Source organism: Blastococcus xanthinilyticus, from assembly GCF_008124835.1.
GTDB classification, from domain to species: domain Bacteria; phylum Actinomycetota; class Actinomycetes; order Mycobacteriales; family Geodermatophilaceae; genus Blastococcus; species Blastococcus xanthinilyticus.
The window spans coordinates 222,934-277,584 of the sequence record NZ_VNHW01000005.1 but is presented as its reverse complement, the minus strand read 5'-3'; the positions used below and the strand labels follow the sequence as shown (position 1 = coordinate 277,584).

Annotated in this window: 58 protein-coding genes and 1 pseudogene (1 of these 59 only partly in view); 35 read left to right on the top strand and 24 right to left on the bottom strand. The window is 75.6% G+C overall.

The genetic code is table 11. The annotated features are described in order from the left end of the window. A complete protein-coding gene (locus tag BD833_RS10265) occupies positions 1–201 on the top strand; it encodes a hypothetical protein (RefSeq protein WP_166533021.1) in 201 nt (66 codons plus the stop codon). Positions 202–273: 72 nt separating this feature from the next. Here the strand turns inward: BD833_RS10265 and BD833_RS10260 are convergent, their stop codons facing one another. The 6 genes from BD833_RS10260 to BD833_RS10235 form a co-directional block, all read right to left on the bottom strand. Next, complete coding sequence (locus tag BD833_RS10260; RefSeq protein WP_166533020.1) at positions 274–1,485, bottom strand: acyl-CoA dehydrogenase family protein; 1,212 nt, start codon at positions 1,483–1,485, stop codon at positions 274–276. A gap of 144 nt (positions 1,486–1,629) precedes the next feature. Beyond that, positions 1,630–2,076, bottom strand: coding sequence for a DUF4383 domain-containing protein (locus BD833_RS10255; protein ID WP_166533019.1), 447 nt, complete (start codon positions 2,074–2,076; stop codon positions 1,630–1,632). 155 nt (positions 2,077–2,231) lie between these two features. Beyond that, positions 2,232–3,896: a carbamoyltransferase family protein gene (locus BD833_RS10250; protein WP_166533018.1), complete on the bottom strand. Its 1,665-nt coding sequence runs from the start codon at positions 3,894–3,896 to the stop codon at positions 2,232–2,234. A 106-nt stretch (positions 3,897–4,002) separates the two neighbouring features. After that, entirely contained in the window at positions 4,003–5,712 is a 1,710-nt protein-coding gene (locus BD833_RS10245) for a RecQ family ATP-dependent DNA helicase (protein WP_243737574.1), read from the bottom strand. Between the two features lie 140 nt (positions 5,713–5,852). After that, complete coding sequence (locus tag BD833_RS10240; RefSeq protein ID WP_166533017.1) at positions 5,853–7,520, bottom strand: HNH endonuclease signature motif containing protein; 1,668 nt, start codon at positions 7,518–7,520, stop codon at positions 5,853–5,855. Positions 7,521–7,848: 328 nt separating this feature from the next. Continuing rightward, positions 7,849–9,072, bottom strand: a complete 1,224-nt coding sequence (locus tag BD833_RS10235) for a DUF2786 domain-containing protein (protein WP_166533016.1) — start codon at positions 9,070–9,072, stop codon at positions 7,849–7,851. A 167-nt stretch (positions 9,073–9,239) separates the two neighbouring features. Between BD833_RS10235 and BD833_RS10230 the strand changes: the two genes are divergently transcribed. Then, positions 9,240–10,478 (top strand): glycosyltransferase 87 family protein, encoded by a 1,239-nt coding sequence (locus tag BD833_RS10230; protein WP_166533015.1) that lies wholly within the window; start codon positions 9,240–9,242, stop codon positions 10,476–10,478. Here BD833_RS10230 and BD833_RS10225 read toward each other — a convergent pair. Beyond that, positions 10,416–11,837, bottom strand: a complete 1,422-nt coding sequence (locus tag BD833_RS10225; RefSeq protein WP_166533014.1) for a phospholipid carrier-dependent glycosyltransferase — start codon at positions 11,835–11,837, stop codon at positions 10,416–10,418. The two genes, BD833_RS10230 and BD833_RS10225, sit on opposite strands and share 63 nt — an antisense overlap. Positions 11,838–11,841: 4 nt before the next feature. Beyond that, positions 11,842–12,105 carry a hypothetical protein gene (locus tag BD833_RS10220; protein WP_166533013.1) on the bottom strand — a complete coding sequence of 88 codons (264 nt, stop codon included), beginning with the start codon at positions 12,103–12,105 and terminating at the stop codon, positions 11,842–11,844. A 252-nt stretch (positions 12,106–12,357) separates the two neighbouring features. On the opposite strand from BD833_RS10220, the gene BD833_RS10215 reads away from it, so the two are divergent. The 8 genes and pseudogenes from BD833_RS10215 (at position 12,358) to BD833_RS10190 (ending at position 17,315) form a co-directional block, all read left to right on the top strand. Next, a complete protein-coding gene (locus tag BD833_RS10215; protein ID WP_166533012.1) occupies positions 12,358–13,149 on the top strand; it encodes a polyprenol monophosphomannose synthase in 792 nt (263 codons plus the stop codon). Between the two features lie 63 nt (positions 13,150–13,212). Beyond that, on the top strand, positions 13,213–13,602 hold the full coding sequence (locus BD833_RS22695; RefSeq protein ID WP_208092555.1) for a TOBE domain-containing protein: 390 nt from the start codon (positions 13,213–13,215) through the stop codon (positions 13,600–13,602). Beyond that, a complete protein-coding gene (gene modA / locus BD833_RS10210; protein WP_243737573.1) occupies positions 13,599–14,453 on the top strand; it encodes a molybdate ABC transporter substrate-binding protein in 855 nt (284 codons plus the stop codon). The genes BD833_RS22695 and modA overlap by 4 nt, the downstream gene beginning before the upstream one ends. Continuing rightward, a complete protein-coding gene (locus tag BD833_RS10205) occupies positions 14,450–15,253 on the top strand; it encodes an ABC transporter permease (protein WP_208092553.1) in 804 nt (267 codons plus the stop codon). The genes modA and BD833_RS10205 overlap by 4 nt, the downstream gene beginning before the upstream one ends. A gap of 29 nt (positions 15,254–15,282) precedes the next feature. After that, positions 15,283–15,726, top strand: a pseudogene (locus BD833_RS23525) (ATP-binding cassette domain-containing protein); the annotation flags it as partial. Positions 15,727–15,846: 120 nt separating this feature from the next. Continuing rightward, positions 15,847–16,302, top strand: coding sequence for a TOBE domain-containing protein (locus tag BD833_RS23520; protein WP_481748696.1), 456 nt, complete (start codon positions 15,847–15,849; stop codon positions 16,300–16,302). Positions 16,303–16,314: 12 nt separating this feature from the next. Further along, positions 16,315–16,908, top strand: a complete 594-nt coding sequence (locus BD833_RS10195) for a nucleotidyltransferase family protein (protein WP_166533010.1) — start codon at positions 16,315–16,317, stop codon at positions 16,906–16,908. Further along, on the top strand, positions 16,905–17,315 hold the full coding sequence (locus tag BD833_RS10190; protein WP_166533009.1) for a molybdenum cofactor biosynthesis protein MoaE: 411 nt from the start codon (positions 16,905–16,907) through the stop codon (positions 17,313–17,315). The genes BD833_RS10195 and BD833_RS10190 overlap by 4 nt, the downstream gene beginning before the upstream one ends. Before the next feature lie 6 nt (positions 17,316–17,321). Here BD833_RS10190 and BD833_RS10185 read toward each other — a convergent pair whose 3' ends face one another. The 5 genes from BD833_RS10185 to moaA form a co-directional block, all read right to left on the bottom strand. Then, a complete protein-coding gene (locus tag BD833_RS10185; RefSeq protein ID WP_166533008.1) occupies positions 17,322–18,170 on the bottom strand; it encodes an SMP-30/gluconolactonase/LRE family protein in 849 nt (282 codons plus the stop codon). Between the two features lie 74 nt (positions 18,171–18,244). After that, positions 18,245–18,766 carry a histidine kinase gene (locus BD833_RS10180; RefSeq protein ID WP_243737572.1) on the bottom strand — a complete coding sequence of 174 codons (522 nt, stop codon included), beginning with the start codon at positions 18,764–18,766 and terminating at the stop codon, positions 18,245–18,247. A gap of 53 nt (positions 18,767–18,819) precedes the next feature. Then, a complete protein-coding gene (locus BD833_RS10175; protein WP_166533007.1) occupies positions 18,820–19,014 on the bottom strand; it encodes a hypothetical protein in 195 nt (64 codons plus the stop codon). Positions 19,015–19,035: 21 nt separating this feature from the next. Further along, the gene (locus BD833_RS10170) at positions 19,036–19,278 is read right to left on the bottom strand and encodes a MoaD/ThiS family protein (protein WP_166533006.1); all 243 of its coding nucleotides are present in this window, start codon (positions 19,276–19,278) and stop codon (positions 19,036–19,038) included. Positions 19,279–19,282: 4 nt separating this feature from the next. Continuing rightward, a complete protein-coding gene (moaA, locus tag BD833_RS10165; RefSeq protein WP_208092544.1) occupies positions 19,283–20,338 on the bottom strand; it encodes a GTP 3',8-cyclase MoaA in 1,056 nt (351 codons plus the stop codon). A 138-nt stretch (positions 20,339–20,476) separates the two neighbouring features. Here moaA and BD833_RS10160 point away from each other — a divergent pair, with 138 nt between their 5' ends. The 6 genes from BD833_RS10160 to BD833_RS10135 all read left to right on the top strand — a co-directional run bounded on the left by BD833_RS10160 (position 20,477) and on the right by BD833_RS10135 (position 27,501). Then, positions 20,477–21,715 (top strand): MFS transporter, encoded by a 1,239-nt coding sequence (locus BD833_RS10160; RefSeq protein WP_166533005.1) that lies wholly within the window; start codon positions 20,477–20,479, stop codon positions 21,713–21,715. A 72-nt stretch (positions 21,716–21,787) separates the two neighbouring features. Continuing rightward, entirely contained in the window at positions 21,788–22,630 is an 843-nt protein-coding gene (locus BD833_RS10155) for an aldo/keto reductase (protein ID WP_243737571.1), read from the top strand. Between the two features lie 220 nt (positions 22,631–22,850). After that, entirely contained in the window at positions 22,851–23,402 is a 552-nt protein-coding gene (locus BD833_RS22690) for a PRC-barrel domain-containing protein (protein ID WP_208092542.1), read from the top strand. Positions 23,403–23,495: 93 nt separating this feature from the next. After that, entirely contained in the window at positions 23,496–24,137 is a 642-nt protein-coding gene (locus tag BD833_RS10145; protein ID WP_166533003.1) for a PadR family transcriptional regulator, read from the top strand. Further along, on the top strand, positions 24,134–24,862 hold the full coding sequence (locus tag BD833_RS10140; RefSeq protein WP_166533002.1) for an ABC transporter ATP-binding protein: 729 nt from the start codon (positions 24,134–24,136) through the stop codon (positions 24,860–24,862). Before BD833_RS10145 ends, BD833_RS10140 begins: the two co-directional genes overlap by 4 nt. Continuing rightward, entirely contained in the window at positions 24,859–27,501 is a 2,643-nt protein-coding gene (locus BD833_RS10135; protein ID WP_166533001.1) for an ABC transporter permease, read from the top strand. The genes BD833_RS10140 and BD833_RS10135 overlap by 4 nt, the downstream gene beginning before the upstream one ends. A 217-nt stretch (positions 27,502–27,718) precedes the next feature. Here the strand turns inward: BD833_RS10135 and BD833_RS10130 are convergent, their stop codons facing one another. Then, positions 27,719–28,531, bottom strand: a complete 813-nt coding sequence (locus BD833_RS10130; protein ID WP_166533000.1) for a DUF3097 domain-containing protein — start codon at positions 28,529–28,531, stop codon at positions 27,719–27,721. A gap of 347 nt (positions 28,532–28,878) precedes the next feature. Between BD833_RS10130 and BD833_RS10125 the strand changes: the two genes are divergently transcribed. Beyond that, entirely contained in the window at positions 28,879–29,715 is an 837-nt protein-coding gene (locus tag BD833_RS10125) for a DUF2382 domain-containing protein (RefSeq protein ID WP_166532999.1), read from the top strand. Positions 29,716–29,834: 119 nt separating this feature from the next. Further along, complete coding sequence (locus tag BD833_RS10120) at positions 29,835–30,221, top strand: hypothetical protein (RefSeq protein ID WP_166532998.1); 387 nt, start codon at positions 29,835–29,837, stop codon at positions 30,219–30,221. Here BD833_RS10120 and BD833_RS10115 read toward each other — a convergent pair. After that, positions 30,199–31,503: a M18 family aminopeptidase gene (locus BD833_RS10115; protein WP_166532997.1), complete on the bottom strand. Its 1,305-nt coding sequence runs from the start codon at positions 31,501–31,503 to the stop codon at positions 30,199–30,201. The two genes, BD833_RS10120 and BD833_RS10115, sit on opposite strands and share 23 nt — an antisense overlap. Before the next feature lie 77 nt (positions 31,504–31,580). On the opposite strand from BD833_RS10115, the gene BD833_RS10110 reads away from it, so the two are divergent. The 5 genes from BD833_RS10110 to BD833_RS10090 all read left to right on the top strand — a co-directional run bounded on the left by BD833_RS10110 (position 31,581) and on the right by BD833_RS10090 (position 36,176). After that, complete coding sequence (locus tag BD833_RS10110) at positions 31,581–32,474, top strand: AAA family ATPase (protein ID WP_243737570.1); 894 nt, start codon at positions 31,581–31,583, stop codon at positions 32,472–32,474. An 85-nt stretch (positions 32,475–32,559) separates the two neighbouring features. Next, complete coding sequence (locus tag BD833_RS10105) at positions 32,560–33,681, top strand: vWA domain-containing protein (protein ID WP_243737569.1); 1,122 nt, start codon at positions 32,560–32,562, stop codon at positions 33,679–33,681. After that, on the top strand, positions 33,674–34,795 hold the full coding sequence (locus BD833_RS10100) for an XdhC family protein (protein WP_166532995.1): 1,122 nt from the start codon (positions 33,674–33,676) through the stop codon (positions 34,793–34,795). The genes BD833_RS10105 and BD833_RS10100 overlap by 8 nt, the downstream gene beginning before the upstream one ends. Further along, on the top strand, positions 34,792–35,361 hold the full coding sequence (locus BD833_RS10095; protein ID WP_166532994.1) for an MOSC domain-containing protein: 570 nt from the start codon (positions 34,792–34,794) through the stop codon (positions 35,359–35,361). The genes BD833_RS10100 and BD833_RS10095 overlap by 4 nt, the downstream gene beginning before the upstream one ends. A gap of 98 nt (positions 35,362–35,459) precedes the next feature. After that, positions 35,460–36,176: a hypothetical protein gene (locus tag BD833_RS10090; protein ID WP_166532993.1), complete on the top strand. Its 717-nt coding sequence runs from the start codon at positions 35,460–35,462 to the stop codon at positions 36,174–36,176. Between the two features lie 49 nt (positions 36,177–36,225). On the opposite strand, the gene BD833_RS10085 is transcribed toward BD833_RS10090, so the two are convergent. The 3 genes from BD833_RS10085 to BD833_RS10075 form a co-directional block, all read right to left on the bottom strand. Further along, positions 36,226–37,026 carry a vWA domain-containing protein gene (locus BD833_RS10085; RefSeq protein ID WP_243737568.1) on the bottom strand — a complete coding sequence of 267 codons (801 nt, stop codon included), beginning with the start codon at positions 37,024–37,026 and terminating at the stop codon, positions 36,226–36,228. 215 nt (positions 37,027–37,241) lie between these two features. Continuing rightward, positions 37,242–38,135 carry an AAA family ATPase gene (locus tag BD833_RS10080; protein ID WP_243737567.1) on the bottom strand — a complete coding sequence of 298 codons (894 nt, stop codon included), beginning with the start codon at positions 38,133–38,135 and terminating at the stop codon, positions 37,242–37,244. A gap of 141 nt (positions 38,136–38,276) precedes the next feature. Continuing rightward, positions 38,277–39,404: an NDMA-dependent alcohol dehydrogenase gene (locus BD833_RS10075; RefSeq protein ID WP_166532992.1), complete on the bottom strand. Its 1,128-nt coding sequence runs from the start codon at positions 39,402–39,404 to the stop codon at positions 38,277–38,279. 167 nt (positions 39,405–39,571) lie between these two features. Between BD833_RS10075 and BD833_RS10070 the strand changes: the two genes are divergently transcribed. From BD833_RS10070 to BD833_RS10060, 3 genes are read left to right on the top strand one after another with little or no spacing between them, the layout of a single operon-like run. After that, the gene (locus tag BD833_RS10070) at positions 39,572–41,014 is read left to right on the top strand and encodes a bifunctional 3-(3-hydroxy-phenyl)propionate/3-hydroxycinnamic acid hydroxylase (RefSeq protein ID WP_166532991.1); all 1,443 of its coding nucleotides are present in this window, start codon (positions 39,572–39,574) and stop codon (positions 41,012–41,014) included. 57 nt (positions 41,015–41,071) lie between these two features. After that, positions 41,072–41,593, top strand: coding sequence for a hypothetical protein (locus BD833_RS10065; RefSeq protein WP_166532990.1), 522 nt, complete (start codon positions 41,072–41,074; stop codon positions 41,591–41,593). Between the two features lie 51 nt (positions 41,594–41,644). After that, positions 41,645–41,848: a hypothetical protein gene (locus BD833_RS10060; RefSeq protein ID WP_166532989.1), complete on the top strand. Its 204-nt coding sequence runs from the start codon at positions 41,645–41,647 to the stop codon at positions 41,846–41,848. Between the two features lie 16 nt (positions 41,849–41,864). Here the strand turns inward: BD833_RS10060 and BD833_RS10055 are convergent, their stop codons facing one another. The 3 genes from BD833_RS10055 to BD833_RS10045 all read right to left on the bottom strand — a co-directional run bounded on the left by BD833_RS10055 (position 41,865) and on the right by BD833_RS10045 (position 44,284). Then, entirely contained in the window at positions 41,865–42,293 is a 429-nt protein-coding gene (locus BD833_RS10055; RefSeq protein ID WP_166532988.1) for a DUF1707 SHOCT-like domain-containing protein, read from the bottom strand. A gap of 44 nt (positions 42,294–42,337) precedes the next feature. After that, positions 42,338–43,570, bottom strand: coding sequence for a pre-mycofactocin synthase MftD (gene mftD, locus BD833_RS10050; RefSeq protein ID WP_166532987.1), 1,233 nt, complete (start codon positions 43,568–43,570; stop codon positions 42,338–42,340). A 129-nt stretch (positions 43,571–43,699) separates the two neighbouring features. Next, complete coding sequence (locus BD833_RS10045; RefSeq protein WP_166532986.1) at positions 43,700–44,284, bottom strand: acyl-CoA-like ligand-binding transcription factor; 585 nt, start codon at positions 44,282–44,284, stop codon at positions 43,700–43,702. A gap of 106 nt (positions 44,285–44,390) precedes the next feature. On the opposite strand from BD833_RS10045, the gene mftA reads away from it, so the two are divergent. From mftA to mftC, 3 genes are read left to right on the top strand one after another with little or no spacing between them, the layout of a single operon-like run. Continuing rightward, the gene (gene mftA / locus BD833_RS10040) at positions 44,391–44,510 is read left to right on the top strand and encodes a mycofactocin precursor MftA (RefSeq protein ID WP_166532985.1); all 120 of its coding nucleotides are present in this window, start codon (positions 44,391–44,393) and stop codon (positions 44,508–44,510) included. Positions 44,511–44,520: 10 nt separating this feature from the next. Then, entirely contained in the window at positions 44,521–44,820 is a 300-nt protein-coding gene (gene mftB / locus BD833_RS10035) for a mycofactocin biosynthesis chaperone MftB (protein ID WP_166532984.1), read from the top strand. Next, a complete protein-coding gene (gene mftC / locus BD833_RS10030; protein ID WP_166532983.1) occupies positions 44,817–46,052 on the top strand; it encodes a mycofactocin radical SAM maturase in 1,236 nt (411 codons plus the stop codon). Before mftB ends, mftC begins: the two co-directional genes overlap by 4 nt. 13 nt (positions 46,053–46,065) lie before the next feature. Here mftC and BD833_RS10025 read toward each other — a convergent pair whose 3' ends face one another. Together BD833_RS10025 and BD833_RS10020 are read right to left on the bottom strand one after the other, a co-directional pair. Continuing rightward, complete coding sequence (locus BD833_RS10025; protein ID WP_166532982.1) at positions 46,066–46,545, bottom strand: pyridoxamine 5'-phosphate oxidase family protein; 480 nt, start codon at positions 46,543–46,545, stop codon at positions 46,066–46,068. 56 nt (positions 46,546–46,601) lie between these two features. After that, the gene (locus tag BD833_RS10020; RefSeq protein ID WP_166532981.1) at positions 46,602–46,979 is read right to left on the bottom strand and encodes a YchJ family protein; all 378 of its coding nucleotides are present in this window, start codon (positions 46,977–46,979) and stop codon (positions 46,602–46,604) included. Between the two features lie 33 nt (positions 46,980–47,012). On the opposite strand from BD833_RS10020, the gene mftE reads away from it, so the two are divergent. Continuing rightward, a complete protein-coding gene (gene mftE, locus BD833_RS10015; RefSeq protein WP_243737566.1) occupies positions 47,013–47,723 on the top strand; it encodes a mycofactocin biosynthesis peptidyl-dipeptidase MftE in 711 nt (236 codons plus the stop codon). Positions 47,724–47,762: 39 nt separating this feature from the next. Here mftE and BD833_RS10010 read toward each other — a convergent pair whose 3' ends face one another. Beyond that, a complete protein-coding gene (locus BD833_RS10010; protein ID WP_166532980.1) occupies positions 47,763–48,767 on the bottom strand; it encodes an iron-siderophore ABC transporter substrate-binding protein in 1,005 nt (334 codons plus the stop codon). 127 nt (positions 48,768–48,894) lie between these two features. Here BD833_RS10010 and BD833_RS10005 point away from each other — a divergent pair, with 127 nt between their 5' ends. The 5 genes from BD833_RS10005 to BD833_RS09985 form a co-directional block, all read left to right on the top strand. Next, positions 48,895–49,446, top strand: a complete 552-nt coding sequence (locus BD833_RS10005) for a cysteine hydrolase family protein (protein WP_208092540.1) — start codon at positions 48,895–48,897, stop codon at positions 49,444–49,446. Next, positions 49,443–50,852 (top strand): mycofactocin biosynthesis glycosyltransferase MftF, encoded by a 1,410-nt coding sequence (mftF, locus tag BD833_RS10000; protein ID WP_166532979.1) that lies wholly within the window; start codon positions 49,443–49,445, stop codon positions 50,850–50,852. The genes BD833_RS10005 and mftF overlap by 4 nt, the downstream gene beginning before the upstream one ends. A gap of 95 nt (positions 50,853–50,947) precedes the next feature. Further along, positions 50,948–52,216 carry a multidrug effflux MFS transporter gene (locus tag BD833_RS09995; RefSeq protein ID WP_166532978.1) on the top strand — a complete coding sequence of 423 codons (1,269 nt, stop codon included), beginning with the start codon at positions 50,948–50,950 and terminating at the stop codon, positions 52,214–52,216. Positions 52,217–52,329: 113 nt separating this feature from the next. After that, the gene (locus BD833_RS09990) at positions 52,330–53,646 is read left to right on the top strand and encodes a sigma-54-dependent transcriptional regulator family protein (protein ID WP_166532977.1); all 1,317 of its coding nucleotides are present in this window, start codon (positions 52,330–52,332) and stop codon (positions 53,644–53,646) included. A gap of 128 nt (positions 53,647–53,774) precedes the next feature. After that, positions 53,775–54,651: the 5' portion of an MFS transporter gene (locus tag BD833_RS09985; protein ID WP_166532976.1), read on the top strand. 374 nt of this gene lie beyond the right edge of the window; only the first 877 of its 1,251 coding nucleotides appear in the window; its start codon is at positions 53,775–53,777; its stop codon lies beyond the right edge, outside the window.

Genomic DNA, 54,651 nt, shown 5'->3' with positions numbered 1-54,651 from the left:
GTGAAGCTCGACAAGCAGGAGCTGGTGCGGATGCTGCGCACCGAGGGTGACAACGACACAGCCGACCAGGTGGAGCAGCGCTTCGCCGACGAGATCGACACCGACCGGGACGGCGACGCCCTGGCCGGCGTAGGGCTGGACCGGACCCAGCTCATGGCCAAGCTGGCCGGCGGCGGGTTCGGGAGCACCCTCACGCCCTGACCGCCCGGGCCCGGACGCACCGGTGCCCCGGACCGCGCGCGGCCCGGGGCACCGGTCGTGGACTGCGGCGGCTCAGCCGGCGAAGGGGCGCTCGCGCGCCAGCTCCTCCTTGGCCACGCCGCGGATGTGCACCGCGTCCGGGCCGTCGACGATCCGCAGCGTGCGGGCGCTGGCGTAGAAGCGGGCGAGCACGGTGTCGTTGCTGACGCCCGCCCCGCCGTGCACCTGGATGGCGCGGTCGATGACGTCGAGGGCGACCTTCGGGGCGGCGACCTTGATCGCGGAGATCTCGGTGCGCGCGCCCTTGGCGCCGTACTTGTCGATCAGGTCGGCGGTCTTCAGCACGTAGAGGCGCGCCTGGTCGATCTCGATCCGGGACAGCGCGATGGCCTCCCGCACGGTGCCCTGCTCGGACAGCGGGCGGCCGAAGGCGACGCGGTTCTTGCTGCGCTCCACCATCAGCGCCAGCGCCCGCTCGGCCATGCCGATGGCCCGCATGCAGTGGTGGATGCGGCCGGGGCCCAGCCGGGCCTGGGCGATCATGAAGCCGTCGCCCTCGCCGGAGAGGATGTTGCTCACCGGCACGCGGACGTCGGTGAACCGCAGCTCGGAGTGGCCGTGCTGGTCCTGGTAGCCGAAGACCGGCAGGTGCCGGATGATCTCCAGGCCCGGGGTGTCGCGGGGGACGAGCACCATCGACTGCTGCCGGTGCGGCGGGCCGTCGGGGTCGGTCTTCCCCATGACGATGAAGATCGCGCAGCGCGGGTCGGCGGCTCCGGAGGTCCACCACTTGCGGCCGTTGATGACGTACTCGTCGCCGTCGCGGACGATCGAGGTCTGGATGTTGCGCGCGTCGGAGCTGGCGACGTCGGGCTCGGTCATCGCGAAGCCGGAGCGGATCTCGCCCTCGAGGAGCGGGTTGAGCCAGCGCTCCTTGTGCTCCGGCGTCCCGAACAGCATGAGCGTCTCCATGTTGCCCGTGTCCGGGGCACCGACGTTCATCGACTCCGGGGCGATCGTCGGCGACCAGCCGGTGATCTCGGCGAGACTGGCGTACTCCAGGTTGGTCAGCCCGCCCACCTCGTGGTGGAAGAGGTTCCACAGGCCGCGCTTGCGGGCCTCGGCCTTGAGCTCCTCCAGCACCGGCGGGTGCTCGTGGTTGTCGTGGCCGCGCTCGGCCCGCCAGGCCTCGTAGACCGGCTCGGCGGGGAACACGTGCTCGCGCATGAAGTCCCAGGCGCGGGCGCAGACGTCCTCGGCCTTGGGCGAGAGAGCGAAGTCCATGCCCGGCAACGTAGCGCCGGACGTGACGGCCGTCGCATCGGGGTCTCGCCGGGACGGGCGGAGCCGGGCCCCGCCGTCCCCGAGGGGAACGGCAGGACCCGGCTCCGGTGGTCCGCCCCGCCCCCGGAGGGGCGGGGTCAGTGCTCAGGTCCGCGTGCGGCCGGTGACGGCGTCGCGGACCGGGCCCAGTGCGATGACCAGGCCGGCCAGGGCGCTGACCAGGTGCAGCCAGTTGTCGGCCCAGTTGAGGCTGAGGAAGTCCCACTCCTGGTCCACGGCGAAGAGGCCGTAGACGAAGGTGGCCCCGTAGCCGACCGCCAGCAGCCAGCCGTAGGTGCGGGCGCCGGCGAGGGTGCGGGACAGGGCGAGCCCGGCCGCACCGATCAGGATGTGCACCACGTTGTGGAACGGGTTGACCTCGAAGCCGAGGATCGTCTCGTCCGTGTCGTGGGCGAAGAAGTCGTCGAAGCCGGTGACGAAGAATCCGACGATCCCGACGATCAGGTAGATGGCGCCGATGGCGAGCGCCAGCATCTGAGGCCAGGTCATGCCCCGGCGGTCGGCACCGGTGTTGCCGGCTGCTGCAGACATCGTTGTTCCTCCCATGGTGGGCGCCCGCCAGGTTCTTGACGGGAGCTGCAGCACGGGTACCCCTGGCCGGGCGCGAGTAACGGCCGTCCCCCGTCCGGGCGACGGCTGTGTCCGAACCGTCACCTGCCGCTTCCCAGCCCGGCGCGGGCGGGGCGTCAGTCCCCGGGGCGGGGGGTCCGCTTCGGGCGGCGGACGACGAACGGGCCTATGGCCAGCAGGTCGACCGGGGCGGAGCCGAAGCACTCCAGGGCGTCCCTCGGGTCGTCGACCATCGGGCGGCCGGCGGTGTTCAGGCTGGTGTTCACCACGACCGGGACGCCGGTGCGCCGCTCGAAGGCGGAGATCATCCGGTGGACCAGCGGCTCGGTCTCCCGGTCGATGGTCTGGATCCGCGCCGTCCCGTCGACGTGGGTGACCGTGGGGATCCGGTCCTTCCACTCCGGGGCCACGTCGTGCACGAAGAGCATGTAGGGGGAGGGGATCGGGCCCCGGCTGAAGATCTCCGGCGCCTTCTCCAGCAGCACCATCGGGGCCACCGGGCGGAACTGCTCCCGGCCCTTGACGTCGTTCATCCGCTCGAGGTTGGCCTCGTACCCGGGGTGGGCCATCAGCGACCGGTGGCCCAGCGCCCGCGGACCGTACTCGCTGCGGCCCTGGAACCAGGCGACGATGCCGTTGTCGGCGAGCACCTCGGCGACGGCCTCGGCGACGTCGTCCGGGCGCTCGTAGTCGATGGCCGCGGTGATCAGCACCTGCTCGATCTCGTCGTCCGACCAGCCCCGGCCCAGGGCGGCGCCGGGCATCGGGGAGGTCTGCTCGCCGAGCTCCCGGGCCACGTGCAGCGCGGCGCCCAGCGCCGTGCCGGCGTCGCCGGCGGCGGGCTGCACCCAGACCTCCTCGAACGGGCTCTCGGCCAGGATGCGGGTGTTGGCCACGCAGTTGAGCGCGGTGCCACCGGCGAGGGTGAGGGTGCGGTCGCCGGTCTGCTCGTGCACCCAGCGGGCCAGGTCGACCAGCACCTCCTCCAGCCGCTGCTGCACGCTGGCCGCCAGGTCGGCGTGGTCGGAGGTCCACTGGTCGCCCTTGCCCAGGCGGGGCGCGAACTCGGCGAAGTCGATCTTCTCGGTGCGGAAGCCGCCGTCGTCGGTGGCCCGGATCAGCTCGGCCAGGTCGCCGACGAAGCGCGGCTTGCCGTAGGAGGCCATCGCCATGACCTTGAACTCGTCGGAGCTGCGCAGGAAGCCCAGGTGGTCGGTGAGGTCCTCGTACATGAGGCCGAGGGAGTGCGGCAGCGACTGGCCGGCCAGCACCTCCAGCTGCCCGTCGACGTAGCGGCCGGCCAGGTGGCTGTGCGCCTCGCCGCGGCCGTCGAGCACCAGGACCGAGTTGTCCCGCCGGCCGCCCAGCACCGGTGCGGCCAGCCCGGCGGAGGCGGCGTGCGCGACGTGGTGCGCGACGAAGCGGACCTGCGCCGGGTCAAGGCCCGGTAGGGCGTGGGCCAGGAAGTCCGGGGCCATCTCGGCGTACTTCTTGCGCATGACGTCGCCGTCGTCGAACAGCCCGGTCTCCTCGGGCGTGGTCATCAGGCCGGGGTCGAAGGAGTAGGCGACCGCGTCCAGCTCCTCCGGGCGGATGCCGGCCTCCTTCAGGCACCAGGCCGCGGACAGCTCGGGCAGCTCCCAGGCGCTCCAGGGCAGGGGGCGCTTGCCGTGCTTGCGCCGGCTGAAGCGCTCCTCCTCCGCCGCCGCCACGACCTTCCCGTCGACGACCAGCGCCGCCGCCGGGTCGTGGTAGATGGCGTTGATGCCCAGGACCTTCACGCGCGTGCTCCTCCCGATCGGGCGCCGGATGACGGGAATGGCGCCCGGAGACCTGTGTTGATCATGGGCCTGCCCGCGCCGTCCCGCAGGTCGAGCCGGCCGGCGTTCACCCGCGCCGGTGCAGCAGGTCGTGCTCGACGACGGCCGCCACGGCGAGGGTCTTGTAACCGACCTCGTCGAACAGCACGGTGAGCCGGTCGTCCTCCACCCGCATCACGATCCCGGGGCCCCATTCGCTGTGCTCCACGGACGTCTCGACCGGGAACGGGGCGTCGGCGTCGGCCGCGGCGGGCTCGTACGCGGTGCCGGCCGTGCAGTTGTCGCAGTTGCCGCAGGGCTCGGCCAGCTGCTCGCCGAAGTAGCCCAGGAGGAACCGGCGGCGGCACTCGGTGATCTCCGCGTAGCCGCGCATCATCTCGACCCGGCTCTGGTCCACCTTCTCGTGGTGCTCGGCGAGCTCCCGGGCGGCGGCGGCCGCCTCCCCGGGCGCGGGGGCGTCGTCGGCCGGGTGGGCGGCGCCGTCCTCGTCCAGGACGACGGCGGACACCCGCTCGAGCAGGTTGAGGTCGCGGGCCAGCGGGGTCGCCGCCCGGCCGGTCTCCTCGCGCAGGGTCTTGACGTCGACGCCGTCCTCCAGGCCCGCGGCGGGCGCGGCGGCGACCAGCCCGGCGACCTGCTGCAGCTCCTCCTCCGCGGGCGTCCCGGCGGCGAAGAAGCGGCGCAGGCCGAGGTCCTCCTGGCGGTAGACGAGCACCGCCAGCGCGGGCTTCCCGTCCCGGCCGGCCCGGCCGATCTCCTGGTAGTAGCTGTCGACCGAGTCCGCCGGCTCCGAGTGGATCACGAACCGGGTGCCGGGCTTGTCGATGCCCATGCCGAAGGCCGTGGTGGCCACGACGACGTCCAGCTCGTCCTCCATCCACGCCCGCTGGGTCGCCTCGCGCTCGCTCTTCCTCAGGCCCGCGTGGTAGGCGTGGGTGCGCAGCCCCCGGTCGGCGAGCTGCCCGGCGACCTGCTCGGTGCCCTTGCGGGTGGCGCTGTAGACGATGCCGGGGCCGCGGCCGTCGCCGATCTCGGTCAGCACCCGGTCGAGCACGGCCTCCTCCTTGGCGTGCGCGTCGGCGTAGTGGTCGACCTCCAGCCGGATCTCGGGGCGGTCGAAGCCGGCGACGACGATCTCGGCGTCGCGCATCCGGAGCTGCTCGACGATCTCGGCGCGCACCGGTGGGGCGGCGGTGGCGGTGAGCGCGAGGACGGTCGGGTGGCCCAGTTGCTCGATGACCCCGCCGAGCCGGAGGTAGTCGGGGCGGAAGTCGTGGCCCCAGGCGGAGACGCAGTGCGCCTCGTCGACGACGAACAGCGCCGGCCGGGCCGCCGCGATGGAGTCGACGACGTCGGGCTTGGCCAGCTGCTCCGGGGCGAGGAAGAGGAAGCGGACCGTTCCGTCACCGACACCGGCGAGCGCCTCGCGCTGGTCGGCGGCCGACAGGCTGGAGTTCAGCTGCGCGGCCCGCCCGGCCTCGCCCTCGAGCTCGGTCAGCCGCTCGACCTGGTCGCGCTGCAGGGCGATCAGCGGCGAGACGACCAGCACCGGCCCGTCGAGCAGCTGTCCGGCGACCTGGTAGATCGCTGTCTTGCCGGCCCCCGAGGGCAGGACGGCGAGGGTGTCCCGGCCACCGACGACCGCCTGCATCGCCCGTTCCTGCCCGGGGCGGAACTCGGTGTAGCCGAGCACCTCGCGGGCGAACTCCCGGATGCGGCGGGTGCGGACGGATGCCGAGGCGCCGGCGGGGTTCTCCCGCCCGGAGGGTGAAAGCACCGGCAGCCTCTCCCCGGCGGGCGGGGGCGGCAAACGGTGCGCTGGCCCAGGGCGTTGGCCCACGGTGGGCCGGCACTCGGTGCGCCGGCTCACGGTGCGCGGGCCCCCGTGCGTTCCCGCGGGAACGCCGTGGACGGCGGTCACTCCTCGGCCACCATCGTCCGACGGCGGGCCGCGTCGCGGTTGCCCATGAGGACGCCGATGGCGAAGGCCATGTCCAGCCGGTCGAAGGGCAGTGGCGCGGGCGGAGCCAGATCGGGCGGGCCGTCCGGGAAGAGGACCCGGCCGAGCCGGACGCTCTCGCGGGCCACGCCGACCGTGGTCCGCGGAGCGCCGGCGCGCCGGGATCGCGACCGTCCCGGCCCTGCGGGGCCGGGGAGTGGCGAGCAGCGCCGGGCCGGTGGCGCGGGCCGGGTCGGTGGTGCGGGGCGGCGACGTTCCCGGTCGGGCGCCGGTGCCTCGGCCGGCCGCCTGCCGACGGTCGTGTCGAAGGGTGCGACGCCGGCATAGGGGTCCGCGCCGCCGGCCGGGGTGGTCGGGGCGCCGTGCAGGCCCCCCGCGAACGCGGCGTCGGCGCCGCCCCAGACCCGGGTGCCGTCAGGCGCGGTGACGACCAGCCCGCCGTCGCGGCGGGTGAGCACCAGGCCGAGGTCGTGCACCAGCCCGTGGTCGGCATCGCAGAGCAGGACCAGGTTGTCGATGTCGGTGCGCCCGCCGGCCAGCCAGTGCCGCAGGTGGTGGGCGTGCAGCCGCTCCGGGCGGGTCTCGGGGCAGCTGGGGCGCGCGCAGCCGCCGTCGCGGCGCAGCAGGGCCCGGCGCTGTGCCTTCGTGGCGCGGCGCCGCCGCCGGCCGACGACCAGCGGTTCCCGGCCGCTCTCGATCATCGCCACCGCGGTCGCCTCGCAGAGGATCCGGCGGGCCTGGGTGCCGGTGACCGGCGGGCCGCCCTCGTAGTACGCGCGCCCGGCGGCGGTGTCGTCGGCGAGCACGGCGGCGTCCACGTGGATGACGACCTCCCGCCGTGGCGGGTCGCCCGGCCGGCGGTCCAGCTCGACGCCGGCCTCCGCCAGGGCGGCCAGGGCGGTGATCCGCCGCGCGGCGGTGCGCTCACGCGCGAACCCCGCGGCGACGTCGTCGGCGCAGCGGTCCGCCACGTCCTCGTCGACCGAGCCGCCGGCGGCCCGGATCGCCGCATGCCCGGCCACGGCCTTGGCGCGGAGGGCGCGCTCCCGGCGGGCATCCCGCTCGGCGAGCGAGTCGATGGCGGCGAGGAGGGGTGCGCCGGTCTCCACGGGCATCCGGACCTGGAGCACCAGGAAGCCCTCGTCGTCGGTCCAGGAGCGGAAGGACTGGCTCTCCTCGACTCGCCTGCTGTCCCCGCCAGGGCCGGCGGCGTCGTCGACGCGGCGCCACTCGCGGCAGAACCGCTCGGTCTGGGACGCGCTGGCCGACGTCGCGAATTCCAGCAGGGCGGTCTCGCAGTCCGGGTCGGCGATGCGGGTCAGGGCGCGGACCTTCGAGTAGGAGATCCGCCCGGCGGCGAACGCCGCCTCGATCCTCGGCAGGCCGCGCAGCGCCCGGGCGACGCGGACGTGCTCCCGGGCCGCGCCCGGCCCGAGGCCGCACTGCCAGGCCAGCCAGTGGCCGCAGGAGCGGATGCCCACGCCGTGCCAGCCGCCGCGCTCGTCGAACTCGGCGACCAGCCGCAGCCAGGAGGCCGTCGCGGCGGCCAGCCGCACGGCCCCGGAGCTGATCGCCGCCGCCAGGTCCTCGATCGGCGCCGCACCGCCGCTGTCGTTCGAACGCATGTCCGGAGACTAGGGAAGGGTGCTGACAGAACCCGCTGTTCAGAGCCTCGGGACGTTCCGGCGGGAACGCGGGCACGGCGGTTCGTCGCTGGCCCCGGCCATGCGGTCAGCGACCCCTCGAGAGCGAGTGGCACGGCGTGCGTCGGTGGCCCGGGCCGTGCAGGGGGCGTTCCCGCGGGAACGTGTGGCGGGTCCGGCTGTGGCCCAGGCCCCTGCGCGGCGTTCTCGCGGGAACGTGTCCGCGAACGGTCGGAGGCGCGCTCCGGCGCTGCGGGGAGGGGCGTGCGCCGCGTTCCCGCGGGAACGCGGCCGGCGCGGGCGCCCCGCCTCAACGGATCGGCGGGCGGTGCGGGCCCACCTCGGCCCGCTCGGCGGCGGCCTGCCCCGCGTACCAGCCACCGGGATCGACCGTGGCGCGGCTCCGGCTCGCGCGCACCCGCGGGAAGAGCTCTGCGACGGCGCTGTCGACCGCCTCCCGGCGGGAGCGCAGCACCGGCAGGAGGTCGACCCCGCGCTCGGCTGCTGCGTCCGCGGTGGCCCGGCGGCGCGCCGCTCCGAGCCGCTCCCCGATGCGGTGCGCGTAGCCGAGCAGGAAGGCCCTGCGGAAGGTCCGCGCCGACGCCCGCCCGGCACCCTCCCTCTCGGCGACGGCCAGCGCCTGGGCCACCTGGAGCAGCAGCGAGGTGAACAGCAGCTCGACCGCGTCCAGGTCGGCCCGCACGCCGACCAGGGTGGCGATGCCCAGGCCCTGGTACCAGACCAGCCGGACGTCGTTGGTCTCCGCGACGGCCGCCAGCAGCTGCGTCTTGGCGCGCACGTACGGGTCGTCGACGTGCACCCGGCGGGTGCCCACCGCCGCCGTGGGCGCCGCGCCGGTTGCCAGCAGGGCACCGTCCACCGCGTGCCGGGTCATCAGCTCCTGCGCCTTGGCGGTCAGCGCCTCCGCCTCGTCGGGGAACTCGGTGGACTCCGCCTTGACCAGCAGGCCGCGGATCCGGCGCAGCACGCGGTCGTCCCCCGACGCCGGTCCGCCGGGCGGCGTACCGCCCGACCGCGGCCGGGCGGCGGCCCACCGCGACGGCGGCGGGATCAGCACCTCGATCCGCGGCGCGGTGCCCAGCACCCCCGCGAGCCGCAGCACGATCCGCCACGCCTCCGCCGGGGGCCGGCGCTCCGCCCGGTGCCAGCCGGCCACCACCGCGGCGTCCCCGGGGGAGAGCGTGCCCAGCTCCCGCAGCTGGGCGACCCACTCCTCCGGCGCGCGGACCACCGCGTCGGTCCGCCGCGCGTGCGCGCCGATCAGCGCGATCACCAGCGGAACGGCCCCGGCGGTCGCCCCCCGTCGTGCCGCCTGTGCGATGTCGGCCGGCTGCCAGCCCCGCTCCCAGGCCCCGTCGAGGGCGTCGAGCAGCGCGGCGGTGGCGATGCCGCCGCCGTCGACCGTCGGGTCGTGGGCGGCGAGGGCCACGGCCAGCTCCTGGGCCACGGCGGCATCGGTGAGCAGGCTGCTCCGGTGCCGGAGGAGGTCGGCGGTCCACGCGTCGTCGATCACGCCGGGCATGGTGCCCGCCTCGCCGCGGGGCACCCGCGAGCAGCTGTGGACAGGCCGCCGTGTCCACAGGATCGGCCCGGCCGTGCGGGACCGGGCCGGTGCGGGCAGTGTCGTCCCGAGCCGCGCCGTCCCGGACCTGGGACGCCGGAGGGCGAGGAGGGAGGGCGATGACCGGCGGCAGGGGTCCGGGGGCCCGGCGCACCGGGGAGATCGCGGTGGTCGCCGTCGCCCTGCTCGTGCTCGCCGGTGGGTGGTGGTCGAGGGCGTGGTGCCTGGACGGCGGCTGGGCCGACGGCGAGCAGTACTACGGGTACTGCTACTCCGACATCGCCCCGCTGTGGTTCCGGCGGGGCCTGGACGAGGGGGCAGGCCCCTACGGGGCCCTGCCGCTGGAGTACCCACCGGTGCTCGCGGTGCGCATCTGGCTGGCGTCCGCCCTCGCCCACGCGCTGCCCGGCACGGCGACGGTCACGACCTTCTCCGCGGTCAACGGCGTCTTCGTGGTGGCGGAGGTGCTGGCCTCGCTGGCCCTGCTGCGGCGCCTGGGCCTGGGCCAGGCCCGGCTGCTGTGGTGGGCCGCCGCGCCGACCCTGTTCCTGTACGCCTTCTTCAACTGGGACACGCTGCCGGTCGCCCTGCTGCTGGGAGCCGTGCTGCTGCACCGGCGCGGCCGGGACACCGCCGCCGGCGCCCTGGCCGGGCTCGGCGCGGCGGCGAAGATCTTCCCCGGATTCCTGGTGCCGCTGGTCGTGCTGGCGCTGCTGGCCCGGCGTCGCCGCCGGGCCGCCCTCCTGCACGGGGGCGCCGCCGTGCTGGTGTTCGCCGCGGTGCACGTGCCGGGCGTCCTGCTGGCCCCGGACGGCTGGAACCGGTTCTACGAGCTCAGCGGCGAGCGGGGCATGCACGTCGACAGCCTGTGGTTCCTGCTCGCCTGGCTGGGCGGCCCGCAACTCGGGCCGGCCGCGCTCGACGTCGCCGGCCTGGCGGTGTTCGGGGTGGCCGCCGTCGCGGTCGTCGCCCTCGGGATCCGGCACCGCCGGCCGGAGGAGTGGTGGCAGCTCCTGCTGCCGGTGCTGATCTGTTTCACGCTGGCCAACAAGGTCTACTCGCCGCAGTACACCCTGTGGCTGGTGCCGCTCATGGCGCTGGTGCTGCGCCGGGCGTGGCCGTTCATCGCGGTCGTCCTGAGCGACGTGCTCGTGCACGCGGTCGAGTTCCCGTACCTCGCGGCCCGTTCGGGGTTCGGGGAGGGGGTGTCCTACCCGGTGCTCGCGGTCGCGCTCGCCCTGCGCGCCGCCGCGCTGCTCTGGGTGGTCGTCGAGGTGGTGCGCCGACCGGGCGGGTCACCGCCAGGACGGCAGCCAGTAGCGGAGGTCGAGGGCGTCCCGGTCCAGCGGGATCCCTAGCCAGATCGGGGCGAAGAAGGCGAAGCAGGCGATGGCGAGCACGGCCAGCCCGGCCCCGACGAGGCGCGGCCGCGGACCGACCTGGATCGCGCGCACCAGCCCGAGGGCGATGAACGGCACGGCCGGCGCGAGGTAGAAGAAGTAGCCGGGCTTGCCGGCGGCCAGCCAGGGCAGCCAGAGCAGCGCCAGGGGGACCAGGATCGCGGCGGCGACGCCGTCCCGGCGGACGACGGCGCGCCACAGCAGCACCGGGTACGCGAGCAGTGCCGGCCACCACAGCGCGGGGCTGCCCACCATCGTGATCCGCGCGACCGTGCCCGGGGGCACCTCGCACTCGCCGGCCTCCTGCTGCTCGGTGGTGCAGCTCTCCGCGTAGACGAGGACCGGCCGCTCCAGCCAGGCCCAGCCCGGTGGGTCCGACCGGTAGGGGTGGGTCGCCTCCAGGTTCCGGTGGTAGTCCACGAGCGCGGTCTGGGTTCCCCACCAGGTGTCCAGCCGGTCGCCGAAGCCGGTCGCGCAGTCGCCCGCCTCGCAGGCCTGCGCCCCGGCGTAGCTGGCCTCGTAGTTCGCGAACCAGCCCGCGAAGGAGGCGAGGTAGACGGCGGCCGGCACCAGCAGCAGGCTCAGCACCGCGCCGGCGCCGACGGCGGCGGCCCGCCGGGTGCCGCGCAGCAGCCCCTCCCGGCGCCCGGCCAGCTCGGTGCCGAGCACGAGCAGCCCGGCGGCGGCGACCGCGAGCAGGCCCGACCACTTCGTCGCGACGGCCAGCCCGAGGGCCACGCCGGCCAGCCACCGGTAGCGGGAGCCCAGCAGCGAGTGGAGGAGTGGTTCCGCGGGCCCCCGTGCCGAGCGCCGGGCGTCCCGGTCGAGGAGCACCAGCCAGAAGGCGAGAGCCACGCAGAGGGCCAGCGTCGCGTCGAGCATGGCGATCCGGCTGGTCGTCACCGCCAGCCCGTCCAGCGCCACCAGAAGGGCCGCGAGCGCGGCCGGGCCGGTCCGCCGGAAGAGCCGCAGCCCGGACAGGTGCACCAGCAGGACGGTCAGCGACCCGGCGACGGCGACGCCGATGCGCCAGCCGAACGGGGTGTAGCCGAAGAGCTGGATGCCGAGGGCGATGACCCACTTGCCGAGCGGCGGGTGGGCCGGGCGCTCCTCCTCCACGCCTCGGGTGACGTAGTCGAGCGAGTCGCGGCCGTAGTACTTCTCGTCGAAGAACAGGCGGTCGGGGTCGCCCAGGTCCCAGAGCCGCACGGCCGCGGCGATGCAGAGCAGGACCAGCGGCACCACCACCGCCGACCGCGGGCGGCGCCTCGTGGCGCCGCCCGCGGTCCGCTGCTCCGCCGGTGCGGCGGTGCTCACGGAATCAGTTGTTGGTCTCGGTCTCGAACTCGGTCTCGGTCTCGGTGTTGACCTCGGTCTCGGTCTCGACGACCTCTTCCTCGGTCTCGGTCTCGGTCTCGGTCGGCTCGAGGGTCTCGGTGACCTCGGTCTCCGACTCCTCGGTCTCCGTGATCTCCTCGGTCTCGGTGACCTCGACCTCGCCCTCCTCGTCGCCGCAGGCCGCGAGGCCCAGGACCAGGAAGCTGGAGAAGGAGGCGGCGGCGATGCCGCGGGTGAGCTTGTTCATGTCGTTCCCCTGTCACGTTGCATTGCGTTACGGACGAGTCCCTTGCATGTCCGCTGAGGGCAGGGCTACACGCGACAGTCCGGTAACGAAGGCGTCACGGGACGGCCCCTTCCGCCTTGACCAGCGCTTTTCCACCCGCGTCGACCCGCATTTGCTCCCGTGTCGGCCAGAGTTCGCCGGGGCACGGGCGCGGAGTCGCAACGATGTCGGCCGGCGCGTGTCCCGACCGCGGAACAGGGGCATGGGACGCGGATGCCGTCCCCCAGCGTGTGCGTCTGCGTCCCGACCTACGACGAACGCGAGAGCCTGCCGCGCACGGTGGCGGCCCTGCGGCGGGCGGTGCCCGAGGCCGATCTGCTCGTCATCGACGACAACAGCCCGGACGGCACCGGTGCGGTGGCCGAGGAGATCGCCGGCCGGGACCCGCACGTGCGGGTGCTGCACCGGCCCGGGAAGGCCGGGCTCGGGCCGGCCTACGTGGCCGGGTTCCGCTGGGCCCTGGCCCAGGGCTACGACGTCGTCGCCCAGATGGACGCCGACGGCTCGCACCGCCCCGAGGACCTCCCGCGGCTGCTGTCCGCGCTCTCCGGGGCCGACGCCGTCCTGGGGTCGCGCTGGGTCCCCGGTGGCGAGGCGCGCGACTGGCCGTGGCGCCGGGAGGTGCTGAGCCGGACGGCCAACCACTACGTGCGCCTGGCCCTCCAGCTGCCCCTGGGTGACGCGACCGGCGGGTTCCGGGCGTTCCGCCGGCACGCCCTGGAGCGGGTCGACCTCGACGGTGTCCAGTGCGAGGGCTACTGCTTCCAGGTCGACGTCGCCCGGCGGCTGCTCGCCGCGGGGCTGCGCGTGGTGGAGGTGCCGATCGTCTTCCTCGACCGCGAGCTGGGTACGAGCAAGATGAGCGGCCGGATCGTCCGCGAGGCGCTGCTGCGGGTGACCGGATGGGCGCTGGAGCCGCTGCTCGGCAAGGACGGGCGGGACGCCGACCGCGGACCGCGTCGCCAGGGGAGCGTCCGGCCCGCAGTGTCCGCGTCGACCCGGTGACTGGTTCCGCATCCGCGGAACTCTGACGGGCTCGCTGTCCGAGGATGCGGATATGGTGGCGGCGTGCCCGCGACCTACCGCATCGCCGAGGCAGCGGCCCTGCTCGGCGTCAGCGACGACACCGTCCGCCGCTGGATCGACACCGGCCGGCTGACCGCCTCGCGTGGCGGTGGCCCCGCCGTCGTGGACGGGGCGCAGCTCGCGCGGGTGGCGACGGAGCTGCGCGACGCCCCCGAGCCGGGGACGACGCCGTCGTCGGCCCGGAACCGGCTGACCGGCATCGTGACGCGGGTCGTCCGGGACACCGTGATGGCCCAGGTGGAGATCCAGGCGGGCCCCTTCCGGCTGGTCTCGCTGATGTCCCGCGAGGCCGCCGACGAGCTCGGTCTGGAGGCCGGGGTGCGCGCGGTCGCCACGGTCAAGGCCACCCAGGTCAGCGTGGACGTGCCGTGAGCCGCCGTGCGGCCGGGCTGGTGGCCGGTCCGGTGGCCGGTCTGGTGGCCGTGGCCCTGCTCGCCCTCAGCGGCTGCGGCACCGTGGGTGACGCCCCGCCGGGGGGAGCCGAGCGGGGACCGTCGGAGCCGGGAGACCCGGGGCTGACCGGCACGCTGACCGTCCTCGCGGCGGCCTCCCTCACCGATGTCTTCACCGGGTTCGAGGAGCGGCTGGAGGGCGCCAACCCGCAGCTGGAGGTGCGGCTGAGCTTCGCCGGCAGCTCCGCGCTGGCGACGCAGGTGCTCCAGGGCGCCCCGGCCGACGTGCTCGCCACGGCGGACGAGGCGCAGATGGCGCGGGTGGTCGAGGCCGGGCTCGCTTCCGATCCGCAGGTCTTCGCGGGGAACTCCCTGCTCCTGGTGGTGCCACCGGGAAACCCCGGCGGTATCGCCGTCCCGTCGGCAGAGGCAGAGCCGCCCTCCCTGGCGGAGTACCTCGACGACGAGGCGATCGTGGCCGTCTGCGCGCCCGAGGTGCCGTGCGGTGCCGCCGCGGCCACGGTCCTCGACGCCGCCGGGCTCTCGGGGGCGCCGGACACCTACGAGGACGACGTCCGGGCGGTGCTGACGAAGGTGCAGCTGGGCGAGGTCGATGCCGGGCTGGTCTACCACTCCGACGTCATCGCCGCCGGCGACGGCCTCGACTTCTACGGGTTCGCGGAGTCCGAGCTGGCGTTCAACCGGTATCCCGTCGCCTCGCTATCCGGCGCGGCGAATCCCGACGCCGCCCGGGCGTTCGTCGACCTGGTGCTCTCCGACGAGGGGCAGGAGGCGCTGCTGCGCGCCGGCTTCATCCTGCAGACGCGGTGAGCCGCGCCCGGGAGACGACGCGCGTGCCGGCGCCGCTGCTGGTCCCGGCCGCGCTGGGGGTCGCCTTCCTCGTCCTGCCGCTGATCGGGCTGCTCGTCCGGGCGCCGTGGTCGGCGATCGGCCCGGCGCTCGCCCGGCCCGAGGTCGGTGAGGCGCTCCGGCTCTCCGTCGTCTCGGCGAGCCTGGCCACCGTGCTGTCGCTGCTGCTCGGCGTCCCCCTGGCGTGGGTGCTGGCCCGTTCCCGCGTGCGGGGCCGCAGCGTGCTGCGGGCGCTGGTCACCGTGCCGCTGGTCCTGCCTCCGGTCGTCGGGGGCGTAGCGCTGTTCCTCGTGCTCGGCCGGCAGGGGATCGTCGGCAGCTGGCTCGACGACGCCTTCGGCATCACCATCCCGTTCACCACGACCGCCGTCGTCATCGCCGAGACGTTCGTGGCCATGCCCTTCCTGGTGGTCAGCGTCGAGGGCGCCCTGCGGGCCGCCGACGCGCGGTTCGAGGACGTCGCGGCGACCCTCGGCGCCGACCGGTGGGCGACCTTCCGCCGGGTGACCCTCCCGATGGTGGCCCCCGGGGTGGTGGCGGGCGCGGTGCTCTGCTGGGCGCGGGCGCTGGGCGAGTTCGGGGCCACGATCACCTTCGCCGGCAACTTCCCGGGGACGACGCAGACGATGCCGCTGGCGGTCTACCTGGCGCTGCAGCGGGACCCGGAGGCGGCCATCGTCCTCTCGCTGGTCCTGCTGGCCGTCTCGCTGGCCACGCTGCTGCTGCTGCGGGACCGCTGGCTGGGGCGGGCGGCGGCGTGAGCGTCTCGGCGCGGATCGCCGTCCGGCGGGGGACGCTGGCCCTCGACGTCGCGGTCGAGGTCGCCGACGGCGAGGTGCTCGCCGTCCTCGGGCCGAACGGGGCGGGCAAGTCCACGCTGCTGCGGGTGCTCGCCGGGCTGCTGGCGTCCGACGACGGGCGCGTCGTCGTCGACGGGGCGGTCTGGGACGACGCGCCCGCGGGGACGCACCTGCCGCCGCACCGGCGGTCGCTGGGGGTGGTCTTCCAGGACGCGCTGCTCTTCCCGCACCTGAGCATCGCCGAGAACGTGGCGTTCGGGCTCCGGTCGCGCGGCGCGGGGCGGGCCGAGCGGCGCGCGGCGGCGGACGCGTGGCTGGACCGGGTCGGGCTGTCGGGCTCCGGCGACCGGCGACCGGCCCAGCTCTCGGGAGGTCAGGCCCAGCGCGCCGCCCTCGCCCGCGCGCTCGTGGGCGAGCCGGCGCTGCTGCTGCTGGACGAGCCGCTGTCGGCGCTGGACGCCCGCACGCGGCTGACCGTCCGCGCCGAGCTGCGCCGGCACCTCGCCGCCTTCGCCGGCAGCACCGTGCTGGTCACCCACGACCCGGTGGATGCGATGGCGCTGGCCGACCGGGTCGTCGTCGTGGAGGACGGGCGCGTGGTGCAGGCCGGCACCCCGGCGGACGTGAGCCGCCGCCCGCGGACGGACTACGTGGCCCGGCTGGTGGGGCTCTCCCTGCTGGCCGGGACGGCCGACGGCGGCACCGTGCGGCTCGACGCCGGGGGAGCGGTCGCCGTGGCCGAGGAGGCCCGCGGCCCGGTGTTCGCCGCGATCCGCCCCGAGTCGGTGGCCCTGTACGCCACCCGGCCCGACGGGAGCACCCGGAACCTGTGGCGGGAGCGCGTGGTGGGCGCGACCCCGCACGGCGCCACGGTGCGCTGCGAGCTCGACGGCGAGGTGCCCCTGGTCGCCGACGTCACCGCCGCCTCCTTCGCCGAGATGGGGCTCGCGCCCGGCGCCGAGGTGTGGGCCGGCGTGAAGGCCTCCGAGGTGGCCGTCTACGCCCGCTGAGAGGGTGGGGGCATGAGCAGCGTCGCCGCCGTCGTCCTCGCCGCCGGGGGCGGCCGCCGCTACGGGATGCCGAAGGCGCTGGTCGAGTACGAGGGCAGCCTGCTGGTCGAGCGGGCCGTGCGGACGGCGCGGGCGGCGTGCGACGTGGTGCTCGTCGTCCTGGGCGCGCAGGCGGTCGACGTCTGGCGCAGCGCCGACCTGACCGGGGCCACGGTCCTGGCGAACAAGGACTGGGAGACCGGCATGGCCTCCTCGCTGCGCGCGGGCCTGGACGGGCTGCGCGGGTTCCCCGGCACGGTGGACGCCGCGCTGGTCACCCTGGTCGACATGCCGGGGATGACGCCGGAGGCGCTGGCCGCGGTCGCCGCGCACGCCGCCCCGGGCGCGCTCGCCGTCGCCACCTACGACGGGGTCCGCGGCCATCCGGTGCTGCTGGGGCGCGAGCACTGGGCGGCCGTGGCGGAGACTGCGACCGGCGACGAGGGCGCCCGCCGCTACCTCGCGGAGCACTCGGTCCCCGGAGGTGTCACCGAGGTCGACTGCACCGGGCTGGCCGACCCGGCCGACCTCGACGTCCCGCCGCCGGGGGTACCTTCGGGCCCGTGATCGCCCGGGTCGTCGATGCGCCGCTCTCCGTCGCCGAGCACGAGGACGCCGTCGCCGACAAGCGCGCGGGCGCGGTGGTCTCCTTCGCCGGGGTGGTCCGCGACCACGACGGCGGCCGGTCGGTGACCGAGCTGGAGTACGTCGGGCACCCGACCGCCGCCGACGTCCTCACCGAGCTGGCCGAGGAGTTCGCGGCTCGTCCCGGCGTGCACGCCGTCGCCGTCAGCCACCGCGTCGGGCTGCTGGGCATCGGCGACGTCGCCCTGGCCTGCGCGGTGAGCACCGCGCACCGCGGCGAGGCGTTCGCCGCCTGCGCCGAGCTCGTCGACGAGGTGAAGAAGCGGCTGCCGATCTGGAAGCGGCAGGTGTTCACCGACGGCGAGGAGGAGTGGGTGGCCTGCCCGTAGGCAGGCTCAGCCCGCGAACTCCCGCACCGGGCGCCCGGCCACCCCCGGTTGCACGTGGAACAGCGCGCCGGCCGCCGGCTCCTCGTCGGGGCCCATGCCCTCGCGGGAGGTGGTGATCCAGAGCTCGTCGAGGCCGGCCCCGCCGAACGTGCAGGCGGTGACCTTCGGCGTCGGCACCTCCACGACGGCGTCCAGGCGGCCCGCGGCGGTGTACCGGTGCACCGCTCCGCCGCCGTACAGGGCGACCCACACCCCGCCCTCGGCGTCCACCGTCAGCCCGTCGGGGTTCCCGTCGTCGCCGAGCGCCACGAACGGCCGCCGCCCGGTCAGCCCGCGCTCGCGGTCGTGGTCGAAGACGTCGACCCGGTGCGTCGCGGTGTCGGCGTAGTACGCCAGCGACCCGTCCGGGCTCCACTCCAGGCCGTTGGAGACGGTGACGCCGCCGAACACCTCGTGGGCGCTGCCGTCGGGGTCCAGCCGGTACACCGCGGCGGCCCCGGGCGCCTGGTCGTAGGCCATCGACCCGCACCAGAAGCGGCCGTCCGGGTCGCAGCCGCCCTCGTTCATGCGCACACCGGCGTCGTCCCACAGCGGCTCGAGGGCGGTGACCGTGCCATCGGGGCCCTCCAGGGCGAAACCCCGTTCGACCGCGATGACCGCGCCGCCGCCCCGCCGTGGGCGGAGCGCGGCGGCGACGTCGCCGACGTGCCGGCGGGAGACGGCGCCGTCGGCGTCGCCCAGGGTCAGGACGTCGCCGGCGAGCATGTCCACCCAGCGCAGGCCACCCCAGGACGGCGACCAGACCGGCCCCTCGCCGTGGTGGGCGAGGGATCCGGTCGCCTGCTCAGCGCGCACCTGCTGCTCCTGCCACCCGGCGATCACGACCCACCGCGATCATGGCCCACGGCGGCGCCGGTGTCGCAGCGGGATCAGCGGCGCTCCGGCGCGAGCCGGGCCAGGTCGGCGGGGGAGGGGCCGGGCAGGTCGGCGGCCATGAGGGTGTTCAGCATGCGGGCCGTCATCTCCACGAGCGGGAGCTCCCGGGCGGCGCTGCGCGGCCGGGCCCGGAAGGCGATGCCGCAGAGCGTGCCGAACAGCTCCAGGTCAGGGGTGACCAGCGGCACGCCCACGTAGGCGGCGATGTGGCGGATCGAGCCGGAGGTGCGAGAGGCGTAGGCCGGGACGGCGGCGGTGACGGTGGCCACGCGCGGGGCGTTGCCCTCGATCATCTGGCGGCAGAAGCTCTGCTCCCACGGCAGCTCGGTGCCGGCGGCCACGGCCCGCTCCGGAAAGGCCCGCAGCACCACCTGGCGGTCGTCCTGCACGTGGGTCACCACCCACACGTCCCAGCCCACGTACTCGTGGAGGAAGCGCAGCGCGCCGTCGGCTGCCGATGTCCAGTCACGGAACGGCGCGACGTCGTGGATGCCCGCCGGAACCATGTCGTCCATTATTCGGGCGGTGACCATGGGTGAGACAGGGACGAAGGGCCCCCGCGCCGCCCCTACCGGGCGCCGGTCAGGCCCTCGTCACCCGGCTCGCGCTGATCCTGGTCGGTGTCCAGCTCCGCCTCGGCCTCCAGCCGGTGCGCCTCGCCGTCGACCTTGGCCGCCGCATCGCCGTGCGACTCGCCGTACAGCTCCTCGGCGCGGCCGAACAGCTCCTCGGCCTTGGCCTTCGCCTTGTCGAAGATGCTCATCGCTCCATCCTTCCGGGCAGCTCAGCCACCGGCAAAGGGGGGCAGGACGTCGACCACCGCGCCGGGGGACAGCGCCACCGCCCGGTCGCGGGTCTGGGTGCCGTCGACCAGGAACGAGCAGGCGGTGAGCACCCGCTCCAGCCGCTCGCCGTGCTCGTCGACGATCTGGCCCACGAGCTCGTCCAGGCTGCCCGCGTCGCGGGTCTCGGTGTCCACGCCGGCGACCGCGCGGGCGCCGGCGAAGTAGCGGACCGTCACCGACACCGGGTCACCCCCCGATGGCCGACATCGGCCGGCTCGGCTGCAGGAAGCTCGGGTCGTCGATGCCGTGGCCGGGCAGCTTCCCGAGCGTGGCGATCCGCCAGCGGTCGGCCAGCTCGGCGTCGGTCGCGCCCTCGCGCATCGCCGTGCGCAGGTCGGACTCCTCGCGGGCGAACAGGCAGTTGCGGATCTGCCCGTCGGCGGTGAGCCGGGTGCGGTCGCAGGTTCCGCAGAAGGAGCGGGTCACCGAGGCGATGACGCCGACGGTCGCGGGGCCGCCGTCGACCAGCCAGCGCTCGGCCGGGGCGGAGCCGCGCGCCTCGGTGTCGGGGGTGAGCGTGTGGGCCGCCGACAGCCGCTCGAGGATGTCCTCGGCGGTGACCATCCGGCCGCGCGTCCACGCGTGGTGGGCGTCCAGCGGCATCTGCTCGATGAAGCGCAGCTGGTAGCCCTGCTCCAGGCAGAAGTCGAGCAGCGGGACGGCGTCGACGTCGTTGATGCCGTGCAGCAGGACGGCGTTCACCTTGACCGGCGTCAGCCCGGCCGCCTGCGCGGCGGCGAGCCCGGCCAGGACGTCGTCGAGGCGGTCGCGGTGGGTGAGCTGCTTGAACCGGGCGCGGTCGATGGTGTCGAGGCTGACGTTGATCCGGTCCAGCCCGGCCTCGGCCAGCGCGGGGGCCATGCGGGACAGCCCGATCGCGTTCGTCGTCAGGCTCACCTCGGGGCGCGGCGAGAGCGCCGTCGCCGCCGCCACGATGCCGGGCAACCCGGGGCGCAGCAGCGGCTCCCCACCGGTGAAGCGGACCTCGCGGATGCCCAGGTGCTCCACGCCGATGCGCACCAGCCGGGCGATCTCGTCGTCGGTCAGCACCTCCACCTTGGGCAGCCAGTCCAGGCCCTCGGGCGGCATGCAGTAGGTGCAGCGCAGGTTGCAGCGGTCGGTGAGCGAGACGCGCAGGTCGGTGGCGGTGCGGCCGTACCGGTCGACCAGCCCGCCGCTGCCCGGGGGCGGCGCCTCCGGGAGGCGCACCCGGGGATCGGGGAGCGGGCTGCTGCTGGTCACCGCCCGAATGTAGCCGCGCGGACCGACGCGTGCGGCCTCGTCCGCCCACGGACCCGGCTACGCTGCCGATCGCCACCCGAGAGACCGGCGGAGGACGTCCCCGCACTCGCCTGTGGCCAGGAAGCGCGAGAAGAACCCGTGTCACCCCGCACCCTCTTGGACCCCTACCTCCGCCTGTTCGCCGTTCCCGGCTCGGCGTCGTTCTCGCTGGCCGCCTGGATCGGGCGTTTCCCCGCGCCGATGCTGGGCCTGGGCGCCGTCCTCCTGGTGGAGGACGCGTCCGACAGCTACGGGCTGGCCGGCGCGGTCTCCGGCGCGCTGGCGCTCTCCTACGCCGTGGCCGGCCCGCTGTGGGCCCGGCTGATGGATCGGCGCGGCCAGGGGACCGTGCTGCGCGTGGCGATGGCCGCGTTCCTGCTCACCGGGGTCGCCTTCGTCGCCGCCGTCGAGGGCGGCGCCCCCCGCTGGAGCTGGTTCCTGCTCGCGGCGGCGACCGGGTTCAGCAGCCCGAACATCGGCTCGCTGGTGCGGGCGCGGTGGTCGGCGGTGCTCGACCCGGACGGGCGGCAGACGGCGTACGCGTTCGAGGCGGTCGCCGACGAGGTGGTGTTCGTCCTCGGGCCGCCGCTGGTCACGCTGCTGGCGACCCTGATCGCGCCCCCGATCGGGTTCCTCACCGGGATCGTGCTCGGGGTGGCCGGCGCGCTCTGGCTGGCCGACCAGCGGGCCACCGAGCCGCCGCTGCACGTCGCCGACCCGGCGATCCCGAAGCGGCGCTGGTCGGTGCTCACCCCCACGCTGTTCGTCGTCGTCGTCACCTACATCGCGGTGGGCGCGGTGTTCGGCGGGATCGACGTCGTCGTCATCGGCTTCGCCGAGGAGGAGGGCGCGCAGGCCTTCTCCGGCCTGGTGCTCGCGGTCTTCGCGTTCGGCAGCCTGCTGGCCGGCCTCGTCTACGGCCTGGCCAGGTTGCCGGGGACGCTCGCCACCCGATTCGTCTGCAGCGCCCTCGCCTTCGGGCTGGCCGCGCAGCTGCTGTGGGGCGTGAGCTCGCTGCCCGTGCTCGTCGCCTGCGGATTCCTCGCCGGCCTCACCATCGCGCCGGTGCTGGTGTCCGGGACGTCGCTGGTGGAGTCCCGCGTGGCGCCGGGCGTGCTCACCGAGTCGCTGGCCTGGACCATCTCCGGGCTGACGATCGGTGTGACCGCGGGCTCGGCGCTGTCGGGTGCCGCCGTGGACGCCTGGGGTGCGGAGGCGGCGTTCGCCGTCCCGGCCGGTGCCGCCGCGATCGCGGGCCTGCTGGCGCTGGGCGGATCGGTGCTCATCCGCGAGCGGCCGGCGCCCACGGAATTGGTTGAGGACCGCACGACCGGGTAGCCGGGTCCACGGGTCGATCGCGCACAACCAGTCGTGCGCAGCCCCCGTGAACCCCGTTCGGAAGGAATGCCCGTGGCTTCAGCAGTGCCCTCCATCGCGCTCAACAACGGCGTCGAGATCCCCCAGCTCGGCTTCGGCGTCTACCAGGTGCCGCCGGAGAAGACCGCCGACGCCGTGGCCACCGCCCTCGAGGTCGGCTACCGGCACATCGACACCGCCGAGATGTACGGCAACGAGAAGGGCGTCGGCGAGGCGGTGGCCCGGTCCGGCATCGCACGCGACCAGATCTTCGTGACCAGCAAGCTGAACAACGGCTTCCACCGCCGCGACGACGCCCTGCGCGCCTTCGACCAGAGCCTGGCCGACCTCGGCTTCGACTACCTCGACCTGTTCCTCATCCACTGGCCGCTGCCCGGCATCGACGTCGACTTCGTCGAGACGTGGAAGGCGTTCGAGGAGATCTACGCGAGCGGCCGGGTCAAGGCCATCGGCGTCTCGAACTTCACCCCGCACCACCTGGGGCGGCTGTTCGCCGAGACCGAGATCAAGCCGGCCGTGAACCAGATCGAGGTGCACCCCTACCTCGCGCAGGACGACGTCCGGGCGTTCGACGCCGAGCACCAGATCGTCACCGAAGCCTGGTCGCCGATCGCCCAGGGCAAGGTGCTGGACGACCCGGCCATCGTCGCGATCGCCGAGCGACTCGGCCGCACCCCCGCACAGGTCGTGCTGCGCTGGCACATCGAGCGCGGCGACGTCGTCTTCCCGAAGTCCTCCTCGCGCGAGCGGATGGCGGAGAACTTCGCGCTGTTCGACTTCGAGCTGGAGACCGGTGACCTGGCCACGCTCACGGGGCTCGACCGGGCCGAGCGCACCGGCCCGGACCCGGACACGTTCAACTACGTCCCCGGCTGAGCCGGGTGCGCCCGGCGGTCAGCCGGGAGCGGCCCGCGGGAGGGCGGCGCGGACGACGGCCGGCACGGTCGCCTCGTCCACGCCGTCCTCCCGTGCGTCGGCCCGGTGGCGGTCGCCTTACGGACTCCTTACGACCGAGCGCACGGTCGTTTCCGGCCGCCCGGACCGGACACGACAGCAACCGTCCGGAGCATCGAGCGAGCCACGGAGGGGAACCACGATGATCGACAGCGCCAGCATCGCGGAGCTGGGCCACCGCGACGTCTACGACGCCACGGGCAGCCGGATCGGTGAGACCTCCGAGGTCTACCTCGACGACGAGACCGGCCTCCCGGAGTGGGTGACGGTGAAGACCGGGCTCTTCGGCACCAAGGAGTCCTTCGTGCCCTTGCGCGACGCCCAGCTGACCACCGAGGGGCTGCGCGTCCCGGTGGGGAAGGACGTCGTCAAGGACGCCCCGAAGATCGACCCGGACGGCCGGCTCTCGCCGAGCGAGGAGCGCGAGCTGTACCGGTACTACGGTCTGGAGCGCGGCCCCGCGCGGGACGCCGCGGCTCCCGACCGGGCGCCGCGGACGGTCACCGAGCCGGCGCACCCGGTCGACGCGGTGCAGGTGGGCGCGGTCGAGGACGTCCGGCCGGCGGGCGCGGCCGGCGACGCGGTGCGCGACGAGAACCAGGTATCCGGCCCGCTCGACCCGCCCGAGGCCCAGCGGAACGTGGCCGCGCCGGCCACGGAGAAGCCGATCCTGCGCCGCTACGGCGAGCGCTGATCCTCCCGACCACGGGCGGCGCGGGGTGCCCTCCTCCCCCGCGCCGCCCGAGGGCCTTGCCCTAGGAATACGCGGTATGCATACTCCGTATCCATGTCCATCCGGCACGGTCTCCTGGCGCTCCTCGAGCGCGGTCCCAGCCACGGCTACCACCTGCGCGCGGAGTTCGACGCCGCCACCGGCGCCACCTGGCCGCTGAACGTCGGCCAGGTCTACAGCACCCTCGACCGGCTCGAACGTGACGGCCTGGTCGCCCAGGACGGGCCGCCGGACGCCGACGGCCGGATCGCCTACCGCATCACCGACGTCGGCCAGGCGGAGCTGCGCGGCTGGTTCGCCTCGCCGGTCAGCGCGAAGGGCGCCCCGCGCGACGAGCTGGCCATCAAGCTCGCGCTCGCCGTGACCACCCCCGGCGTCGACGTCCTGCGCGTCGTGCAGACCCAGCGCACCGCCACCATGACCGGCCTCCAGGAGCTGACCCGGCTGAAGGCGCGCGCGGACGACGGCCCCGGCGACCTGGCGTGGTCGCTGGTGCTGGACTCGCTCGTCTTCCGGTCGGAGGCGGAGATCCGCTGGCTGGACCACTGCGAGGCGCGGGTCGCCCGGGCGGCTGCCCGGCGCCCCGCCACCCCCACCGCCACCGCCACCGCCACCGCCACGGCCACCGCCTCCGCCACCGCGCCCGGCGCCCCGGCGCCGGCGGCGGACGCAGCTCCCGGCGGGGGCCGGCGATGAGCGCCCCCGTGCTCCAGCTGGCCGGGGTCACCCGCGACCACCGGCAGGGCGAGGCCACCGTCCAGGCGCTGCGCGGCGTCGACCTGACCGTCTCCCCGGGCGAGCTGGTGGCGGTCATGGGCCCCTCGGGCTCCGGGAAGTCGACGCTGCTGCACCTCGCCGGCGGGCTGGACACCCCCACGGCCGGCCGGGTCGTGGTGGAGGGCCGCGACCTCGCGGAACTGTCGGCCGCCCAGGTGGCCGCGGTCCGCCGGCGCAGCGTCGGCTACGTCTTCCAGGACCTCAACCTGCTGCCGTCGCTGTCGGCCGTCGAGAACGTCGCGCTGCCGCTCGAGCTGGACGGCGTCCGTGGGGGCATGGCCCGGCGCGCGGCGCGGGAGGCGCTGGAGGAGGTGGGTGTCGGCGCGCTGGCCGGCCGGTTCCCCGACGAGATGTCCGGCGGCCAGCAGCAGCGGGTCGCCATCGCCCGCGCCCTGGTCGGGCCGCGGCGGCTGCTGCTCGCCGACGAGCCGACCGGCGCGCTGGACTCCACCACCGGGGAGGAGGTGCTCCGGGTGCTGCGGGCGCGGTGCGAGGCCGGGGCCGCCGGGGTGCTGGTCACCCACGAGGCCCGGCACGCCGCGTGGGCCGACCGGGTGGTGTTCCTCCGCGACGGCGTCGTGGTCGACCAGAGCGGGCCGGCCGCGGTGGCGGAGTCGCTGCTCCCTGCCGGCGGCGCCGGGTGACCGCCTGGCTCACCCGCTGGCGCCTCGCGCTGCGGATCGCCCGGCGCGACGCCCGGCGGCACCGCGGCCGCACCGCCCTGGTGCTGGTGATGGTCGGGCTGCCCGTCCTCGCCGTCGTCACGGCGGACACGCTGCTGCGCACCTGGCAGATCAGCCCCGGCGAGTCGGTGCCGTGGACGCTGGGCGCCGCCGACGCGCGCATCGAGGGGGTCGCCCGGAGCCCCATCGAGGCCGATCCGCTCACCGGCGAGCCGCTGGTGTACGAGCCGGACGCCGACGCGGCACCGTGGTCCGCCGCCGAGATCCGCGCCCTGCTGCCGGACGGCGCGGAGGTCGTCGAGCGCACCGCCGGCCGCCTCGCCTACCGGACCGGGGCCGGCTACGCCGACGACACCGCCTACGCCGACGACCTCGGCCGGCCGATCCGGGAGGGCGCCGTCGAGGTCGTCGAGGGGCGCGTCCCGGCGGCGGCCGACGAGGTCGCGGTGAGCGGCGCGGTGGCCGAGCGCGCCGGCGTCGCGCTCGGCGGCACCCTCGAGGTCACTGCCGAGGACGTCCCCCTGACCGTGGTCGGGATCGTGGCCCCGGGCGCCGGCGGGCGCGACGACTTCCTCGTCGTGGCGCCGGGGTCGGCCGACCTGCTGCGCTCGCCTGCCAGCGAGTTCTACGTCTCCGTCCCCGGCGAGCTGGAGTGGCCGGCCGTGCGCGCCCTCAACGACGCGGGCCTCGCCGTCGTCTCGCGGGCCGTGGTGGCCGATCCGCCCGCCGAGGAGGAGTACCGGTCGGACGTCGCGGCGAGCGGCCCGAACACCGCCGAGATGGCCGTGCTCGCGCTGGTCGTGGTCGGCATCCTGCTCGAGGTGGTGCTGCTCGCCGGGCCGGCGTTCGCGGTCGGCCTGCGGCGGCAGCGGCGCGACCTCGCCCTGCTGGCGGCGGCCGGTGGGAGCCCAGCGGACCTGCGGCGGACCGTGCTGGCCTCGGGCGTGGTGCTCGGCGGCGGGGCGGCGACCGGTGGCGCGCTGCTGGGCGTCGGCCTGGCGTGGCTGGCGCTCCCGCTGGTCGCCGACCGGGCCGACGTGCGGTTCGGCCCGTTCGACGTCGCGCCGCTCGACGTCCTGGCCGTGGTCGCCACCGGGCTGCTCGCGGGCCTCGCCGCCTCCGCCGTCCCGGCACGGCAGGCGGCCCGCACCGATGTCGTCCCCGCGCTCGGCGGACGCCGGGGGCAGGTGCGCACCTCCTGGCGGCTGCCGGTCGTCGGGCTGTGCGCCGTCGCGGCAGGCGCGGTGCTCACCGTGCTGGGCGCGCAGGGGAACGAGTTCGGCGTGGCCGCCGGCGCGGTGCTGCTCGTCCTGGGCGCCGTCGCGGCGACGCCTTGGCTGGTCGGGCTGCTGGCCCCGCTGGCCCGGTGGCTGCCGGCCGCGGGGCTGATCGCGGTCCGGGACGCCACCCGCAACCGGACCCGCACCGCCTCGGCCGTCGCCGCCGTCATGGCCACCGTCGCCGCGGTGACGACGATGGCCATCGGCAGCCAGAGCGACAGCACCCAGGACCGCCGCGACTACGTCGCCCAGGCGCCGATGGGCGCGGCCGTGGTGACCCTCTTCCAGGCCGGCGAGGAGGGCTGGGCGGCCGTCGAGGGGATCGTGGCCGAGCAGCTGCCCGGTCATCCGGTCGGCCGGATCGGGTCCGTCGCCCACGTCGAGGACCAGCCTCGCTCGCTGTGGCCGGTCCGGGCCGGCTGCACCGGCGGGCCGGCAGAGTGCTCCTGGTTCCCCGAGGACGTGGGCTGGCTGCGGCCGACGTTCGGCGGCGAGGTCGTGGTGGCCGACGCCGACACGGTGGCCGCGGCGGTGCCCGGCGCGTGGCGCGAGGAGGTGACCGCGGCCCTCCGGGCGGAGCGTGCGGTGGTGTTCGGCAGCGGCGCGGTGGACGCGGCGGGCGAGGTGACGCTGCTGGGTTCCACGTGGAACGGTAGTTCCGACGAGATCCTCGGGCGGTCCGCGCTGCCGGCCACCGAGATCGCGGTCTCGCCAGGCGCGGAGCTCCAGGTGCCGTCGCTGGTCGTGGTGCCCCCGGTGCTGGCGGACCGGCTGCCCGTCCCGGTGACGACGACCTCGCTGGTGATCGGCGGCCCGGAGGCGCCGGTCACCCCGGCGGCGGAGCAGCGACTGGCCGAGGCGGTGCGCACGGTGTCGGCGCAGGCGTACGTCTACGTCGAGCGGGGCTGGACCGACGGCCTGGCGATCGGCCGGCTGCTGCTGTTCGCCGTGGGCGGCGTGCTCGTGCTCGTGGCCACGCTGACCGCCACCGGCCTCGCGCTCGCGGACTCGCGGCCCGACCTGGCCACGCTCGCGGCGATCGGGGCCGCGCCCCGCACCCGCCGGCTCATCGCGATGGGCTCGGCGGCGGTCATCGGCGTCGGCGGCGCGCTGCTCGGCCTGCTGGTGGGCGCGGGGCCGGGCATCGCCGTCGCCTATCCGTTGACCAGCACCGACTTCGGGGCGGGCGCGCGGCCGCTGATCGACATCCCGTGGCTGCTCCTGGCCGGCGTGGGCGTGGCGGTGCCGCTGCTGGCCGTCGCCGTCACCGGGCTGGTCGTCCGGTCCCGGCTCCCGATGGTGTCGCGTCTCGACGGATGAGCACCTGGGAAGGGTCGTGCCGAGTGGGGCCCGGAGGGTTCCGGGCAGGTGCGACGGATGGGCTCAGGGCAGCGGGGGGACGGCACCTGGCCGCGGTGTGATGCGGAGCATCACGGTGTTGTCGTGCCGAGTGGGGCCCGGAGGGTTCCGGGCAGGTGCGACGGATGGGCTCAGGGCAGCGGGGGGACGGCACCTGGCCGCGGTGTGATGCGGAGCATCACGGTGTTGTCGTCACGAAGTCGATCAGTTCTTCGACGCGGCCGATGAGGGTGGGCTCGAGGTCGGTCCAGACCTTCACGCGGGCGAGGATGCGCTGGGCCCACACGTAGCCGGTGTCGTCCTCCCAGCCCAGCCGCTTGCAGACGCCGGTCTTCCAGTCCTCGCCCTTGGGCACCGTGGGCCAGGCCTTGATCCCGACGACCGAGGGCTTCACCGCCTGCCAGATGTCGATGAAGGGGTGGCCGACGACGAGCGCGTGGTCGCCGGTGATCTGCGCGGCGATCCGGGACTCCTTGGAGCCGGTCACGAGGTGGTCGACGAGCACGCCGAGCCGGCGTCCGGACGACGGCTTGAAGTCGCGGACGATGCCGGGCAGGTCGTCGACGCCGTGCAGCGGCTCGACGACGACGCCCTCGATCCGCAGGTCGTGGCCCCAGACCTTCTCGACCAGTTCGGCGTCGTGCTTGCCCTCGACGTAGATGCGACCCTCGCGGGCCACCCGGGCGCGGGCGCCGGCGACGAAGGTGGACCCCGAGGCGCTGCGTGTGGGCATCGCCGGCGCGGCCGCCTTCGGCCGCACCAGCACGACCGGCCGGCCCTCGACCCAGAACCCGGGGCCCAGCGGGTAGCCGCGGACCCGGCCGTGCCGGTCCTCGAGGTGCACGACGTCCTTCTCGCAGCGGACCACGGCACCGACGAACCCGGAGCTGGGGTCCTCCACGACGAGGTCCTTCTCGGCCTCGACCTGCGGAGCCGGCTTCTTCACGGTCCGGGGGTGCACCAGGTTGTCGTACGGCGAGCGGGGCGGCATCCCTCCATGCTCGGCACGACCTGGCCGCAGCCGTGGACGACGCGCCGAGCCGCGTGTCGACGAGCGCCCGGCACCGGCGGTGGCGACACGCCCGGGCAGGGCGGAACTGCGGAGCGTGACGGCCGATACGGCGGGTGCAGCCGCCCTGCCCGGTCGTCCGGGACGGCCGCCCGTACGCCTGTGACCTGGGGAGATGTCCTCAGGCACGGGCCATCCCGATGCGCAAGACCGGGGAACGGATCCGTTGCGCGACCGTGACGATCGGAGCGGCGTCGTTTGCTGCTCCTGATCTCGGTCACCCATCTCTGCGACGAACCAATCCCGAGTCTGGATAGGAGCGACAAGACATGATCGGCACCGAGACCATCAGCCGAGTGATCGGCCAGGACGTGTACGACACCGAGGGTCAGAAGATCGGGTCGGCCTCCGAGGTCTACCTCGACGACGAGACCGGCCAGCCCGAGTGGGTCACCGTGAAGACCGGCATGTTCGGCACCAAGGAGTCCTTCGTACCGATCCGGGACGCCGACCTGACCAACGACGGCGTCCGCGTCGCCGTGAGCAAGGACCGGGTCAAGGACGCCCCGAAGATCGACGCCGACGGGCACCTGTCGCCGGCGGAGGAGCAGGAGCTCTACCGCTACTACGGCCTGGGCACCGGCACCACGGACACCACCGTGGGGATGACCGAGACGACCGGCCGGACCGAGACCGCCGGCATGACCGAGACGACCGGCCGGACCGAGACCGCCGGCATGGCCGAGACGCGGGGCACCGTGGGTCACGACACCTCCGGCCCCAACACCGACGACGCCATGACGCGGTCCGAGGAGCGCCTGGTCGTCGGTACGACCAACGAGGGCGAGCGCAAGGCCCGGCTGCGGAAGTACGTGGTCAGCGAGAACGTGACCGAGACCGTCCCGGTGACCCACGAAGAGGTCACCCTGCAGCGTGAGCCGATCACCGAGGCCAACGCCGGCCGCGCCATGGACGGCCCCGCGATCAGCGAGGAGGAGCACGAGGTGACCCTCCGCAGCGAGCGCCCGGTCGTGGAGAAGGAAGCCGTGCCGGTCGAGCGCGTCAGCCTCGGCAAGGAGTCGGTGACCGAGAACGTCACCGTCAACGAGACCGTGCGCAAGGAAGAGATCGAGGCCGAGGGCGTGGACCCGAACCGGCGGAACTGACCGCCTCCCGGCCTGGCCGGGACCTCGACACGACGGCGGCCGCCTGGGAGTCCCTCCCGGGCGGCCGCCGCCGTCGTCCCTGACCGCGGTCGCTCCGGGGACTCCCTATCCTCCGGAACGTGCGCGTCCCACCACGGCAGCTCGTCGCCGTCCTCACCGTCGTGCTCAGCGTGGTCGCCTGGGCGGCGTGGCTGGCCTGGGACCAGGAGTACTACCTGGACCCGGCGACCGGTGACCCGGCCGGTCCGTACCGGGCCTGGCAGGTGGTCGGGTCCGTGCTGACGCTGCTGGTCGCGGCGGCCCTGGCCGGGTGGGCGCTGCGCGCGGTGGTCGCCGCCGCGCTGGTCACCGTGCCGTTCACCGTCTGCTGGACGGTGGCCGCCGCCGGCCAGGACGACACCGGTCTGTTCGTGGTCGGTGCGGTCCTGATCGCCGTCGGCCTCTTCCTCGGCTCCGGGGCCGTCGCCGCGGGAACCGGTCGGCTCAACTCTCCAGGCAGGCGGTGAGCGCGCCGACCATCAGCGGGACGTCGAGCGCGGAGGCCAGCTCGCGGCAGGAGTGCATGGCCAGCATCGGCGCCCCGACGTCGACGGTCGCCACGCCCAGCCGCGTCGCCGTCAGCGGGCCGATCGTGCTGCCACAGGGCAGGTCGGCGCGGGTGACGAAGGTCTGCACCGGCACGCCGGCCTCGGTGCACCGGTCGGTGAACCAGCCGCCGGAGGCGGCGTCGGTGGCGTAGGCCTGGTTCGCGTTGACCTTCAGCACCGGGCCGCCGCCGAGCTGCGGCTGGTGCGCCGGCTCGTGCCGGTCGCCCCGGTTCGGGTGGACGGCATGCGCCATGTCGGCCGACACCAGCACCGACCGGGCGAGCGCGCGGTGCGCCGCCTGCGGGTCGTCGGCACCGGTGGCGGCGGCGAGCCGCCGGACCACGTCCTCCAGCAGACTGCCCCGGGCGCCGGACATGGACCCGCTGCCCACCTCCTCGTGGTCGTTGCAGACCAGGAGCTGGGTGCGCTCGCCGGCGGTCGCCCCGAGCAGGGCGAGCAGCCCGGAGTGGCAGCACGCCAGGTCGTCCAGCCGCGGGGCGGCCACCCAGGTGCCGTCGGCCCCGGCCCGGCCGGCCGGCTGCGTGTCGGCGAGCACCAGGTCGTGCCCGACGACGTCGTCGGCGTCGACCCCCGCCGTCTCCGCCAGGGCGGCCATCAGGCCGGGCTCGTCGCCCAGGTCGCGCGACCAGACCGGGACGAGGTGGCGCTGGGGGTCCAGCGTCAGCCCCTCGCGCACCGAGCGGTCGAGGTGGATCGCCAGCGAGGGCAGCCGCAGCGGGGCGCCGGGCAGCCGGACCAGGGTGGTGCGGGGCTCGGTGGGGGCGCCGCCGCGCAGCACCAGCCGCCCGGCCACGGTGAGCTCGCGGTCCAGCCAGGTGTGCCAGAGACCGCCGCCGTAGGGCTCCACGCCGACCAGCTGGTACCCCGACTGCCGGACGTCGTGGCGCGGCCGCACCTTGAAGGTGGGCGAGTCGGTGTGCGCGCCGACCAGCCGCAGCCCCGACTCGGCCAGCGGCGCGTTGCCCAGCCGGAAGGCGACCAGGCTGCCGTGCCGGACGACGAAGTGCCGGCCGCCGGGCGCCGGCGCCCACGGGTCGGCCTCGGCCAGCTCGGTGAAGCCGGCGGCACGCAGCCGGCGCACCAGCTCGGCGACCGCGTGCGCGGGGGACGGCGAGGCGTCCACGAACGCCCGCAGGTCGTCGCCCAGGGCGAGGTCGTCGGTTGAAGCGGCGTCGGCCATGCGGCCATCTTGCCCTCCGGCGGTCCGGCCGGCCGGGGCCTGCCCCGGAGCGCCCGGCGGGTGGGATGCTGCACCTCGTGAGCCAGACCACCTCCGGCCTGCCGGCCGACCCCGACGCGCTGGCCGCGGCGCTGGAGGGCACCGGCTACCTGCCCGACCAGGGGCTGGCGACCGCCGCCTACCTCGCGCTGGTGATGCACCGGCCGCTGTTCCTCGAGGGCGAGGCCGGCGTCGGCAAGACCGCGCTGGCCCACGCCCTGGCGCAGATCACCGGCCGGCCGATCTACCGGCTGCAGTGCTACGAGGGCCTCGAGGCCAGCCAGGCCCTCTACGACTGGGACTTCGGCCGCCAGCTGCTGCACCTGCGCGCCGCGGAGGCCGCGCACGCCGCCGACGACCCGGCCCGGCTGGAGGCCTCCCTCTACGACCGGCGCTTCCTCCTCGCCCGCCCGCTGCTCCAGGCGCTGGAGGACTCGCCGAGCGTGCTGCTGATCGACGAGGTGGACCGCGCCGACGACGAGTTCGAGGCCTTCCTGCTCGAGGTGCTCAGCGACTTCACCATCTCCATCCCGGAGCTGGGCACGGTGCGCGCCGAGACACCGCCGCTGGTGGTGCTCACGTCCAACCGCACCCGCGAGGTGCACGACGCGCTCAAGCGCCGCTGCCTCTACCACTGGCTCGCCCACCCCGACTTCGACCGCGAGGTGGCGATCCTGCGCCGCCGGCTGCCCGAGGTCACCGAGCAGCTGGCCCGGCAGGTCGCCCGGGCGACGGCCAACCTGCGCACCCTCGACCTGCTCAAGCCGCCCGGCATCGCCGAGGCGATGGACTGGGCGACGGCGCTGCACACCCTCGGCGCCCGCGAGCTCGACCCCGACCTCGCCGCCCGCACCCTCGGCGCGGTGCTCAAGTACCGGGAGGACACCGAGCGGGTGCGCGGCCTGCCCGCGGAGGCGCTGACCGGTGGCTGAGGAGGGTCATGTCTCAGGCAAAGGAAGCTTTACCCCCGTGATCCAGCGCCAGGACGCAGGTAAAGCTTCCTATGCCCAGGGGGACGTGGCTGAGGAGGGACCACTGCGGGACGTCGTCGACACCGTGCTGGGCTTCGCCCGCACGCTGCGGCACGCCGGGGTGGCCGCCGGCCCCGACCGGGTCGAGGCGATGCTCGCCGCGATCGGCCACCTCGACGTGCTCGACCCCTCGGCCGTCTACTGGGCCGGCCGGCTCACCCTGTGCTCCGGCCCCGACGACCTCGACCGCTACGACGCCGCCTTCGTCGCCTGGTTCTCCGGGCGGCGGGCGCGGCTGCCCCGCCCCGCGGGCCGCCCGGAGGTGCGGCTCGCGGCGAGCGCCCCGCTGGACGGCGGCGCCGGGGAGGGCGACGACGACGGCGAGACCCCGGACGTGGCGGCGCGGGCCAGCGCCGACGAGGTGCTGCGGCACCGGGACGTCGCCGGGCTGACCGACGCCGAGCGGGCGCACCTGCGCCGGCTGTTCGCCCTGCTCCTGCCGGCCACACCCATGCGGCCCGCCCGCCGCCGGCGTCCGGCGGCGCACGGCTCGGTGCACCCCGGGCGCACGGTCCGCCAGGCGCTGCGCGACGGCGGTGAGGTGAGCCGGCTGCGGCACCGCCGGGCCCGCCCGCGGCCCCGCCGGGTGGTGCTGCTGGTCGACGTCTCGGGCTCGATGACGCCCTACGCCGACGCGCTGCTGCGGTTCGCGCACGCGGCGGTCCGGGCCCGCCCGGGATCGACCGAGGTGTTCACGATCGGGACCCGGCTGACGCGGGTCACCCGTGAGCTGCGGCTGCGCGACCCCGACCGGGCGCTGGTCGCCGGGGGGCAGGCGATCCCCGACTGGTCCGGCGGCACCCGGCTGGGCGAGGTGCTCAAGGCCTTCCTCGACCGGTGGGGGCAGCGCGGCACCGCCCGCGGCGCGGTGGTCGTCGTCTGCAGCGACGGCTGGGAGCGCGGCAGCACCGACCTGCTCGCCGCGCAGATGGCCCGGCTGCGGCGCCTGGCGCACGCCGTGGTGTGGGTGAACCCGCACAAGGGACGGGCGGGGTACGAGCCGCTGACCGGCGGCATGCAGGCGGCGCTGCCGTCGGTGGACCACTTCGTGGCCGGCCACAGCATGGCCGCCTTCGAGGAGCTGTCAGGAGTGATCTCGCATGCGTGACGTGCTCGACGAGCTGGTCGGCTGGTGGCAGGCGGGCGAGACCGTCGGCGTCGGCACGGTGGTGGGCACCTGGCGCTCGGCGCCGCGGCCCGCGGGGGCGTCGATGCTCGTCGGCCCGGACGGCACGGCGGTGGGCAGCGTCTCCGGCGGCTGCGTCGAGGGCGCGGTGTACGAGGAGGCCAGGGACGCCGTCGACACCGGTGAGCCGACGCTGCGCCGCTACGGGGTCAGCGACGACGACGCCTTCGCCGTCGGGCTGACCTGCGGCGGGATCCTCGACGTCTTCGTGGAGTCGGTCTCCCGCGAGTCCTTCCCGGAGCTGGGTGAGGTCGCGGCCTCGGTGGGCCGGCACGAGCCGGTCGCCGTCGTCACCGTGGTGGCCGGCCCGGGCGACCGGCTGGGCCGGCGCCGGGTGCTCTGGCCCGACCGCGCCGCCGGGTCGCTCGGCTCGCAGCGGCTGGACGACGCCGTCGCCGACGACGCCCGCGGCATGCTCGCCGCCGGGCGCACCGGCCTGCTGCACGTCGGGCACGACGGCGAGCGGCGCGGCGACGACCTCACCCTGTTCGTCAACAGCTTCGCGCCCGCGGCCCGGATGGTGGTCTTCGGTGCGATCGACTTCGCCGCCGCCGTGGCGCGGGTCGGGGCGTTCCTCGGCTACCGGGTGACCGTGTGCGACGCCCGCCCGGTCTTCGCCACCCCCAAGCGCTTCCCGGAGGCGCACGAGGTCGTGGTCGAGTGGCCGCACCGGTACCTGCAGGCCGAGTTGGACGCCGGCCGGATCGACGAGCGCACGGTGCTGTGCGTGCTCACCCACGACCCCAAGTTCGACGTCCCGCTGCTGGAGGTGGCGCTCCGCGCGCCGGTCGCCTACGTGGGCGCGATGGGCTCGCGGCGCACCCACGACGAACGGCTGGCGCGGCTGACCGAAGCAGGTCTGAGCCAGGAGGAGATCGCCCGCCTCTCCTCGCCGATCGGCCTGGACCTCGGCGCCCGCACCCCGGAGGAGACGGCGGTGTCGATCGCGGCGGAGATCATCCAGGGCCGTTGGGGCGGCACGGGGCAGCGGCTGGCCGCGACCGCCGGCCCCATCCACCGGACCGCGGAGCGGTGACCTTCTCCCACCACGTGGAGGTCGTCGCCCTGCTCGCCTCGCCGGAGCACCGCTACGACGGACGTCCGGGGACGGCGATCCCGGAGCAGGGCGCCGACCGCCGGGAGCAGCTGGTGGTCCGGGCCGGCGTCGGCATCGTCGGCGACCGCTACGCGGGCCGGCCCGCGCACCGGGACGCCCAGGTGACGGTCCTGGCCGTCGAGTCGCTGGAGGCGCTCGCCGAGGAGCTCGCGGCGGGTCCGTTGGATCCGCTGCTTCCCCGGCGCAACGTGGTGCTGCGCGGCGCGGAGGTCGAGGCCCTGCGCGGGACCGAGTTCGAGCTCGACTGCGGGGCGGGCGCGGTGCGGCTGCGCGGCGGCCGCCCGGCGAACCCCTGCGCCTGGATGGACACGGTCCTGGCCCCGGGGGCGCACCGCGGCCTGCGGGGCCGCGCCGGGGTGCGCTGCGCGACCCTCTCCGACGGCGTGCTGCGCCTCGGGCCCGCCGTGCTGCGGTCGCCGGTGCGGCTGGACCCGGCCGTGGCGGGCGTCGTCCGGCCCCTCCTCCCGCACCGGAGGGGCAGCTGATCGCCCAACACGCCGGGAGCGGTGTGCGGTCGCCGGACCCCTGCCCTGCACCATGGCGCCGAGTGGGGCCGCCGGTCCCGCAGATTCCGAGGGGAAACATGCGCATTCGACGTTGTGCCGTCATCGGGACGGCAGCCGTGCTGCTGGCCGGCTGCGGCGGCTCCGACTCGATCGGCAACCCGGCGCAGACCGGCTCGGCCGAGGAGAGCACCAGCGCGCTGGCGGAGAAGGACGCCGCCGAGATCGTCGACGCCGCGTTCACCGCGCTCGAGGGTGCCGGCGCCGCGCACGTCACCGGCTCCATCGAGGAGGCCGGCACCACCCAGGAGCTCGACCTCCAGCTGCAGGGCGAGGACGCCCAGGGCTCCATCGTCATGGACGGCGTCACCGTCGAGCTGGTGTACGTCGGCGGCACCGCCTACGTGATGGCGCCGGCCGACTTCTGGGCCTCGTTCGGCATGCCGGCCGAGTTCGCCGCCCAGCTGGAGGGCCAGTGGGTGCTCATGCCCGCCGAGGCGGCCAGCTCCTTCGGCGCGCTGACGCTCTCCGGCCTCGTCGACGAGCTGCGCGCCTCCGGGAGCGACCAGGTGGAGGGCGAGGTGACCACCGACGAGCTCGACGGCGAGCCGGTGGTCGTCGTCACCCAGGCCGACGGCAGCACGCTCACCGTCGCCGACGACGAGGAGAACCCCTACCCGCTGGTGATCGAGGACAAGGGCGACGCCCCGGCCACGGTCGAGTTCAGCGACTTCGGCCAGGAGGTCGAGATCGCCGCGCCGGCGGACCCGTTGGACCTGAACGACCTCGGCGGCTGAGCCGTCCCGGCCGGCCGACCGCTCCCACTGGGGGCGCCCGGCCGGCCGGTCAGCCGATCAGCTCGCGAACGGCCGCCGGGGCCTGCGAGGGCCGGTGCAGCGCGGCCACGGCGCCTCCGCCGGCGGCCGCCAGCGCAGCGCACGAGCTCATCGCCTCCTCCTCCCCGGACAGCGCGAGCACCTGGAGCCGCGCCGGCACGCGGGCCAGCGACGATGCGGCGTCCACCGGGTCGGGGCTGTCGGTCGCGACCCCGTCGGAGAGCAGCAGCACCTGCCGGTCGGCGGCGCGCGAGCGCGCGAGCTGGGCCGCCGCCGTCCGCAGCGCCAGCTCCAGGTCGGTGGTGCCACCGCCCCGGAGGTCGCACAGCCGGTCGACGACGACGTCCACCCGCGGATCGGCCGACAGCGGGCGCAGCACCACGGCCCGCGACCAGAAGGCCACGACGCCGAGCTCGTCGCCCGGCCGCATCCGCTGCACCAGCGCCGCGGCGGTGAGCACCGCGGCGGCCAGCTCGTCGCCGGCCACGGACCCCGACGCGTCGACGAGCAGGACGACCGCGCGGCCGGTGGACCGCCAGCCCCGCGTGTGCAGGTGCTCGGCGCGCCACCGCGGCTCGGCACCCCGCGCGGCGAGCGTCGCGTCGAGGTCGACGTCGGAGCCGGCCGGGTCGCGCCGGGTGACCACCCGGCTGGTGCCGGCACGTTCGGGGGTGCCGGTGCGCGGCGTGCCCAGGGGCAGCCGGGCCGCCAGCGTCCGCGCGGCCGCGCGCAGCCGCGGGTCGAACGCGCGGGCCGCCGCGGCGAGCACCCGGGCGGCGGCGTCGGGATCGCGGGCGGCCAGATCGGCCACGGCCTCGGCGTCCAGGGCGCCGGCCTCCGGGGAGACGGCGTCGAAGTCCGGATTGCTCCGCGACAGCTGGTCCCGGCTGGACCGGCGCGCGCCCTGCGCGCGCAGCAGCTCCTCGACCTGCTCGGGATCCTCGACGACCCGCGGCGGCCCCGCTGCCGGTCGGTCGCCGGACGGCGCCGGCGCGGGGAGCGGCCCGGGCGAGCTCCCCCCGGGCGTCAGGCTTTTCCCAGCTCCTCACCGGCCCGGCGCCAGATGTCGGCGACGACGTCCTCGACCGGACGGGACACCCCGTCGCCGCGGGTCACCTTGCCGGTGAGCGCGGCGAGCGCGGCGTCGAGCCCGGTGGCCTCCTCCAGGGCGGGGGTCTCCCGGACCGCACCGAGCTCCACGGCGATGAGCACCGTGTCGATCGCCCCTCGGACGGAGGCGCCGATGCGCAGCTCGGGGTGGTCGCGGGTGATCCGCACCGCGCGCACCGCCCGGGCCACCAGCGCCGCCTCCCCGCCGGTTCCCGCCTCGACGACCCGCAGCTCGGCGTCCTCGTCCTGGTAGGCCATGGCGACCCGGCAGGAGCGGTCGTAGAGCGCCGGCGTGACCCGCGCGGTGCCCACCGCGTCGAACGGGTTCATCGCCGCGACCAGCCGGAACGTGGGCCGCGCCGCCACCCGGCCGTACCGGGGCACGTGCATCTCCCGCTCGGAGAGCACCCCGAGCAGGACGTTCATCGTCTCCTCGGGGACCCGGTTGAACTCCTCGACGTAGAGCAGCGCACCCTCGGTCATGGCCCGGGTGAGCGGCCCGGGCACGAAGTTCTCGGGCCGGTAGTCCTCGGTGAGCACGCGGGAGGCGTCGTGGTGGCCGACCAGCCGGGTGGGGGTCAGCTCCGCGTTGCCCTCGACCAGCACCAGGGGGACGCCGGCGCCGTCGGCCAGCGCGCGCAGCAGCGTGGTCTTGCCGGTGCCGGGCGGGCCCTCCAGCACGATGTTGCGGCCGGCCGAGAGCGCCGCGGCCACCACCTCGGCCTCCCGCAGGCGGTCCACCACCCGCTGGCGGGCCACCCGCACCATGCCGGCGACGTCGAGGTGGGCGGCGGTGCGCACGCTGGTCACGGTCCTGCTCCGCACGGTGCCACGTCCTGGCTCAGCTCCCGTCGTCCTGGCTCACCTGGTGTGGTCCTGGCTCACGGTCGACGCCGAGCCAGGACCCCTGATGATCAGGTGACCTGATCATCAGGGGGCCGAGCGCGGGGCTCAGTCGTAGACGATGACGCCGCGCAGGTTCTTGCCGGCGTGCAGGTCCTCGTAGCCCTGGTTGATGTCGTCGAGCTTGTACCGCTTGGTGATCAGCTCGTCGAGCTTGATGGCGCCCTCCTGGTAGAGGCGCAGCATCTTGAGCATGTCCGCGCTGGGGTTCTGGTCGCCGAACAGCGCCCCGCGGATCTCCTTGGTGAACAGCGCCAGCATGCTCGGGTTGATCGGGATGCCGACGTCGGTGAGGTCGCCGAGGCCGGTGATGACCACCCGGCCGCCCTTGCCGAGCGCCTCGACGCCCTGGGCGACGTGCTCGCCCTTCAGCACGCCGACGGTGATCAGCACCTTGTCCGCGCCCTGGCCGTTGGTGACGCTCCGGCCGAACTCGGCCGCCTCCTCGATGCTCGCGAAGGCGTGCGTCGCCCCCAGCTCCATCGCCTTCTCCCGCTTGAAGTCCACCGGGTCGACGGCGATGACGTGGCTGGCGCCGGCGTGCGCCGCGCCCTGGACGGCGTTGATCCCGATGCCGCCGACGCCCATGACGATGACCGTGTCGCCGGCCCGCACCTCGCCGGCCTGCACGGCGGTGCCCCAGCCGGTGCCGACCCCGCAGCCGACCAGGCAGGCGACGTCGAGCGGGATCTCCTCCGGGATCTTGACCGTGGAGCGGACGTCGACCGTCGTCACCTCGGCGAAGGTGCCCAGCCCGCACATCTGGCCCACGTCGGTGCCGTCGGAGGTCTGGACGCGGAAGCTCTCCGCGTCGTCCCAGCGGGAGCCCATGAGCAGGTTGGCGCCCGAGTCGCAGATGTACTGCTGGCCGTTGGCGCAGTACCGGCAGCGGCCGCAGCCGGGGAGGAAGGAGAACACCACGTGGTCGCCCTCGGCGAAGCCGGGGGTGTTCGGGCCCACGGCGGTGACCACGCCGGCACCCTCGTGGCCCCCGAGGAACGGGTAGTGCCCGACCGGGATGTCGCCGGTCGCGATGTGGTCGTCGGAGTGGCACAGCCCGGAGGCGGCCAGCTTGACCTGGAGCTCCCCGGTGCGCGGGTCGTCGACGACCAGGTCGGTGATCTCCCACTGGCCGGGGGCGGAGCGCATGATCGCGCCGCGGGTGTTCACGGGCACAGGAACCTCCTCGTCGCCCTCGTCGTCGAGGGCCGTCCGCACCGTGCGCGGGGCACGCAGGGCTGCCGCGCACGCTATGACCTGGACCACACCGGGGGAAGGGCAGTGCAACGTTGCTGCTGCCCCGCCGTCGCCGGCCATGGACCGCCGGCGAGCACACTGGGCCGGTGCCCCCCGCCCCGGTCGTCGTCGTCGGCGCCGGGCCGGTCGGGCTCACGGCGGCGATGCTGCTCGCGCGGCGGGGGCTGCCGGTCGTCGTCCTGGAGCGGCACCGGGACCCGTATCCGCTGCCGCGGGCCGTGCACCTGGACGACGAGGTCTTCCGCGTCCTGCAGGCGGCCGGCGTGGCCGACGAGGTGGCTGCGGTGTGCCGGCCGATGGCCGGGTTGCGGCTGCTCGACGGCGCGCAGCGGGTGCTGGCGGAGTTCCGGCGCGCGCCCGGTGCCGGCACCAACGGCTGGCCGCAGGGCTCGTTCGTCCACCAGCCCGACCTGGAGGCCGTGCTCGCCCGCGCGGTGGCGGCGACGCCGGGGATCGCGCTGGAGCGGGGGGTGGAGGTGACCGGCCTGGGAGCCGGGGGCGAGGGGGTGACCGTCGTCGCCGTGGACCGGGAGGGCGGGGCGGACCGGTCCGTCCGCGCGGCGGCCGTGCTCGGCTGCGACGGCGCGAACAGCACCGTGCGCCGGCTGATCGGCGGCCGGATGCGGGATCTCGGTCCGGCCGACCGCTGGCTGGTCGTCGACGTCCGCTCGGCCGAGCCGCTGCCGTTGTGGCCGGGTGTCTCGCAGATCTGCGACCCGCGCCGCGCCGCGACGTCGATGCCGGTGACCGGCGACCGGTACCGCTGGGAGTTCCGGCTGGCGCCGGGGGAGTCCGCCGCGGAGCTGGCCGAGCCGGCGAGCCTGGCCCGCCTGCTGGCGCCCGTCGTCCCCGCCGCCGGCGGTGTCGAGGTGCTCCGCGCCGTCGAGTACACGTTCCGGGCGCAGCTGGCCGACCGGTGGCGGGACGGGCGGGTGCTGCTGGCCGGCGACGCCGCGCACCTCACGCCTCCCTTCGTCGGCCAGGGCCTCGGGCTGGGCCTGCGCGACGTGCACCAGCTGGCCTGGAAGCTGGCCGCCGTCCTCGCGGGGGAGGCCGGCGAGGAGCTGCTGGACACCTACCGCGCCGAGCGGGAACCGCACGCCCGCGCGCTGATCCGGGTGGCCCTGCTGCTGGGGCGGCTGATGACCGGGGGCGGCCGGGGTGGCGCCGTCCTGCGCCGGGGCGTGCTCGCCGCCGTCCGCGGGATCCCGGCCGTCGCCGGGCTGGCCACCGACAGCCGGACGCCGCCGCTGCGCCGCGGCCCGCTGGTCGACCGCCGCGGCCGGGCCGGCCGGCGACTGGCCGGCCGGCTGGTGCCGCAGCCCGACGTGCTCGTCGACGGTCGCCCGTGCCGGCTGGACGACGTCCTCGGGCCCGGCGCGGTGCAGCTGACGGCTGACCTACGGGTCCGCCGGGCCGACGGCGCGGAGGTCCGGATCGAGGACCCGGGCGGCACGCTGCGCCGCTGGCTGGGCGGCGCCTCGGCGGTGGAGATCCGGCCGGACCGGATCGTGGCCGCCGCCCGCTGATCACGCGAGCGGGTGAACGGTGCCGCGACCAAGCCGGTCGGCCCGCAACATGGCCGCATGCGTGAACGCCTGCTGAACGCTCCGGTCTGGGTTCTGTCGGTGGTCACCGGCGGCCTGTTCGGGCTGTTCTGGGTGCTCTACATGCGGCTCGGCGAGGCAGAGAGCTGGGCCGAGGCGCTGGTCTACGGCGGACTGATGGGCCTGTTCTTCGGTGCGATCATGGGGCCGGTCACCCACCGGCAGAACCGGGGTGTGCGCGAGGCCGCCGCGCGGTCGCCGGAGGGCCTGTCCCGGCGGGTGCGGCGGGCGGCGTCCCGGGGCCCGGTCCCGGCCGATCCGGATGTGCGGGGGGCGGCCCACCAGCTCGCCCTGGCCCAGCTGGAGCCACTGGAGCGTCAGCGCCGCTGGGGGCCGGCGTTCCTCCTCCTCATGACGGCTCTGGCGGCGGCCCTGGCCGTCACCGGGTCCGCGTGGTGGTGGGTGGGCGCCGCATCGTGGGCCGCGTTCGCCGCCGCGCACCGCTACCTCCTGCTCCGGCTGCGCCGGCGGGCGGCGCTGCTGGACCCGGCCGCCGGGTAGCCCGACCCGCCCCGAGCGCGTCATCCGCCCGGTAGGGGGTACCGCCCGGCCATGAACATCGACAAGGCACAGATCCTCGAGCTGCTGCGCTCGCAGGGTGACCACGACAAGGCCCAGCAGGCCGACCAGGAGCTCCCCGGGCAGGTGGACACCGAGCGCGACGCCGGGCTGCTGCAGAAGTTCGGGATCGACCCGATGGACCTGGTGAAGAAGCTGGGCGGGGGTGGCGGGCTGGGCGGCCTGCTGGGCCGCTGACGCCGGCGGCCGGGTCCTAGCTGCGGCCGGGGCCCGGCCGGCCGACGCCGATCGCGTACAGCGTCCCGAGCACCGCCCCCGGCGGCAGGGCCACGTAGAGCCACCACGGGTGGATCCCGCCCACCGTCAGCTCGAGGATGCCCCACAGCACCAGGTTCACCAGGCTGATGCACAGCCAGATGGTGGTGAGCACTTTCATCGCGGTGCCGGCGTCGTCGCCGGTGAACGCCCGGCGCGGACCTGGCGGTGGGGGCAGGGCGGGGAGGTCGGCGGTGACCCGGGCGAGGTCGCCGCGGGTGCGGGAGGCCCACACCGCCTGCACCCGCTGGTCGAACTCGTTCAGGTCCAGCTGCCCGGCCTCGTGGGCGCGCTGCAGCGCCGCCGCCACCGACGTCCGCTCGGCGTCGGAGATGCGCAGGTCCTCGGGGCGCACCGGCTGGGTCACGCCGACATCCTGGCAGGCCGGGCCGCCCGCGTCAGGATCCTGGCTCAGGCCTCGCGGCGCCGCCGCGCGGGCGAGGTGCCGAGCAGCGCGTTGTCGACGGCGGCGCTGCCGAGCTGCCGCTCGAAGTCCGCCGGGACGACGAGGTCGTCGCGGCAGAGCTCCGACACGTCCGGCCGGCCGAGGCCGACCATCGCCGAGCCGAGCCCGTCGCGCAGCAGGTCCAGCACGTTCTCCACGCCGGCCTGCCCGTTGGCCGCGAGGCCCCACAGGTACGCGCGGCCGATCATGACCGCCTTCGCGCCCAGGGCGAGCGCCTTGGCGACGTCGCCGCCGCGGCGGATGCCGCCGTCGAGGAGGACCTCGATCTGGTCACCGACGGCCTCGGCGACGGCGGGCAGGGCCCGCAGCGAGGCGGGGGTGCCGTCGAGGTTGTTGCCGCCGTGGTTGGACACCGAGATGGCGGTGACGCCGGCGTCGACGGCGCGCCTGGCGTCGTCCACCCGCATGACGCCCTTGAGCATGAACGGCCCGTCCCACTGCTCGCGCAGCCACGCGACGTCGTCCCAGGAGGGCATGGGCGACTGCTGCCACATGCCGTACGCGCCGAAGAAGGTGGGCGCCGGGTCGCCCGGGGTGGCCACCATGTTCGGCACGGTGAGGTCGGGGATCTGCCCGGTGCGGGCGAAGTCCAGCAGCCAGCGCGGCTTGACCAGGACCTGCGGCGCGTACCGCCGGGCGGCCTGGAGGTCGATCTTCTCCGGGATGAACGGGCTGCCCCAGTCGCGGCCGTAGGCGAACGACCAGTCCAGCGTCGCGATCAGCCCGACGGCCCCGGCGCGGCGGGCCCGCTCCATGCGACCGAGCATCTCCTCGCGGCTGCCCACCCAGTACATCTGGAAGAACGTCTGCGGGTTGGCCGCCACGACGTCCTCGATGGGCTTGCTGGCGAAGGAGGAGAGCCCCATCGCCACCCCGCGCGCGGCGGCCGCACGGGCAACGGCCACCTCTCCGTCGGGGTGCACCGCCTGCACGCCGGTGGGGCTGATCAGCACCGGCATCGACATGGGCTGCCCCATGACGGTCACGCCCATGTTCCGCTCGTTCGCCAGGCCCGCGGTGTGCGGCGCGAAGCCGATCTCGGCGAAGGCCGCGAGGTTGTCCTCCAGCGTCAGGCCGCGCTCGGAGCCGGCGACCAGGGCGCCGTAGACGCCCTTGGGCAGCCGCTTCTTGGCCCGCCGCTGGGCCTCGGCGACGGACTCGAACCACGCGCTGGCCATGCGGACCTCCTCGACGGCCCGGGTGCGCCGGGCGCTGGACCGGCCGCGACGGCCGGTGGCACTGAGTGCCACGTTAGCGGTGGGGGAGAGACGCACGCCACAGGGCCGTCGTCCCGCGCCCCGCGCGGGTCACCTCCGCAGGCTGGGGAAGCCCCCGGCGAGCTCGGCGAAGGCCAGGTGGAGGTGCTGGGTGAGCGGCGCGCCGTCCTCGCCGATCCAGGTCTCGAACGCGGTCGTGGCCGCGGCCCGCGTGCCGGCGGCGACGAGCCGGGGCAGCAGCGCGGTGGGGGAGCCCCCGCGGCGCGCCGCGACGTGCCCGGCGACGACGCGGTCGATCTCGGCGAAGCGGAGCTGGCTGTGCGCCAGGAGCGCGGGTTCGGTGAGGATCAGCCGCATGCGCTCGCGCAGCAGCGGCAGCTCCTCGTCGGGGTAGTCGTTGACCTCCACGTAGGCGGCGCAGACCGAGCCGAGCACCGGTGCGGCCGGGTCGGTCGCGTCGAGCAGCTGCTCGAGGCGGCGGACGTGGCCGGCGAAGTCGCCCCAGACCGCGTCGGCTTTGGTGGCGAAGTAGCGGAAGAAGGTCCGCCGGCTGATCCCGGCCGAGTCGGCCACCTCGTCGCTGGTGACGTTCTCGAACCCCCGCGTGCGGAACAGGTCCAGGGCCGCCCGCTCCACCCGGGCCCGCCCGTCCGGCGCCGTCCTCGTCTCCGTCACGCGCGCATTCTGCCGGTCGGGCCGGCGGGGGACCCCGGGGTTGCTCCTGGCACCGGGTGTCACTAACGTCCGCCGGGTCGATGTGACCGCACTCACGGAGGTCCTCATGCCCGAGCCCACGCAGACCGACGTCCCTGCCCCCGAGGCCCCGGCGACCGAGGAGGCCCTCGTCGAGGAGTCGCTCGTCGAGGAGGTCTCCATCGACGGCATGTGCGGCGTCTACTGACCGACGCACCGTGACCACCGCCGCTCCGGGAAGCACTGCGTTCGACGTCGACCAGCCCTGGCGCAGGTCGCCATCGGTGGCGCTGCGCCCGGAACCCTTCGGCGCGCTGGTCTACTCGTTCAGCACCAGGAAGCTGTCCTTCCTGAAGTCGAAGCAGCTGGTCGCCGTCGTCGAGGCCTTGGCCGACCACCCGACCGCCGCCGCGACGCTCACCGCCTGCGGCGTGACCGAGGCCCAGCGCCCCGCGTACGTGAAGGCGCTGGCCGACCTCGCCCGCTCGCAGATGATCACCCCCCGGGAGCCCGCGTGACCGCCGTCCTGCCGTCCCGTCCGAGCACGCCCGAGCGCCCGGTCGGCGGGCGGCTGATCGACCAGTTCGAGTACGGCCTCGACGCCCCGATCTGCCTCACGTGGGAGCTCACCTACGCCTGCAACCTGGCGTGCGCGCACTGCCTGTCCTCCTCCGGACGGCGCGACCCGCGCGAGCTCTCCACCGCCGAGGCGGAGGCGGTCATCGACGAGCTGCAGCGGATGCAGGTCTTCTACGTCAACGTCGGCGGCGGTGAGCCGACCGTGCGGCCGGACTTCTGGCACCTCCTCGACTACGCCATCGGCCACGACGTCGGCGTCAAGTTCTCCACCAACGGCATCAAGCTGGACAGGACCCGCGCTGCGCAGCTGGCCCGCACCGACTACGTCGACGTGCAGATCTCCCTGGACGGCGCCACCGCCGAGGTCAACGACCGCGTCCGCGGCACCGGCTCCTACGCCACCGCGATCCGGGCGCTGGAGAACCTGGCCGAGGCCGGGATGAAGGACGTCAAGGTCTCCGTCGTCGTGACCCGGGAGAACGCCGGGCAGCTGGACGCCTTCAAGGCGCTCACCGACTCCTTCGGCGCCCAGCTGCGGATCACCCGGCTGCGCCCGTCCGGCCGGGGGGCCGACGTCTGGGACCAGCTGCACCCCACGATGGCCCAGCAGAAGGACCTCTACCAGTGGCTGCTGGCCAACGGCGACGGCGTCCTGACCGGTGACTCGTTCTTCCACCTGTCGGCCTTCGGCGAGGCGCTGCCAGGGCTGAACCTGTGCGGCGCCGGCCGCGTCGTCTGCCTGATCGACCCGGTCGGCGACGTCTACGCCTGCCCGTTCGCCATCCACGAGAACTTCCTCGCCGGCAACGTCCGCGACGAGGGCGGCTTCCAGCGGGTCTGGCAGTCCTCCGAGCTGTTCGCCGACCTGCGCAGCCCGCAGACCGGCGGCGCCTGCACGAAGTGCGCGCACTTCGACGCCTGCCGCGGTGGCTGCATGGCCGCGAAGTTCTTCACCGGGCTGCCGCTGGACGGGCCCGACCCCGAGTGCGTGCAGGGCTACGGGGAGACGGCGCTGGCCGCCCGCGACGCCGAGCTGGTGGCGCCGCGCAGCCACATCGACCACTCGCACACCGGTCCGGTCCGCGGGCAGCCGACGCTGCTCGGCATGCCGGCGCTGCCCCCCGCGAAGGCCTGCGACGAGTCGCCGCTGGCCGGGCTCGACCTGCGCTGAGGAGCGCCGGCCCCTAGAGGTCGACCTTCTTGTTCTCGCCGGCGTCGATGCGCTCGCCGGTCGCCTTGGCCTTCACGAAGCTGAACGCGGTGGCCAGCCGGCCGCCGGGGCTGTCCCAGTACTCCGCGGAGTCGCCCTCCACCTTGAGCAGCACGACCTCGGGGTCCTCGGGGCCGTTGGGGAACCAGGCCTCGACGCCGCCGTTCCACAGCTCCTTCTTCTTCGCGAGGTCCTCGACCACGCGGGCGTGCCCGGTGAGCGACACCCAGGTGCCGCCGGAGCCGATGCCGACGTTCACCTGGGGCTGGGCGGCGATGTGGGCCACCGGGTGGGAGCTGCGCTCGGCGAAGAACCACAGGTCGCCGTCGAACTCGACCTCCTGCAGCGTCATCGGACGGCTGGTCAGCTTGCCCTCGGGCGTCAGGGTGGTGAGGAAGCCGAACCGCTCCCCCTTGATCAGCTCGGCGACCTTGCGGGTGTCCTCGGTAGTCATGCCTGCTCTGTTGCCCGCGACCGGACGGCCCACACCTGGCCCGGCCGCGGCGGCGCTCAGGCGGCGTCGACGTAGCTCCAGGCGCCGTCCTCCCGGACGAACCGGCTGACCTCGTACTGGTCGCCGTCCTCGCCGCCGGAGCGCCAGTGCGCGCGGAACTCCACCGTCCCCGCGCGGTCGAGCAGCCCGCCGCCGGTGGTGGCCAGGACGTCCAGGCCGGTCCAGCGCAGCGCGGGGTCCAGGTCGAGGGTCCGCGGCCGGGTGCTCGGGTGCCAGGTGGCGAGCAGGTACCCGGCGTCGCCGACGGCGAAGGCGCTGTACCGCGAGCGCATCAGCTGCTCGGCGGTCGCCGCCGGGGCCGAGCCGTCGTGCCGGGGGCCGCAGCACCCGGCGTAGGGCAGGCCGGTTCCGCAGGGGCAGCGACGGGGAGCCATGGGGCCAGTCTGCCGTCGTGCGAGCCTGGGACGGTGACGGTGTGGGCGGGGCGGGCACTCGGCGACGCCACCTGGCCGGAGCTCCCCGACCGGCCGCTGGTCGTCGTGCCGCTGGGCGCGGTCGAGCAGCACGGACCCCACCTGCCGCTGGCGACCGACACCCGGACGGCGGAGGCGGTGGCGCGGGCCGCGCTGCCGGGGATCGACGGCGCGCTGCTCGCCCCGGCGATCGCCTACGGGGCCAGCGGGGAGCACGAGGGCTTCCCGGGCACGGTGTCGATCGGTACGGAGGCGCTGACGGCGCTGCTGGTGGAGTACGGGCGCTCGGCCGGCCGCTGGGCCGGCCGGCTGCTGGTCGTGAACGGCCATGGTGGCAACTACGACGCCCTGCGCGCCGCGGTGCCGCGGCTGCGTGCGGAGGGGCGGGACGTCGCCTGGTGGCCGCTCGCCGTCCGCGCCGGTGACGCGCACGCGGGGCGCACCGAGACGTCGCTGATGTTGCACGTGGAACCCGCTGTGGTCCGTGCGGACCGCGCCGAGCGGGGGGAGACCGCGCCGCTGCGGGAGCTGCTGCCCCGCATGCGGGCCGAGGGCGTGCGGGCGGTCAGCCCGAACGGCGTGCTCGGCGATCCGGCGGGCGCGTCGGCGGCCGAGGGGGCGGAGCTGGTGGTGGACCTGGCCGGGCGGCTGGCCGCGGCGGTGCGGGAGTGGCGGGTGGACCCCGCCGGGCGGCTCCTCGGGTGAGCGCCCGGCGGGGTCCGGAGACCGATCAGCCGAGCGCGATCAGCCGAGCGCGTCCGCGAACACTGGCACCGTCTCGTCGATCGCGTACAGCAGGCCGGGCGCCGACGCGCTGGAGAAGGCGTTGAGCACCGTCAGGTCGTCGAGGACGACCGCGCGCCCCTCCTGGACCGAGGGCAGCGACTGCCACACCGGGTTGCCGGTGAACTCCGAAGCCTCCACGAAGATCGGGAAGGCCACCGTGAGCTCGGCGTCGAGCAGGTCCAGCTGCTCCTCGCTGACCGGCACGAAGAAGTTCTCCGTCGCCAGCTCCTCGATCGCGGTCTTGTTCTCGAAGCCCAGCTGCTCCATGAACTGCACGCGCGAGTCGCCGCTGACGTAGGCGCCGAAGCCCTCGGAGGTGAAGGCGCCGACGGCGACCTCGGTGCCGTCGAACTCCGGGTGCGCGGCGGCGGCCTCGGTGAAGGCCTGCTCGACCTCGGCCTCCAGCTCGGCCGCCTGCTCCGTCTCGCCCAGCGCCGTGCCGATCATCTCCAGCTGCTGCTGCCAGGTGGTCTGGTACGGCCCGACGCCCTCGGGCGGGGCGATGGTCGGGGCGATCTGGCTGAGCAGGTCGTAGCGCTCCTGCTCACCGGAGGACCGGGTGTCGAGGATCAGGTCCGGCTGCAGCGCGGCGATCTCCTCGTAGCTGGGCTCGAGGGTCTCGATGAGCACCGGCGGCTCGTCGTAGCCCTGCTCGACCCAGTCGCCCAGCCCGTCGTCGCCGCCGACGGCGAGCCAGTCGCTGGCGCCGACCGGCTGCACACCGAGCGCGAGCGCGGTCTCCGCGTCCGACCAGCCCAGGGCCACCACCCGCTCGGGCTCCTCCTCGACCGTCACGTCGCCGAAGGCGGTCTCGACGGTGGCCGGGAAGTCGCCGGAGGACGCGGCGGTGGTTCCCCCGGACGCCTCGGGGGAGGCGGCCTCGTCGCCGGAGCCGCAACCGGTGACGACGAGGGCGGCGGCCGCGAGGGTGGCGGCGCCGCGGAGGGCGGGGCGGAACGTCATGGGGGGTACTCCTCGCAGGATCAGGTAAGGCTGACCTAACCACACCGTCGCGCGCGGGCGACGGCCGGGAGCGCGTCGTAGGGTCGCCGGGCCGTCGCAGGGGCGCCGGCGGGAACGGGGGTAGGGCGTGGACGGGACGGCCGGGACGGACGGCTGGCTGGTGGTCGTCGACCTGCAGCACGTGTTCGGCGAGGAGGACTCGCCCTGGACGGCGCCGCGGTTCGAGGAGGTCCGCCCGCGGATCCGCCGGCTGGTCGACGCGTTCGGCGACCGCGTGGTGTGGACCCGCTTCGTCGCGCCGGCCGAGCCGGTGGGCGCGTGGCAGGAGTACTACGAGCAGTACGACTTCGCCCGCCAGCCGCCCGACGCGCACTGCTACCAGCTGGTGGAGGACCCGGCCGGGCGCCCGGTGGTGGACGCCCACACCTTCGGGAAGTGGGGCCCGGACCTGGCCGAGGTGGTCGGGCAGGGTCCGCTCACCGTGGCCGGCGTGGCCACCGACTGCTGCGTGCTCTCCACCGTCCTGCCGGCCGCGGACGCCGGGGTGCGGGTGCGGGTGGTCACCGACGCCTGCGCCGGAGCCGGGGACGACGAGCACGAGCGGGCGCTGCAGGTGATGGGCGGCTACGCCCCCCTGGTCACGTTCGCGACCACCGACGAGGTCCTGGCGGGCGGGTGACCGCGCCGCCGGCCGACCGGCTGCCCGACGGGTTCGCCGTCCGGCTGGACCCGGCGGTGCGCCGCCGGGACGACGGCACCGCGCTGCTCGGCGGCTCCCCGCTGCGGCTGCTGCGGCTCGCTCCCCGCGCGGCCGCGCTGCTCGCCGGGGACCGGCTCGAGGTCCGCGACGCGACCAGCGCCGCCCTGGCCGGCCGGCTGCTCGACGCCGGGCTGGCGCACCCGGATCTGCCTCTGGGCGCCGACGCCGGGGACGTCACCGTCGTCGTCCCGGTCCGGGACCGCCCGGCCGCGCTCGCCCGGCTGCTGGCCGCCCTGCGCGCCGACCCGGCGACCGCGGGCCTGCCGGTCGTCGTCGTCGACGACGGCTCGACGACGCCGGTGGCCGCCGCGGGCCCGGGCGTGCGGGTGGTCCGGCACCCGGTGGCGCGGGGCCCGGCGGCGGCGCGGAACGCGGGGCTGGCCGTCGTGACCACCGGCCTGGTCGCCTTCCTCGACTCCGACTGCGTCCCCGGCGCCGGCTGGCTCGCCCGGCTGCTGCCGCACGTCGCCGATCCGCGGCTGGCCGCCGTGGCGCCGCGGATCGTGCCGCTGCCGGGAGCGGCACGGGGCTGGACCTCCCCGTACGAGGACGTCGACGGCGCCCTGGACATGGGTCCGCGGCCGGCGCCGGTGCGGCCGCTGTCGGCGGTCTCCTACGTGCCGAGCGCGGCGCTGCTGGCCCGCCGGGCCGCGCTCGGCGACGGCTTCGACGCCGCGCTGCGGGTGGCCGAGGACGTCGACCTGGTCTGGCGGCTCACCGAGGCGGGCTGGCGGGTGCGCTACGAGCCGGCCGCCGAGGTCGCGCACGAGCACCCGGTGCGGACGGCGGAGTGGGCCCGGCGCCGGGCGTTCTACGGCACCGGCGCCGCGCTCCTGGCGCAGCGGCACGGCGGGGTGGTCTCCCCGCTGGTCATCGCCCCGGAGACCGCCGTCACCTGGGCGCTGGCGCTGGCCGGGGGCCGGTGGGGGAGGGTCGCGGCGGCCGGGCTGCTCGGGGTGACCGCGGTCCGGCTCGCCCGCCGGCTGTCCCCACCGGGCGGCCGGCCGCCGTACGTCCTCGCCGCCGGCCTCGTCCTGCACGGCACGGCAGCGTCGGGCCGGGCGCTCGCCCGGTCGGCGACGCGGCACCATTGGCCGCTCGCGGTGGCCGCGGCGGTGGTCTCCCGCCGGGCCCGTACCCGGTTGCTCGCCGTGGCCCTGGCCGACGGCCTGCTCGCCTGGGCGCCGCACCGGAGCCGGATCGGACCGGTCCGTCACGCGGCGGCGCGGCGGCTGGACGACCTCGCCTACGGCGCCGGGCTGTGGGCCGGCGCGCTGCGCGCCCGCAGCGCCCGGGCGCTGCTGCCCACCCGTCCGCCGCGCTGACGCGCCGTCGGGCGGAATGCGCGGGACGCTCCCGCGCTTGTCGCCCTCGTACTGCGGTCCGCCCGGTTCCGCTACGTGTCGACCGAAGGACCCGCATGACCGCCACCCAGGACCGCGCTCCGGCTCCCGAGACGGCGCACCCCGCCCCGGTGGCGCGCCCCGGTGCCGCCCGGATCGCGCTGACCCTCGGTGCCTTCGTGGCGCTGGGGCCGCTGACCATCGACATGTACCTGCCGGCGCTGCCGCGGATCACCAGCGACCTGCTGACCACCTCGGCCACCGTGCAGCTGACCCTGACCGGCACGCTGATCGGGCTGGCGCTCGGCCAGCTGGTGCTGGGGCCGCTGTCGGACGCCTACGGCCGGCGGGGGCCGCTGCTGGCCGGGACGGCGCTGCACGTGGTGGCGTCCCTGCTGGTGCTCGTCGCGCCGACCATCGCCGCGCTCGGCGCGCTGCGCGTGCTGCAGGGGGTGGGCGCCGCCTCGGGCGCGGTGATCGCGCTCGCGGTGGTCCGTGACCTCTACGACGGCCGCGCCGCGGCGACGATGCTCTCCCGGCTGTTCCTGGTGCTCGGCGCCGCGCCGGTGCTCGCGCCCACCATCGGCGGGGAGGTCCTCCGGTTCACCAGCTGGCGCGGCGTCTTCGTGCTGCTGGCCGCCTACGGCCTGCTCCTGCTCGTGGTCGGGTGGGCGACCCTGCCCGAGACCCTCCCGCCGGAGCGCCGGCGCAGCAGCGGGGTGCGCGGCACGCTGCGCACCTACCGGTGGCTGCTGCGCGACCGCACCTACGTGGGCCTGGTGCTGGTCGCGGGTCTCACGATGGCCGGCCTGTTCAGCTACGTCTCCGGCTCCTCCTTCGTCTACCAGGGCCAGTTCGGGTTGGACGAGCAGCAGTTCGGGCTGCTGTTCGGCGCGGGCGCCTTCTGGCTGATCGCCGCCACCCAGCTCAACCCGGTGCTGCTGCGGCGCTGGTCGCCCCAGCAGCTGCTGGTCGCGGGCACGGTGGCCGGCGCTCTCGCCGGTGCCGCGCTGGTCGTGCTGGCGGGCACCCGCACCGGCGGCCTGGTGGCCGTGACCGGGGCGCTGTGGGCGGTGCTGTTCGCCTGCGGGCTGGCCCTGCCCAACGCCCCCGCGCTGGCGCTGTCCCGGCACGGGAACGCGGCCGGCAGCGCGGCGGCCCTGCTGGGCGCCATCCAGTTCGGCGTCGGTGCGGTCGTCTCGCCGGTCGTCGGGCTGCTGGGCAACGACGCGGTCGCCATCGGCCTGGTCGTGGTGACCGCGCTGGTGCTGGCGATCGGCGTGCTCGTGGTCGTCGTCCGGCCGTGGCAGCTCGCGGACGACGACGGGGCCGCGGTCCCCGCCTGACATCCGCCCTGGTGGAAAGCGGGAATCCCCGTCACGATGACGGGGAGATGAGCGACCTGCTGCGGAGCCCCCGGTGACCACGGCCGTGAACCCGTGACCACCGCCGTGAACCCGTGACCACCGCCGTGAACCCGTGGCTGGCGCTCCCGGACGGGGCGCCCAGCGCGGCGCGCACCCGGGCGCTGCGCGCCGCGCACGAGCAGCTGGTCACCACCAGCGCCCTGCCCGCCGACGCCGCCGTCCGCCCGGTCGTCCGCGACTCCTGGAGCCGCTCGCTGGGCAGCGGGGTCGACCCCGACGGCGGACCGCCGCCGGTGGAGCTCCTCGACGCCGACCTGCTCGCCTACCGGGCGGCCCACCCGCTGGCGCCGGTGCTGCCGGTCATCCGCCGGCTGCTGGTGCAGGACGCCGAGGCCGCCCGGATGATCGTCGCGGTCACCGACGCCGCCGGCCGGATGCTGTGGGTGGAGGGCGACCGGCAGCTGCGCTCGCGGGCCGAGGGGATGAACTTCGTCGAGGGCGCCCGGTGGTCGGAGGACGTGGCCGGCACCAACGCCCCCGGGACGGCGCTGGCGGTCGACGCGCCGGTGCAGATCTACGGCAGCGAGCACTTCCGCCGCGGGGTGCAACCCTGGAGCTGCTCGGCCGCACCGGTGCACGACCCGGTCACCGGCGCCCTGCTGGGCGCGATCGACGTGACCGGTGGCGACGTCGTGGCCGGCCCGCACGTGCTCACCCTCGTGCGGGCCACCGTCGCCGCCGTCGAGTCGGAGCTGCGCTGGCTGCACCGGGAACGGCTGCCCGCGGGTGGGCTCGCGGCCGGCTCGGCGCCGGCCGCCGCCCGGCTGGAGGTGCTCGGCCGGGAGCGCGCCCGGCTCGCGCTGCCGGCCGGGCCGCTGGAGCTGTCGGTGCGCCACTCCGAGCTGCTGTTCCTGCTGGCCGCGGCGGCTGCATCCGGCCGGGGCCGGACGGCGGTCGAGCTGGCCGCCGAGTGCCACGCCGGGACGGCCGCCCCGGTCACCGTGCGGGCGGAGCTCTCCCGGCTGCGGCGGCTGGTCGGTGCCGAGCTGCTCGGCTCGCGCCCCTACCGCCTGGTCGGCCGCCTGACCACCGACGCCGACCAGGTGCGCCGGCTGATCGCCCGCGGCGAGATCGGCCCGGCGCTGGAGCGCTACCGGGGCCCCGTGCTGCCCGGCTCGTCGGCGCCCGGCATCCTCCTGGCCCGCGACCGGCTCGCCGGGCAGCTGCGCCGCGGGGTGCTCGGCGCCCGCCGTCCCGAGCTGCTGCTGCGGTACGCCCAGCTCCCCGACGGGCGGACCGACGCCGCCGTCTGGCAGGCGCTGCTGGAGGTGCTGCCGCCGGGGTCGCCGCGCCGGGCGGGGGTCGCGGCGCACCTGCAGCAGCTGCGGGCGGGCGTGCGGTCGCGCTGAGACCACCGACATGCGCCTCGCTGCGCTCATCGCCGGCCGCTTTCCCGCGCTGAGGCGTATGGCGGTGCGCGCGACGTCGGCCGGCCGGCCTCGGGAATGCTGAGCGCGGTTCACGACTTGGCGCTGCCGTGAGCGCCCTTCCCCCCGCGACCGACGCCCCGCCTCTCAGCACGGCCCGCGTCGTGGTGGCCATCGTGGCGCTGGCGCTGGGCGGTTTCGCGATCGGCACCACCGAGTTCGTGACGATGGGCGTGCTCCCCGACATCGCCGACGGCGTGGGCGTCGACATCCCCACGGCCGGGCACGTCATCTCCGCCTACGCCCTCGGGGTCGTGGTCGGTGCCCCGGTGATCGCGGCGATGGGCGCCCGCCTCCCGCGGCGTGCGCTGCTCGTCGGCCTGATGGTCGCCTTCCTGGTGGGCAACGTGCTCACCGCCGTGGCCCCCGGCTACCCGACGCTGCTGGGCGCCCGGTTCCTCGCCGGCCTGCCGCACGGCGCCTACTTCGGCGTCGCCTCGCTGGTGGCGGCGTCGCTGGTCGCGCCACGTCTCCGGGGCCGCGCGGTCAGCTCGGTGATGCTGGGCCTGGCCGTGGCGCTCGTCGCGGGGGTCCCGGCGGCGACCTGGCTGGGTCAGGCGGCCGGCTGGCGGTCGGCGTACTGGCTGGTCGTCGTCCTGGCCGCGGCCACGGTGGCGGCGGTGCTCGTCGTCGTCCCGTCCTCTCCCGGGCGGCCGGAGGCCACGGTGCGCGGCGAGCTGGGCGCGCTGCGCCGGCCGCAGGTGCTCCTCACCCTGGCGGTCGGGATCGTCGGCTTCGGCGGCATGTTCGCGCTCTACAGCTACATCGCCCCGGTCGTCACCGACGTCGCGGAGCTGTCCCGGGGCACCGTGCCGGTGGTCCTGCTGGTCTACGGGGTCGGCGGGATCATCGGGACGGCGCTCGCCGGGCGGCTGGGCGACTGGGCGCTGTTCCGGTCGCTGGTCGGTGCGCTGCTGGCGCTGATGG

What these genes read in the sequence shown, in the direction of transcription:
- BD833_RS10260 (WP_166533020.1), bottom strand. Translation starts at nt 1,485, where the DNA reads ATGGACTTCGCTCTCTCGCCCAAGGCCGAGGACGTCTGCGCCCGCGCC.
- BD833_RS10255 (WP_166533019.1), bottom strand. Translation starts at nt 2,076, where the DNA reads ATGTCTGCAGCAGCCGGCAACACCGGTGCCGACCGCCGGGGCATGACC.
- BD833_RS10240 (WP_166533017.1), bottom strand. Translation starts at nt 7,520, where the DNA reads ATGCGTTCGAACGACAGCGGCGGTGCGGCGCCGATCGAGGACCTGGCG.
- BD833_RS10230 (WP_166533015.1), top strand. Translation starts at nt 9,240, where the DNA reads ATGACCGGCGGCAGGGGTCCGGGGGCCCGGCGCACCGGGGAGATCGCG.
- BD833_RS10220 (WP_166533013.1), bottom strand. Translation starts at nt 12,105, where the DNA reads ATGAACAAGCTCACCCGCGGCATCGCCGCCGCCTCCTTCTCCAGCTTC.
- BD833_RS10215 (WP_166533012.1), top strand. Translation starts at nt 12,358, where the DNA reads ATGCCGTCCCCCAGCGTGTGCGTCTGCGTCCCGACCTACGACGAACGC.
- BD833_RS23520 (WP_481748696.1), top strand. Translation starts at nt 15,847, where the DNA reads ATGGCGCTGGCCGACCGGGTCGTCGTCGTGGAGGACGGGCGCGTGGTG.
- BD833_RS10195 (WP_166533010.1), top strand. Translation starts at nt 16,315, where the DNA reads ATGAGCAGCGTCGCCGCCGTCGTCCTCGCCGCCGGGGGCGGCCGCCGC.
- BD833_RS10180 (WP_243737572.1), bottom strand. Translation starts at nt 18,766, where the DNA reads ATGGACGACATGGTTCCGGCGGGCATCCACGACGTCGCGCCGTTCCGT.
- BD833_RS10175 (WP_166533007.1), bottom strand. Translation starts at nt 19,014, where the DNA reads ATGAGCATCTTCGACAAGGCGAAGGCCAAGGCCGAGGAGCTGTTCGGC.
- BD833_RS22690 (WP_208092542.1), top strand. Translation starts at nt 22,851, where the DNA reads ATGATCGACAGCGCCAGCATCGCGGAGCTGGGCCACCGCGACGTCTAC.
- BD833_RS10145 (WP_166533003.1), top strand. Translation starts at nt 23,496, where the DNA reads ATGTCCATCCGGCACGGTCTCCTGGCGCTCCTCGAGCGCGGTCCCAGC.
- BD833_RS10140 (WP_166533002.1), top strand. Translation starts at nt 24,134, where the DNA reads ATGAGCGCCCCCGTGCTCCAGCTGGCCGGGGTCACCCGCGACCACCGG.
- BD833_RS10130 (WP_166533000.1), bottom strand. Translation starts at nt 28,531, where the DNA reads ATGCCGCCCCGCTCGCCGTACGACAACCTGGTGCACCCCCGGACCGTG.
- BD833_RS10125 (WP_166532999.1), top strand. Translation starts at nt 28,879, where the DNA reads ATGATCGGCACCGAGACCATCAGCCGAGTGATCGGCCAGGACGTGTAC.
- BD833_RS10115 (WP_166532997.1), bottom strand. Translation starts at nt 31,503, where the DNA reads ATGGCCGACGCCGCTTCAACCGACGACCTCGCCCTGGGCGACGACCTG.
- BD833_RS10100 (WP_166532995.1), top strand. Translation starts at nt 33,674, where the DNA reads ATGCGTGACGTGCTCGACGAGCTGGTCGGCTGGTGGCAGGCGGGCGAG.
- BD833_RS10090 (WP_166532993.1), top strand. Translation starts at nt 35,460, where the DNA reads ATGCGCATTCGACGTTGTGCCGTCATCGGGACGGCAGCCGTGCTGCTG.
- BD833_RS10065 (WP_166532990.1), top strand. Translation starts at nt 41,072, where the DNA reads ATGCGTGAACGCCTGCTGAACGCTCCGGTCTGGGTTCTGTCGGTGGTC.
- BD833_RS10060 (WP_166532989.1), top strand. Translation starts at nt 41,645, where the DNA reads ATGAACATCGACAAGGCACAGATCCTCGAGCTGCTGCGCTCGCAGGGT.
- mftD (WP_166532987.1), bottom strand. Translation starts at nt 43,570, where the DNA reads ATGGCCAGCGCGTGGTTCGAGTCCGTCGCCGAGGCCCAGCGGCGGGCC.
- mftA (WP_166532985.1), top strand. Translation starts at nt 44,391, where the DNA reads ATGCCCGAGCCCACGCAGACCGACGTCCCTGCCCCCGAGGCCCCGGCG.
- BD833_RS10025 (WP_166532982.1), bottom strand. Translation starts at nt 46,545, where the DNA reads ATGACTACCGAGGACACCCGCAAGGTCGCCGAGCTGATCAAGGGGGAG.
- BD833_RS10020 (WP_166532981.1), bottom strand. Translation starts at nt 46,979, where the DNA reads ATGGCTCCCCGTCGCTGCCCCTGCGGAACCGGCCTGCCCTACGCCGGG.
- BD833_RS10010 (WP_166532980.1), bottom strand. Translation starts at nt 48,767, where the DNA reads ATGACGTTCCGCCCCGCCCTCCGCGGCGCCGCCACCCTCGCGGCCGCC.
- BD833_RS09995 (WP_166532978.1), top strand. Translation starts at nt 50,948, where the DNA reads ATGACCGCCACCCAGGACCGCGCTCCGGCTCCCGAGACGGCGCACCCC.